Origin of the sequence: Micromonospora sp. NPDC047527, from assembly GCF_040643015.1 — a bacterium.
In the GTDB taxonomy this organism is placed as follows: domain Bacteria; phylum Actinomycetota; class Actinomycetes; order Mycobacteriales; family Micromonosporaceae; genus Micromonospora.
In genome coordinates, this window is the sequence record NZ_JBEYTK010000010.1 from 57,672 (window position 1) to 114,646 (window position 56,975).

49 protein-coding genes and 1 riboswitch (1 of these 50 only partly in view) are annotated in these 56,975 nt (G+C 72.4%); of the genes, 30 read left to right on the top strand and 19 right to left on the bottom strand.

All coding sequences use genetic code 11. From position 1 onward, the window contains the following. Positions 1-550: the 5' portion of a YbjN domain-containing protein gene (locus tag ABZ808_RS28025; protein ID WP_357012141.1), read on the bottom strand. The gene continues 1,115 nt to the left of window position 1, outside the view; the window shows 550 of its 1,665 coding nt (coding positions 1-550); the start codon lies at positions 548-550; its stop codon lies off the left edge, out of view. Continuing rightward, positions 547-1,017 (bottom strand): YbjN domain-containing protein, encoded by a 471-nt coding sequence (locus tag ABZ808_RS28030; RefSeq protein WP_357012143.1) that lies wholly within the window; start codon positions 1,015-1,017, stop codon positions 547-549. Before ABZ808_RS28030 ends, ABZ808_RS28025 begins: the two co-directional genes overlap by 4 nt. A gap of 113 nt (positions 1,018-1,130) precedes the next feature. On the opposite strand from ABZ808_RS28030, the gene ABZ808_RS28035 reads away from it, so the two are divergent. Then, entirely contained in the window at positions 1,131-3,584 is a 2,454-nt protein-coding gene (locus tag ABZ808_RS28035) for a DNA translocase FtsK (RefSeq protein ID WP_357012145.1), read from the top strand. 92 nt (positions 3,585-3,676) lie between these two features. Here the strand turns inward: ABZ808_RS28035 and ABZ808_RS28040 are convergent, their stop codons facing one another. Together ABZ808_RS28040 and ABZ808_RS28045 are read right to left on the bottom strand one after the other, a co-directional pair. After that, positions 3,677-3,922, bottom strand: a complete 246-nt coding sequence (locus ABZ808_RS28040; RefSeq protein WP_357012148.1) for a hypothetical protein — start codon at positions 3,920-3,922, stop codon at positions 3,677-3,679. 82 nt (positions 3,923-4,004) lie between these two features. Then, a complete protein-coding gene (locus ABZ808_RS28045) occupies positions 4,005-4,319 on the bottom strand; it encodes an SMR family transporter (protein ID WP_357012151.1) in 315 nt (104 codons plus the stop codon). Between the two features lie 59 nt (positions 4,320-4,378). After that, positions 4,379-4,451, bottom strand: a riboswitch (guanidine-III (ykkC-III) riboswitch). A gap of 92 nt (positions 4,452-4,543) precedes the next feature. On the opposite strand from ABZ808_RS28045, the gene ABZ808_RS28050 reads away from it, so the two are divergent. The 7 genes from ABZ808_RS28050 (at position 4,544) to ABZ808_RS28080 (ending at position 10,848) form a co-directional block, all read left to right on the top strand. Further along, positions 4,544-5,467 carry an ornithine cyclodeaminase family protein gene (locus ABZ808_RS28050; RefSeq protein WP_357012422.1) on the top strand — a complete coding sequence of 308 codons (924 nt, stop codon included), beginning with the start codon at positions 4,544-4,546 and terminating at the stop codon, positions 5,465-5,467. A gap of 103 nt (positions 5,468-5,570) precedes the next feature. After that, positions 5,571-7,070 (top strand): 30S ribosomal protein S12 methylthiotransferase RimO, encoded by a 1,500-nt coding sequence (rimO, locus tag ABZ808_RS28055; protein ID WP_357012153.1) that lies wholly within the window; start codon positions 5,571-5,573, stop codon positions 7,068-7,070. Between the two features lie 77 nt (positions 7,071-7,147). Beyond that, positions 7,148-7,738 (top strand): CDP-diacylglycerol--glycerol-3-phosphate 3-phosphatidyltransferase, encoded by a 591-nt coding sequence (pgsA, locus tag ABZ808_RS28060; protein WP_357012156.1) that lies wholly within the window; start codon positions 7,148-7,150, stop codon positions 7,736-7,738. A 56-nt stretch (positions 7,739-7,794) separates the two neighbouring features. Continuing rightward, positions 7,795-8,346: a CinA family protein gene (locus ABZ808_RS28065; protein WP_357012158.1), complete on the top strand. Its 552-nt coding sequence runs from the start codon at positions 7,795-7,797 to the stop codon at positions 8,344-8,346. 152 nt (positions 8,347-8,498) lie between these two features. Then, the gene (locus ABZ808_RS28070; protein WP_357012161.1) at positions 8,499-8,957 is read left to right on the top strand and encodes a helix-turn-helix transcriptional regulator; all 459 of its coding nucleotides are present in this window, start codon (positions 8,499-8,501) and stop codon (positions 8,955-8,957) included. Positions 8,958-9,157: 200 nt separating this feature from the next. Then, on the top strand, positions 9,158-10,039 hold the full coding sequence (locus ABZ808_RS28075; protein ID WP_357012163.1) for a PspA/IM30 family protein: 882 nt from the start codon (positions 9,158-9,160) through the stop codon (positions 10,037-10,039). Positions 10,040-10,062: 23 nt separating this feature from the next. Then, positions 10,063-10,848 carry a hypothetical protein gene (locus tag ABZ808_RS28080; RefSeq protein WP_357012165.1) on the top strand — a complete coding sequence of 262 codons (786 nt, stop codon included), beginning with the start codon at positions 10,063-10,065 and terminating at the stop codon, positions 10,846-10,848. 20 nt (positions 10,849-10,868) lie between these two features. Here the strand turns inward: ABZ808_RS28080 and ABZ808_RS28085 are convergent, their stop codons facing one another. Beyond that, positions 10,869-14,552, bottom strand: coding sequence for a hypothetical protein (locus ABZ808_RS28085; protein ID WP_357012167.1), 3,684 nt, complete (start codon positions 14,550-14,552; stop codon positions 10,869-10,871). Positions 14,553-14,717: 165 nt separating this feature from the next. Beyond that, complete coding sequence (locus ABZ808_RS28090) at positions 14,718-15,527, bottom strand: DNA-formamidopyrimidine glycosylase family protein (protein ID WP_357012169.1); 810 nt, start codon at positions 15,525-15,527, stop codon at positions 14,718-14,720. Positions 15,528-15,637: 110 nt separating this feature from the next. Here ABZ808_RS28090 and ABZ808_RS28095 point away from each other — a divergent pair, with 110 nt between their 5' ends. Continuing rightward, positions 15,638-16,906, top strand: a complete 1,269-nt coding sequence (locus ABZ808_RS28095) for a hypothetical protein (protein ID WP_357012172.1) — start codon at positions 15,638-15,640, stop codon at positions 16,904-16,906. Between the two features lie 25 nt (positions 16,907-16,931). Here the strand turns inward: ABZ808_RS28095 and ABZ808_RS28100 are convergent, their stop codons facing one another. Then, positions 16,932-17,225, bottom strand: a complete 294-nt coding sequence (locus tag ABZ808_RS28100) for a CPCC family cysteine-rich protein (RefSeq protein ID WP_357012174.1) — start codon at positions 17,223-17,225, stop codon at positions 16,932-16,934. Beyond that, positions 17,200-18,000, bottom strand: a complete 801-nt coding sequence (locus tag ABZ808_RS28105) for an SAM-dependent chlorinase/fluorinase (RefSeq protein ID WP_357012176.1) — start codon at positions 17,998-18,000, stop codon at positions 17,200-17,202. The genes ABZ808_RS28100 and ABZ808_RS28105 overlap by 26 nt, the downstream gene beginning before the upstream one ends. Before the next feature lie 144 nt (positions 18,001-18,144). Between ABZ808_RS28105 and ABZ808_RS28110 the strand changes: the two genes are divergently transcribed. Further along, the gene (locus ABZ808_RS28110; RefSeq protein ID WP_357012179.1) at positions 18,145-18,741 is read left to right on the top strand and encodes a hypothetical protein; all 597 of its coding nucleotides are present in this window, start codon (positions 18,145-18,147) and stop codon (positions 18,739-18,741) included. 377 nt (positions 18,742-19,118) lie between these two features. On the opposite strand, the gene ABZ808_RS28115 is transcribed toward ABZ808_RS28110, so the two are convergent. Beyond that, positions 19,119-23,801 (bottom strand): DEAD/DEAH box helicase, encoded by a 4,683-nt coding sequence (locus ABZ808_RS28115; RefSeq protein ID WP_357012182.1) that lies wholly within the window; start codon positions 23,799-23,801, stop codon positions 19,119-19,121. Between the two features lie 178 nt (positions 23,802-23,979). Here ABZ808_RS28115 and ABZ808_RS28120 point away from each other — a divergent pair, with 178 nt between their 5' ends. From ABZ808_RS28120 to ABZ808_RS28165, 10 genes are all read left to right on the top strand, one after another. Then, the gene (locus ABZ808_RS28120; RefSeq protein ID WP_357012184.1) at positions 23,980-24,366 is read left to right on the top strand and encodes a hypothetical protein; all 387 of its coding nucleotides are present in this window, start codon (positions 23,980-23,982) and stop codon (positions 24,364-24,366) included. A 192-nt stretch (positions 24,367-24,558) separates the two neighbouring features. Then, positions 24,559-27,399 (top strand): Na+/H+ antiporter subunit A, encoded by a 2,841-nt coding sequence (locus ABZ808_RS28125; RefSeq protein ID WP_357012186.1) that lies wholly within the window; start codon positions 24,559-24,561, stop codon positions 27,397-27,399. 43 nt (positions 27,400-27,442) lie between these two features. Further along, positions 27,443-27,925 (top strand): Na(+)/H(+) antiporter subunit C, encoded by a 483-nt coding sequence (locus tag ABZ808_RS28130; protein ID WP_357012188.1) that lies wholly within the window; start codon positions 27,443-27,445, stop codon positions 27,923-27,925. A gap of 22 nt (positions 27,926-27,947) precedes the next feature. Next, a complete protein-coding gene (locus ABZ808_RS28135; RefSeq protein WP_357012190.1) occupies positions 27,948-29,453 on the top strand; it encodes a Na+/H+ antiporter subunit D in 1,506 nt (501 codons plus the stop codon). Beyond that, positions 29,450-30,064, top strand: a complete 615-nt coding sequence (locus tag ABZ808_RS28140; protein WP_357012192.1) for a Na+/H+ antiporter subunit E — start codon at positions 29,450-29,452, stop codon at positions 30,062-30,064. Before ABZ808_RS28135 ends, ABZ808_RS28140 begins: the two co-directional genes overlap by 4 nt. Continuing rightward, positions 30,061-30,324, top strand: a complete 264-nt coding sequence (locus tag ABZ808_RS28145) for a monovalent cation/H+ antiporter complex subunit F (RefSeq protein WP_357012195.1) — start codon at positions 30,061-30,063, stop codon at positions 30,322-30,324. The genes ABZ808_RS28140 and ABZ808_RS28145 overlap by 4 nt, the downstream gene beginning before the upstream one ends. Then, on the top strand, positions 30,324-30,677 hold the full coding sequence (gene mnhG / locus ABZ808_RS28150; protein ID WP_357012423.1) for a monovalent cation/H(+) antiporter subunit G: 354 nt from the start codon (positions 30,324-30,326) through the stop codon (positions 30,675-30,677). The genes ABZ808_RS28145 and mnhG overlap by 1 nt, the downstream gene beginning before the upstream one ends. 177 nt (positions 30,678-30,854) lie before the next feature. Further along, positions 30,855-32,210 (top strand): hemolysin family protein, encoded by a 1,356-nt coding sequence (locus tag ABZ808_RS28155; protein WP_357012197.1) that lies wholly within the window; start codon positions 30,855-30,857, stop codon positions 32,208-32,210. Then, on the top strand, positions 32,207-33,271 hold the full coding sequence (locus ABZ808_RS28160) for a hemolysin family protein (protein WP_357012200.1): 1,065 nt from the start codon (positions 32,207-32,209) through the stop codon (positions 33,269-33,271). The genes ABZ808_RS28155 and ABZ808_RS28160 overlap by 4 nt, the downstream gene beginning before the upstream one ends. A 115-nt stretch (positions 33,272-33,386) precedes the next feature. Next, complete coding sequence (locus tag ABZ808_RS28165) at positions 33,387-34,316, top strand: sporulation protein (protein WP_357012204.1); 930 nt, start codon at positions 33,387-33,389, stop codon at positions 34,314-34,316. A gap of 17 nt (positions 34,317-34,333) precedes the next feature. Here the strand turns inward: ABZ808_RS28165 and leuE are convergent, their stop codons facing one another. Further along, entirely contained in the window at positions 34,334-35,005 is a 672-nt protein-coding gene (leuE, locus tag ABZ808_RS28170; RefSeq protein WP_357012206.1) for a leucine efflux protein LeuE, read from the bottom strand. Then, positions 35,005-36,246, bottom strand: coding sequence for a bifunctional pyridoxamine 5'-phosphate oxidase family protein/GNAT family N-acetyltransferase (locus tag ABZ808_RS28175; RefSeq protein WP_357012208.1), 1,242 nt, complete (start codon positions 36,244-36,246; stop codon positions 35,005-35,007). Before ABZ808_RS28175 ends, leuE begins: the two co-directional genes overlap by 1 nt. A 34-nt stretch (positions 36,247-36,280) precedes the next feature. On the opposite strand from ABZ808_RS28175, the gene ABZ808_RS28180 reads away from it, so the two are divergent. From ABZ808_RS28180 to rny, 7 genes are all read left to right on the top strand, one after another. Beyond that, positions 36,281-37,621, top strand: coding sequence for an aminotransferase class I/II-fold pyridoxal phosphate-dependent enzyme (locus ABZ808_RS28180; RefSeq protein ID WP_357012211.1), 1,341 nt, complete (start codon positions 36,281-36,283; stop codon positions 37,619-37,621). 344 nt (positions 37,622-37,965) lie between these two features. Then, positions 37,966-38,664, top strand: coding sequence for a UdgX family uracil-DNA binding protein (locus ABZ808_RS28185; protein ID WP_357012214.1), 699 nt, complete (start codon positions 37,966-37,968; stop codon positions 38,662-38,664). A gap of 65 nt (positions 38,665-38,729) precedes the next feature. After that, positions 38,730-40,145 (top strand): MFS transporter, encoded by a 1,416-nt coding sequence (locus ABZ808_RS28190; protein ID WP_357012216.1) that lies wholly within the window; start codon positions 38,730-38,732, stop codon positions 40,143-40,145. Between the two features lie 4 nt (positions 40,146-40,149). After that, a complete protein-coding gene (locus ABZ808_RS28195; RefSeq protein WP_355167865.1) occupies positions 40,150-40,350 on the top strand; it encodes a DUF3046 domain-containing protein in 201 nt (66 codons plus the stop codon). Between the two features lie 185 nt (positions 40,351-40,535). Next, positions 40,536-41,582, top strand: a complete 1,047-nt coding sequence (recA, locus tag ABZ808_RS28200; protein WP_357012219.1) for a recombinase RecA — start codon at positions 40,536-40,538, stop codon at positions 41,580-41,582. A 16-nt stretch (positions 41,583-41,598) separates the two neighbouring features. Beyond that, positions 41,599-42,297, top strand: coding sequence for a regulatory protein RecX (locus ABZ808_RS28205; RefSeq protein WP_357012222.1), 699 nt, complete (start codon positions 41,599-41,601; stop codon positions 42,295-42,297). Positions 42,298-42,843: 546 nt separating this feature from the next. After that, positions 42,844-44,610: a ribonuclease Y gene (gene rny / locus ABZ808_RS28210; protein ID WP_357012225.1), complete on the top strand. Its 1,767-nt coding sequence runs from the start codon at positions 42,844-42,846 to the stop codon at positions 44,608-44,610. Between the two features lie 174 nt (positions 44,611-44,784). Here the strand turns inward: rny and ABZ808_RS28215 are convergent, their stop codons facing one another. Genes ABZ808_RS28215 through ABZ808_RS28230 form a run of 4 tightly spaced genes read right to left on the bottom strand, consistent with a single transcriptional unit; the run spans position 44,785 to position 48,185 of the window. Continuing rightward, entirely contained in the window at positions 44,785-45,753 is a 969-nt protein-coding gene (locus tag ABZ808_RS28215) for an amino acid ABC transporter permease (protein WP_357012228.1), read from the bottom strand. After that, a complete protein-coding gene (locus ABZ808_RS28220; protein WP_357012231.1) occupies positions 45,750-46,457 on the bottom strand; it encodes an amino acid ABC transporter permease in 708 nt (235 codons plus the stop codon). The genes ABZ808_RS28215 and ABZ808_RS28220 overlap by 4 nt, the downstream gene beginning before the upstream one ends. A 36-nt stretch (positions 46,458-46,493) precedes the next feature. After that, positions 46,494-47,372 (bottom strand): glutamate ABC transporter substrate-binding protein, encoded by an 879-nt coding sequence (locus tag ABZ808_RS28225; protein WP_357012234.1) that lies wholly within the window; start codon positions 47,370-47,372, stop codon positions 46,494-46,496. Positions 47,373-47,429: 57 nt separating this feature from the next. Beyond that, entirely contained in the window at positions 47,430-48,185 is a 756-nt protein-coding gene (locus tag ABZ808_RS28230; protein ID WP_357012236.1) for an amino acid ABC transporter ATP-binding protein, read from the bottom strand. A 193-nt stretch (positions 48,186-48,378) separates the two neighbouring features. Here ABZ808_RS28230 and selD point away from each other — a divergent pair, with 193 nt between their 5' ends. Then, a complete protein-coding gene (gene selD / locus ABZ808_RS28235; RefSeq protein WP_357012238.1) occupies positions 48,379-49,368 on the top strand; it encodes a selenide, water dikinase SelD in 990 nt (329 codons plus the stop codon). A 226-nt stretch (positions 49,369-49,594) separates the two neighbouring features. Continuing rightward, positions 49,595-50,074, top strand: coding sequence for a hypothetical protein (locus tag ABZ808_RS28240; RefSeq protein ID WP_357012241.1), 480 nt, complete (start codon positions 49,595-49,597; stop codon positions 50,072-50,074). A gap of 46 nt (positions 50,075-50,120) precedes the next feature. On the opposite strand, the gene ABZ808_RS28245 is transcribed toward ABZ808_RS28240, so the two are convergent. Beyond that, entirely contained in the window at positions 50,121-50,375 is a 255-nt protein-coding gene (locus tag ABZ808_RS28245; protein WP_357012244.1) for a DUF2277 family protein, read from the bottom strand. Positions 50,376-50,430: 55 nt separating this feature from the next. On the opposite strand from ABZ808_RS28245, the gene miaB reads away from it, so the two are divergent. Then, the gene (gene miaB / locus ABZ808_RS28250; protein WP_357012246.1) at positions 50,431-51,945 is read left to right on the top strand and encodes a tRNA (N6-isopentenyl adenosine(37)-C2)-methylthiotransferase MiaB; all 1,515 of its coding nucleotides are present in this window, start codon (positions 50,431-50,433) and stop codon (positions 51,943-51,945) included. A gap of 47 nt (positions 51,946-51,992) precedes the next feature. Here the strand turns inward: miaB and ABZ808_RS28255 are convergent, their stop codons facing one another. From ABZ808_RS28255 to ABZ808_RS28265, 3 genes are all read right to left on the bottom strand, one after another. Next, a complete protein-coding gene (locus tag ABZ808_RS28255; RefSeq protein ID WP_357012248.1) occupies positions 51,993-53,363 on the bottom strand; it encodes a cellulose binding domain-containing protein in 1,371 nt (456 codons plus the stop codon). Positions 53,364-53,654: 291 nt separating this feature from the next. Next, positions 53,655-55,259 carry a cellulase family glycosylhydrolase gene (locus tag ABZ808_RS28260; RefSeq protein ID WP_357012250.1) on the bottom strand — a complete coding sequence of 535 codons (1,605 nt, stop codon included), beginning with the start codon at positions 55,257-55,259 and terminating at the stop codon, positions 53,655-53,657. Positions 55,260-55,704: 445 nt separating this feature from the next. Next, the gene (locus ABZ808_RS28265) at positions 55,705-56,913 is read right to left on the bottom strand and encodes a DUF349 domain-containing protein (RefSeq protein ID WP_357012252.1); all 1,209 of its coding nucleotides are present in this window, start codon (positions 56,911-56,913) and stop codon (positions 55,705-55,707) included. Positions 56,914-56,975 lie beyond the last annotated feature (62 nt).

The window sequence follows — 56,975 nt, forward strand, 5'->3', positions numbered from 1 at the left end:
TCCACCGCTGGTAGAAGTGGCGGGCGGTGGGCTCGTCGCCGAGGTGGTCGGCGATCCGGCAGCGCAGCTCGGCGACGGTCGGCGCGTCGGGTCCGTCCGCTCCCACCCGCAGCGCCAGGTCGTCGAGCAGGGCCCGGGTCTGGTCCAGCCCCACCCGGGGGGTGCCGAGCAGCGCCTCCACCGCGTACCGCTGGTAGCGCAGCAGCAGCGCGGCCTCCGCGTCGGTGAGCAGCCCTGGCCAGTGGTCGGCGGCGGCCAGGCAGCGCCGTACCGGCTCGACCAGACGCCACCGCTCGCCGTGCAGCAGGTACGCCTCGATCAGCGCGATCCGGGCGTCCACCGCGGACCGGACGTCCCCGGCGGCGTCGGCCCGCTCGGCGACCCGTTCCAGGGCGACCAGCCGGGCCTGGCCGTCGGGCAGGTCCCGGGCGTCGACGAGCGCGGCCACCAGCGCCGGAGCGCGGGCCGCGGCCCGGCTGCCGGTGCCCGACGCGCCGGGCTCACCGGCCCGTTCGGTACGGCTGCCGGTGGCCTCGTCCCGCCCGGTCATGCCGACACCGCACCGGGCAGCCGGCCGACCGCCATGGCGAGCTGGCACCCGGCCGTGATGCCGCAGTCAAGCAGTTGGTCGAGCTGGTGCGGGGTCACTCCGCGCTCCAGGTCGGTGATGACCTCGCCGCAGATCTGGGCCCGACCGTCGTCGTCGACGTGCACGAACGCCTTGGGCCAGAGCCGGTCGTGGTTCCACGAGTTGCAGAAGGCGTACAGGGAGGGCACCTGCTCGATGTCGAAGGTGGCCGTGACCATGGTGCGGACCTGCAACAACTCGCCGTCTGCGCCGAGGCGCAGGAACCAGATGAGATTGTCGTCGAAGCGGCCCACCAGGTCGCCGTTGACGGCCCGACCGACCGGCCGGCCCCGAGCGGCCAGCACCGCGGCGACCAGGTCGCCGGTCAGCGGGCGCAACGTGCCGGGGTGCCCGGCCAGCGGATCGTCCTCGAATCCGGGCGGCGCCATCGGGCTTCCCTTCTGAGGCGGATATCACGACCGGCGGCGGGGTCCGTGCTGCGACGCGCGGACACGACCCGGAAAAGCGGCGTTCTGCCCGGCCCCACCGTTACCGTGACTCTATGGCGGGCCGTACCTCTCAGGCGAGCCGGCGACGCGGCGCGTCGCCGCGCGGTGGCACCAACAGCCGTGCTCGTCAACCGGCGAAGAAGACCCGGGCGCCGGTCCGGCGGCGCACCACGCCCGCGCGACCGGGGCCGGCCGTCTACGTGGGCCGCGCCATCGGTGCACTGTGGATGGGCGTGGCCCACGGAGTGGGTTGGACGATGCGGGCCGCTGGCCGGCAGGCTGCCTCCGCCCGTGACCTCGACCCCGAGCACCGCCGCGACGGGGCGGGGCTGCTGCTGTTCGGGCTGGCTCTGCTCAGCGCCGTGGCGCTCTGGTTGTCCGGAGCGGGCCCGGTTGGTGCGCGCCTGGCCGACACGGTCCGGCTGTTCCTGGGTGCGATCTCCGTGGTGGTGCCGGTGCTGCTGATGATCGGGGCCTGGCGGTTGATGCGCCAGCCGGCCGACCCGGCGCACCGGGGCCGGGGGTTGATCGGTTGGGGCTCGCTGCTGGTGTCGACCGCCGCGCTGCTCCAGATCGGTCAGGACCCGACCGACCCGGTGCAGCGCGACTTCGCCGGCGGTCTGGTCGGCGCGGGCGTCGGTGGTCTGCTGGAACGCGCGGTCACCGCCTGGGTGGCGGTGCCGCTGCTGATCCTGCTGCTGCTCTTCGGCCTGCTCGTGGTGACCGCGACGCCGATCAACAAGATCCCCGAGCGGCTGGGTCTGCTCGCCGGTGGTCTGGTCGCCCCGCCGGACGCTGGCGAGGACGTGGACGAGACGGCGGTCCGGCCGGCGCGCAAGCGGCCCGCGAAGCGGATGCCGCCGCCGGTGGACCCGGACGACTTCGACGACCTGGAGGGCGCCGACCTCCAGGAGACCATGGTGCTGCCGCGCAAGGCGCCGGCGAAGGTGCCGGCCAGCCGCAAGCCGGCCGAGCCGCCGGAGCACTCGCCCGCGCCAACCCGGGCGGAGCAGTTGGCGCTGACCGGCCTGGCCGGCGACTACACCCTGCCGCCGGCCAACATGCTCAGCGCCGGCGCCGCCGCGAAGACCCGCAGCAAGGCCAACGACGAGGTGATCGCGGCGCTGACCGGCGTGTTCGACCAGTTCGACGTGGACGCGGCGGTCACCGGCTTCACCCGGGGGCCGACGGTCACCCGGTACGAGGTGGAGCTGGGGCACGGCGTCAAGGTCGAGCGGATCACCCAGTTGTCCCGCAACATCGCGTACGCGGTGAAGTCGCCGGACGTACGGATCCTCAGCCCCATCCCGGGCAAGAGCGCGGTCGGCGTGGAGATCCCCAACACCGACCCGGAGAACGTGGCGCTCGGTGACGTGCTGCGCTCGCGGGCGGCGACCAGCGACCATCACCCGATGGTGGTGGCGCTCGGCAAGGACATCGAGGGCGGCTACGTGGTGGCCAACCTCGCCAAGATGCCGCACATCCTGATCGCCGGGGCCACCGGCGCCGGCAAGTCGTCCTGCCTCAACACGCTGCTGGTGTCCATCCTCACCCGGGCCACCCCGGATGAGGTGCGGCTGCTGCTGATCGACCCGAAGCGGGTCGAGATGACCGGCTACGAGGGCATCCCGCACCTGGTCACCCCGATCGTGACAAACGCCAAGAAGGCGGCCGACTCGCTGGACTGGGTCGTCCGCGAGATGGACATGCGCTACGACGACCTCGCGGCAAACGGGGTCCGGCACATCGACGACTTCAACCGTAAGGTCCGCAACGGCGAGATCAAGGCACCGCCCGGCAGTGAACGGGAGATGCGCCCGTACCCGTACCTGCTGGTGATCGTGGACGAGTTGGCCGACCTGATGATGGTTGCGCCGCGCGACGTGGAGGACTCGGTCGTCCGGATCACCCAGCTGGCCCGGGCCGCCGGCATCCACCTGGTGTTGGCCACCCAGCGGCCCTCGGTCGACGTGGTGACCGGTCTGATCAAGGCGAACGTGCCGTCCCGGCTGGCGTTCGCGACCTCGTCCCTCGCGGACTCGCGGGTCATCCTGGACCAGCCGGGCGCGGAGAAGCTGCTCGGCCGGGGCGACGGGCTCTTCCTGCCGATGGGCGCGTCGAAGCCGGTACGGATCCAGGGCGCCTGGGTCACCGAACGCGAGATCGCCGACGTGGTGAAGTTCTGCAAGGACCAGCGCGAGCCGGAGTTCCGCAAGGACGTGCTGGCCCCGGCCCAGGAGAACAAGAAGAAGATCGACGAGGACATCGGCGACGACCTCGACCTGCTGGTGCAGGCGGTGGAGTTGGTGGTCACCTCCCAGTTCGGCTCGACCTCGATGCTCCAGCGCAAGCTGCGGGTGGGCTTCGCGAAGGCGGGCCGTCTGATGGACCTGATGGAGACCCGTGGCGTGGTCGGGCCGTCCGAGGGTTCGAAGGCTCGTGACGTGCTGGTCAAGCCGGACGAGCTGGAGGACGTCCTGGCCGGCCTGCGCGGCGACGTGGACTGACCCGGCGGGCGCTCTCGGTGTGATCGGGCACCATCGACCGGGGAAACACGACGGGCCCGCCGGCAACCGGCGGGCCCGCGACAGTTCAGGGCTCAGTTGTTGATCAGCGCGCCGATGATCACCAGGCTGATGATCGCGGCGACGACGCTGGCCACGGCCGCGTACCAGCCCAGCGGCTTGTCGCCGAGCACGGCGCCGACGACACCCGCGATCACGCCGAGCACGCCGAAGATGATCGGGTTGAGCAACAGGGCGAGCACCGCGAAGACGAAGCCCACGATGGTGACGATCCGGGCGGCGCTGCTGCGCGGGCGGGCGGTGCTGGGCATGTCGGCCATGTCTGCCTCCGGTTGAGAGCCTGTAGTGACAAAACGGTCACTACCCACTTCAGCAGTCGATCACGCATGCCCGCGCGGCTCTTCAGTGGTAGATCTTCAGGCCGACCACGCCAGCGACCACCAGCAGCAGGCAGAGAATCCGGGGCAGGCTCGCCGACTCGCCGAGCGCTAACATCCCGACCAGTGCGGTGCCGACCGCGCCGATGCCGACCCAGACCACGTACCCGGTGCCGACCGGAATATCCCGCAGCGCGTACGCCAGCCCGCCCATGCTCAGGACCAGGGCCACCACGAACACCACTGTCGGGACCAGCCGGCTGAAGCCGGCGCTGCGGTCCAGGGCGATCGCCCAGGCCGTCTCCAACAGTCCCGAGATCACCAGTACGAGCCAGGCCATCGTTCACCTCACGCAGAGCCCGGGGCTGCCGCGCCGGGACGAGTCGAGTCGGTACGTCACGCGGGGCGTCTTGGCCTGACCGGGTACGCCCACCACTCGTCCGGAGCGGCCACGGGCATCCGGGGCCACCACCGCCGACGCTAGCACCGGCCCCGGCGGCCGGGCCGTGACTCCCGCCACGGCCGTTTGACCTCTACCTCACTTCAACTTGCAGTATGGCCACCATGACCCTGCTCTACGCCGACGCCGAGGTCGCTGCCTTCCTGGACGCCACCACCACGGTCGACGCAATGCGCGCCGCCCTGGTGGCCGCGTACGACGGACGACTGGTCGCCCCGCCCCGGGCCGCCGCCCCGCTCGGCGGAGGGCGGATGGTGCTCACCGCCGGGCACCTGGTCGGCGAGTGGTACGGCTTCCGCTCGTACGACACGTTCGGCCATCCGCAGGGCGAGCAGTTGGTGGTGCTGCACGACGCCCGCACCGGCGCCGTCCGCGCGGTCGCGGTCGGCGAGGAGTTGGGCTCACGACGTACCGGCGGGTTGGGTGGCGTCGCGGTCGACGCGCTGGCCCGACCGGACGCGGCGACCCTCGGGGTGATCGGCTCCGGCCGTCAGGCGTGGACCCAGGTCTGGGCGGCCGCCGCCGTCCGCCCGCTGCGCGAGGTGGTGGTGCACAGCCGCTCGGCCGCCCGGCGGGACGCCTTCGCCGCCCGGGTACGCGCCGAACTGGGCGTGCCGGCCCGCGCGGTCGCCGACCCCGGCGCGGCGGTGCGCGGGCGGGACGTGGTGGTGCTCGCCACCACCAGCGTGACCCCGGTCGTGCGCGCCGTCGACCTGAGCCCCGGCACGCACGTCAGCGCGGTCGGCTTCAAGCAGCGGGACCGCAGCGAGTTCGGCACCGACCTGCTGGACGCCGCCGAGTTGCTGGTCACCGACTCACCGGCCCAGGCCGCGGACTACCAGCCGCCGATGCTCGCCGCCGAACCCCCGTACGCCAATCGGTTGCGCGACCTGGGCGGCATTCTGGCCGGCGCGGTCCCCGGCCGGACCTCGGCGGACCAGGTTTCCGTCTTCTGCTCCACCGGCCTGGCCGGCACCGAGGTCTTCCTGCTCGACGCGCTGACCCGGGTGGGGGCCGCGACCCGCTGAGCGGCGGTTGCCGGGCACCGGCGTGACCACCGTCGCGCGGGATACGCCGGTCGGCAGGTCGCCCCGCGTGCGTGGGGTTCCCTGATCGGCCCGGTACCCTCGGATGGTGTCTGCCACCTCCCCTTCCGCTGCCGAGGGCCGCCGTGTAGCCCTGCTCACCCTGGGCTGTGCCCGCAACGAGGTCGACTCGGAGGAGCTGGCCGCCCGGCTGCACGCCGACGGCTGGCAGGTGACCACCGACGGCGAGGGCGCTGACGTGGTGGTCGTCAACACCTGCGGCTTCGTGGAGAAGGCCAAGCAGGACTCCATCCAGACCCTGCTCGCCGCCGCCGGGACGGGCGCCAAGGTGGTGGCCGCCGGCTGCATGGCCGAGCGGTACGGCAAGGAGCTGGCCGACAGCCTGCCCGAGGCGCAGGCGGTGCTGAGCTTCGACGACTACCCGGAGATCGCCGCCCGGCTGGACGCCGTCGTCGCCGGTGAGCAGGTCACCTCGCACACTCCCCGGGACCGCCGCGAGCTGCTGCCGCTGACCCCGGTGAAGCGACGCGACGCCGCCGTTTCGCTGCCCGGGCACGGCACCGTCGCCCGGACGGCCGTCGACGCCGACGAGCACACCCCGGCGCACCTGCGTCAGGTGCTGCGCCGCCGACTGGACACCGGCCCGGTCGCGTCGCTGAAGCTGGCCAGTGGTTGCGACCGCCGCTGCGCGTTCTGCGCCATCCCCGCGTTCCGTGGGGCGTTCGTCTCGCGTACGCCCGACGAGCTGCTCGCCGAGGCGGAGTGGCTGGCCAAGACCGGCGTACGGGAGTTGGTGCTGGTCAGCGAGAACTCCACCTCGTACGGCAAGGACCTGGGCGACCCCCGGGCGCTGGAGAAGCTGCTGCCGCAGCTCGCCGCGGTGTCCGGCATCGTCCGGGTGCGGGTGAGCTACCTCCAGCCGGCCGAGACCCGGCCCGGGTTGGTCGAGGCGATCGCCGGCACGCCCGGGGTGGCCCCGTACTTCGACCTGTCGTTCCAACACTCCAGCGAGCCCGTGCTGCGCCGGATGCGGCGTTTCGGCTCCACCGACCGGTTCCTGGAGCTGCTGGCGGGTGCCCGCGCGTTGGCTCCGGACGCGGGCGCGCGGAGCAACTTCATCGTCGGCTTCCCCGGCGAGACGCGGGCCGACGTCGACGAGCTGATCCGCTTCCTGACCGAGGCACGGCTGGACGCGATCGGCATGTTCGACTACAGCGACGAGGACGGCACCGAGGCCGCCGGTCTGCCCGGCAAGGTGTCCGCCGCGACCATCAAGCGGCGCTACGACCGGCTCAGCGCGCTCGCCGACGAGCTCTGCTCGCAGCGGGCCGAGGATCGCCTCGGCTCGACCGTCGAGGTGCTTGTCGACTCGATCGCCGACGGCGTGGTCGAGGGTCGGGCGGCGCACCAGGCGCCGGAGGTGGACGGCTCCACCACCCTGGTCGCCCCGGCCGAGGGCGGGGTCGACCTGGCCGCGCTGCGCCCGGGTGACCTGGTACGGGCCACGGTGACCGGCACCGAAGGGGTGGATCTGCTCGCGGTGCCGGATGAGATGATCTCGGCGGCGCCCGGCGCGGCACGGTGACGGCGGGGCCGAGCGGAGCGGGGGAGCCAGGTGGCGCGATGCCGGAGACGCCACGGCGATCCGAGCGGGGTGAGGCGGTGACCGGGGCGACGGAGTCGACGCCGGCCCGGGTGGTCCCGCAGGTTCCCGTGCTCAACGCGGCCAACGCGCTGACCGCGCTGCGGCTGGCGCTGGTGCCGGTCTTCGCCGCGTCGGTGATCACGTCCGAGATGACCCACGCCGGCTGGCAGATGGCAGCCTGCCTGATCTTCGCGGTGGCCTCGGCGACCGACCTGGTGGACGGCTGGATCGCCCGCCGGTTCGCTCTGGTCACCTCGGTCGGCAAGGTCGCCGACCCGATCGCCGACAAGGCGCTCACCGGCGCGGCACTGCTGTTGCTCTCCTGGTACGACCGGCTGCCCTGGTGGGTGACGGCGCTGATCCTCGTCCGCGAGGTGGGCATCACGGGGCTGCGGTTCTGGGTGATCCGGCACGGCGTGATCGCGGCCAGCCGGGGTGGCAAGGTCAAGACCGCGCTCCAGATCCTGGCCATCGCCTGGTACCTCTGGCCGCTGCCGGCCGCCCTCGTCGCCGTCGGCCCCTGGATCATGGCCGCCGCCGTCCTGGTGACGGTCGCCACCGGCTTCGACTACATAGCCCAGGCGCTCCGGCTCCGACACCGCCGCTGACCCACCGTCCGGGTCAGGCAGGGTTGGGGTGGGACTGGTGGGGAAGGACGGGTTCTATGGCGCGGGATTCTGAGTCTGGGCGGTTGACGGGTAGTCCCGCGGCCGCGGTGGTGCACAGTTTGGCGCAGCGGCACGAGACCCTCGCCACGGTCGAGTCGCTCACCGGGGGCCTGCTCGCCGCCTCGGTCGTGGAGATCGCCGGCGTCAGCGGGATCTACCAGGGCGGGCTGGTGGTCTACGCCACCGAGCTGAAGGCCACGCTGGCCGGCGTGTCGGGCGAGCTGCTGGCCGAGCGCGGCCCGGTGGACCCGGACGTGGCGGCCGCGCTCGCCGAAGGCGGACGGCAGCGCTGCGGCGCGGACTGGGGGCTCGCCACGACCGGCGTGGCCGGTCCGGAGCCGCAGGACGGCAAGCCGGTCGGCCTGGTCTACGTCGCCGTCGCCGGTCCGAACGGCGGCGAGGTCCGCCAGCTCGACCTGGACGGCGGTCGGGACCACGTCCGCTCGGGTGCCGTGGTCGCGGCGTTGCGGCTGCTCGCCGAACGGATCCACGCCGCCGACGAAGCCGCCCGCGACGGCCTGGGAACCGCCGGCGCGGGGCACCGCTGAGGCGTTCCCAGCGATCCGACAGGCGGGGCGGGATGTCGGCCGGGCCCACACCGGGTACGGTTGCGGGAAGGCTCCGACGCTCGGGGCCGGCGCGGTCCGCCGCGACCGGCTGCCCGACGCCGGGCGAGAGGTATCCCTCAGGGGGAGGTGCGATGGTCCTGCTACGCCGAGTGATCGGTGACGCACTGCGGGCGCGCCGGCAGGGGCAACAGCGCACGCTGCGCGAGGTGTCCACCGCCGCCAACGTCAGCCTCGGTTACCTCTCCGAGATCGAGCGCGGGCACAAGGAGCCGTCCAGCGAGCTGCTCGCCGCGATCTGCGACGCGCTCGGTGCCCGCCTGTCCGAGTTGCTCCGTGAGGTGAGCGACACCGTGGCGCTCGCCGAGCAGTTGCCCGGGGTGCTCGTCCCGATGGCCGACGAGCCGGCCGAGGCCACGCCCGTCGGCGCGACGGCGGCCGTCGGCAAGAGCGCCAACCGGGCCGTACGCCAGGTCACCTCCGATGGCAAGGTCGCCGTGTCGGTCCGGCAGGACTCGCCGCTGCGGGCCACGCTGCGCAGCACGCGGGTGCGTCCCACCGAGCGCGACCGCGATGTGGTCTGCGCCGCCTGAGTCATCAGTCCGGTTGACCATGGGCGAGGTGGCGCGGGCCGCGTAGGGTGGCCGGCAGGAGCCGCCGGTGCCCGTCGACCGTCCGGTACGGATGCCTTGCCGGCGTCCGACTGGGACGATGGAGATCGGCCGGGTCGCGGTCGGTCGGTCCATCCGGCCCGACCGTGGCGGAACGACGCTACTGAGGGGATACCGCGGAGATGGCGAACCCGTTCGTCAAGGGTTGGAACTACCTGATGGCGCTCTTTGGTGCCAAGATCGACGAGCACGCCGATCCCAAGGTGCAGATCCAGCAGGCCATCGAGGATGCCCAGCGGCAGCACCAGGCACTGGTCCAGCAGGCAGCCGCGGTGATCGGCAACCAGCGCCAGTTGGAGATGAAGCTGTCCCGGCAGATGTCCGAGGTCGAGCGGTTGCAGGGCAACGCCCGGCAGGCCCTGGTGCTGGCCGACCAGGCCCGCGCCAAGGGCGACGAGGCCGAGGCGGCGCGCTTCGAGCAGTCCGCGCAGACCCTCGCCAGTCAGCTGGTCTCCGCCGAGCAGGCCACCGAGGACCTGAAGACCCTGCACGACCAGGCGCTCGGCGCGGCAGCGCAGGCCCGCCGTGCGGTCGAGAACAACTCGATGATCCTCCAGCAGAAGCTCGCCGAGCGCACCAAGCTGCTCAGCCAGCTGGAGCAGGCCAAGATGCAGGAGACGGTCGCCCACTCGCTGGAGTCGATGTCGTCCCTGACCGCCCCCGGCAACACCCCGTCCCTGGACGAGGTGCGTGATCGCATCGAACGGCGGTACGCCAACGCGATGGGCCGCGCCGAGCTGGCCGGCAACTCGGTCGAGGGCCGGATGCTGGAGATCCAGAAGGCGACGATCGACTCGGCGGGCTCGGCCCGGCTGGAGCAGATCCGGTCCAGCATGGCGGGGGAGCAGCTCGGTGGCGCGGGCCAGCGCCCGGCCGTACCCCAGGCTGAGACGACCGGTTCGGCGAGCCCGGCCGGCGACCCGGCCGCCGCCGCCCGGCTGGACGAGCTGCGGGCCAGCATGGCCCGCGAGCGGGGCACCGGCGACCCGACCGCCGCCGGCTGAACGACTGGTCCGAGGAGGTAACGGTGGCAGACGAGCGGACGCGGTACTTCCGTCGGCTGGATCGGCTGCGCCGTTCGGCCCGGCGGTGGAGCGTACTGGCCGGAGGGCTGGGCGGCGCCGCGGCGGTGCTGACCCCGTACGCCGGCCTCGGTCTGCCGGACGCGGCCTGGGCCGGCGCCGCAGGCAGTGCGGTGGCGCTGGCCGCCTGGCGGTGGATCGACCTGCGCGGGCTCGCCGCCCAACCGGCACCGCCGGCCCTGGATCCGGCCGAGGCTGCCGCCCGGTCCCGTGCACGGCTGGTGGCCGCCGTCGAGCGACTGCCGGCCGGCTCGGGCCTGCTGGCCGAGGCCCGCCGGGTCCGCAACCGGGTCGCCCTGCGCGGCACCACCGCCGGGCAGCAGTGGGCACGACTCGACCGGGCCTCGCTGACCCTGGCCGGGATGGCGCCCCGGCTCAGCGGGCTGGCCGAGCCCGCGGTCCTGGAGGCCGCCGCCGCGGACCGGTCACTGCGCGAACTCGCCGAGCGGACAGCCAGCGTCGAACGAGCGCTGCGACTCGCACCGACCGACGCCCGGCCCCCGCTCGCCGAGGCGCACCGCATGCTGACCGGCCAACTGGAGAGCGGCGTGGCGGCCTACGAGCGGCTGGTGGTCGCCGCCGCCGGCTATCTCGCCGAGGACGCCCGACCGGAGCCCACCCATCCCGCCGCCGACCGGCTCACCGAGGCGACCGACCTGCTGCACGGTGTGGCCTCCGCCCTGGCCGAGTTGCGCGCCGTCGACCGCCCGCTTCGCGCGCCCACCCGCTGAGCTGAGCCCCGCCCGCCCGGTCACGGTGGGGTGGTGACCGGGATCGGGCCGGTGTACGCCGAGCTGCCCACGACGTTGAACGACCGCACCCGGTAGTGGTAGGTCACGCCCCGGGCCAGCCCGGTGTTGGTGAAGCCGCGACCGGTCACCGTGAAGGTGGCGACCTCCCTGCCGAACGCCGGGTCCAACGCCCGCTGGACGATGAACCCGGCCCCCGGGCCGGCGGGTGTGTTCGCCGTCCAGCCCAGGACGACCGTGGCGGTGTCCGGCCCCGGCGCGCTGGCGGTGGCGCTCACCCCGGCCGGGGTGGCCGGCGCGGGCGGGGTGCTCACCGTCGCCACCGTCGACCAGGCCGAGGCGGCGCCCAGGTACGTGGTCCGGACCCGGTAGTAGTACGTGGTGTCGGGCGCGATCGTGGCGTCCAGGTGGTTGTCGCCGACCCCGATCGCCGTGGTGCCCGGCCCGCTGGTGAAGGTCGGGTTGGTGGCGCGCTGCACATCGATGCCGGTGGCGAAAGACCGGTTCGTCCAGCGCAGCGCCACCCGCAGCGGAGCGGCCGGCGGGATCGCCGCGATCAGGCCAGCCGGGGCGGCCAGCTGCACCGAGGCGGGCACGCTGTTCGACCAGGACGAGTAGCTGACCTCGTTCTCCGCCCGGATCCGGTAGTGGTAGGTCACGCCCGGAGTGACCGTCGCGTCGGTGTACCGGGTGGCGGCGGCCGCGACGGTGATCGTCGTGACCGCGCCGGCGAAGGTCACGTCGGTGGCCCGTTGCAGCAGGTGGCTGGTCGCGGACGGGCGTCCACCGTTGCCGGTCCAGGTCAGCGCGATGGCCGGCAACGCGGTGGCCGAGCCGGGCACCGGTGTGGCGGTCAGCCCGGTCGGCGCCCTCGGCGTCACCCGCAGCACCAGCGGTCGGTTCATGCCGAGGTCACGGTGACCGGCGAGCTGACTGTGCCAGCGGTACTCCCAACCCAGGTTGACCAGTTGGTTGACCACCACGGCGGGTCGCCCGTCGGCCGGGCTGACCGGAGTCGACCCGGTCCGCGCCCCGGGCGGGCGGCCCGGGTCGAGCAGGCGAACGCTGTCGCCCAGCTTGAACGGCAGCGCCGGAGCGACCGGGCGCAGCGCCACCACCACGTCCTCCCGGGGGTTGACCCGGACGATCTCCTTCCAGCCCAGCTCCGCGCCGTGCGGTGGCCGCAGTGTGCCGTCCCAGCCGACCCGGTTGACCACCTGCACGTCGCAGCCGCCGAAGCGCAGCGGCTCGGTCTGCCGGACGTTCCCGCTGATCCGCCAGAGCTGCGTCCCGTCGGTCGGCGCTCCTACCGGTACGGCCGGGTCGGCGGCGAACAGCACCTCGGTGACCGGGTCGGTGGCCCCGAGCGGCAGGGTCGCCGAGGTGAGCGGCCCGGCCAGCGGGTGGCCGACGCCGAGCCGTCCGGCCAGCCGGCCGTGCCCCGGCTCGAAGACGTGCTGCGCGGCCTTGACCTCGATCGGCAGGGTCACCGGGACGGCGCCGCCGGCGGGAGTGAACGTCACCGTGGCGGCGTGCACCGGCACGGTCGTCTCGGCAGCCGTCCGGGTGCCGAACGCCCGGTCGTACGCCGGCTGCGGCACGATCGGCGGGCGCTGGCTGGCCGCGTACGCCACGGGCAGGCGCTCCCGCAGCCGGTCCAGGTCGTACGGCGGTGCCGGCGCTCCGGTCACCCGGAACTGGAGCAGGGTCCGGGTGTTCGGGCCGTACCCGGGCTCGGTGGGCGGTGGGCCGCCGTCGGCGGTCCGGTCCGGCGCGTCGGTGTGCTGGTCATAGCGCGGGTCGAAGCCGGGCAGCGGCGCCGGGGCGTCGTTGTAGAGGATCAGCGTGCTGCCCGGTGGCACGGCGGAGAAGTCGACAAGCACGTCGGCGCGCTCACCGGGGGCGAGCAGCAGCGTGTGCCCGTCGACGTTGAGCACGGTCGGGTCGAGCCGGTCGTAGCGGTAACTGATCGGCCGGCTGGACAGCACCACCGGTGCGGGCAGCAGCCCGGCCTCGTTGCCGATCTGGATGAACGCCGGCCCGGCGGCGCGCGGGTCCGGCACACCGCCGTCCCGTGCGTCGGTCGGCCACCCGGCCGGCTGGTCCGCCGCCCGCACGGCGGGCACCATCGGCACCTCACCCGCGTCCGCGTCGGCCAGACTCCCGTCGTCGGTCCACATCGGCGCGTCGGAGCACGCTCGGTAGAGCTGGAGGTTGAGGCCGCGGTCCAGGCAGGCGTTGAGGATCCGGAACCGGTACGCGCGGGGCCGCACCTCCAGGTACGGGTAGGCGACGCCGTTGACCAGGGGCGTGTCGCCGTACGCCTCGGGCACCGCGGACGGGTGCGGCACTCCGGGGCGCAGCGGCGGCTCGGCCGGCGCGCCCACCGGGTCGTGGTGCGGGTTCGGCACCGGGCCCGGCCCGACCAGCGGCGGCCCGCCGGTGATGTGGTCGGCTGCCGACCAGCCGTCCACGGTGGAACGGGCGTCGGCCCGGCTGCCGTCCGGGGCCGGGTTGCGCGACCAAGGGCCGTAGTCCCACCGGCCGGTGGGGTTCCGCCCGCCGGATCGGTACGGGTTCTGCCGAGGCTGGTAGACGTGGGGGTGCCAGAGGCTGCCCCGGGCTCCCCAGCGTTCCCGGTCCCAGGTCGGGTCCTCGGCGGCCAGTTGGGTGTCGTCCGGCACGAACGTCTTGTCCTCGATCACCAGGGGCAGTTGCTCGGCCGGCAGCACCCGGTCAGCGACGAGTTGGTCCTCGGCCGGGTCGGTGAGCAGGTAGAGGGCGAGTTGCCCGCCGTAGACGGTGAGCCGGGCCAGGCCGAGGGTGTTGTCGTGCAACCACAGCAGCCGGCCGCTCTGCTCGTTCGGGTAGTAGAGCGTCGTGGCGCCGGCACCGGGTGGCGGCATGTCCGGCACGTGCGCCAGATTGACCCCGGTCGGGTACGGGGTGATCTCCCCGGCGGGAGTGATCCACTGCTCGGGGTTGCCGGCGCTGGTCCAGCCGGTCTGCGCCCCGGCCAGGTGCAGCACCGCCCGGTTCTGCGGGTACGGAGCGGGGCCGTCCAGCGGGCCGATGCCGGCGCCCTCGACGGTCTCGTCGACCGGCAGGAACAACTCGCCGGCCCGGCCGGTGGGAAGCTGGTTGATGAACTTCACCCGCACCGGCCGGCCCCGCCGGGCGCGGATCATCGGGCCGAGGTGCCAGGGTCGCTCCGGGGGCGCCACCGTGTTGTGGCCCGACACGTCGGTGCCCAGGTTGAGCTGCCGGTAGCCGCGCAGCCGGGTGGCCGGCAGGTCCCGGTGCAGCCGTTGGGCGTACTCCTGTAGGCCGATCTCGTAGTAGTCGCAGCCCGGATAACTGATCGTGTCGGGCACCGCCACCGGCAGGTAGCTGCCAAGGTCGGTGCGACCCAGCTCGCCCGGGGTCGGCAGCGCGTCGACGAACTTCCGCAGACCGGTGCCCGGCACCAGTTGACCGTGCGGGTCACGCGCCGGGCGAGGGCTGTGCGCGAAGTTCGGCACCGGGCCGAAGCACCGGGGCGCGACGGCGGGGTCCAGGCTCGCCGCCGGGGTCGCCTCCTCGGGGGTACGAGCGGCCGGCACGGGCGCCGCCCGCCCGTTGGCCTCGTCGCTGCCCTGGGCGGGCCGGTCGAAGAACGTGGAGCGGAGTCTGCGAAACATCGCCATGGCTCTCCCCGGGGTCGGGGCACGAGAGTCGCCACCCCGACGTGGCGAACCTCGGCACTCTGCTGACGATCGGTGAGCACTCAACCGCAGCATGCGACGTCCGACGCCAGATAGGAATTACCCAATCGTCCGTATCTGGGATGAGCTCGATCGACGAGGCCCCGGTCAGCCGGGCGGCAGGTCGCTCGGGTGCTCCGGCTGGCAGACCGGGCACCAGTAGGTCACCCGCTCGCCCAGCTCCTGCTTGCGGATGGCGGTGCCGCAGCGGCGGCAGGGCTGGGCGCGGCGACCGTACACGTAGCTGGTCTGCCCCCGGTGCAGCGAGCCGGTGGTGCTCTGGGTCCAGCGGCCCCGGTTGGCGGCGAGCAGCCGCTGCGCGAGTGCCGCCATGCCGGGCAGGTCGGGCACCGCGCCGACCGGTGTCCACGGCGACACGCCCCGCAGGAAGAGCACCTCGCACTTGTAGAGGTTGCCCACCCCGGCCAGGTTCCGCTGGTCGAGCAGCGCCTCGCCGATGGTCTGCTCGGGGTGGGCGGTGAGCCGGCGGACCGCCTCGGCCGCGTCCCAGTCCGGGCCGAGCAGGTCGGGGCCGAGGTGGCCGGCCAGGCGGTCCTCCTCGGCGGTCGGCACCAGCGCCAGCTCGTGCAGGTGGTAGCCGACCGCGACCGCGCCGGGGCTGCGCAGCACCACCCGGATCAGGTGCGCCGGGCGGCCACTCCAGCGTTCCCCCGGCGCGTACGCCCGCCACACGCCGTCCATCCGCAGATGCGAGTGCAGCGTCCAGTGCGCGTCGTCCGGGGCGGCGAGACGGAGCAGCAGGTGCTTGCCCCGGCTGGTCGACTCGCGCACCGTCCAGCCGGTGAGGTCGGTGGTGGCCAGCTGCGGCACCCGGAAGTCACTGCCGGTGAGCCGCGCGCCGGCCAGCGCGCGGTGCAGCACGCGCGCGGTGTTCCAGACGGTGTCACCCTCGGGCACCCTGCCATCCTCCCTCGGTCGAGCAAGATTCGCATGTATCGCTATTTGTACCTCGGTTCCTCATGATCTCCAGACATGGCAGGGTCAGGGGGGATCTGAGGAGAATGCCCATGAGACGACCTCATTGTCGTATCCGCTCCACCACCCTCACCGCCGCCCTCGCCCTCGCACTCACGGCCGCTCTCGTGCCCATCACCAGCGGATTCTCGTCCGCCACCCCGAGCGTCGGCGGCCTGGTCACCCACACCGCTGTCGCGCCGGGTGGCGAACGGTGGAGCACCGACCTCTCGGTCGTCGACCGCGACGACGTCAACGTCCGGCGTACCCCCGCCGGTCTGCGGCTGCGCGAGGCACGATCCACCGGGCGTAGCCCGCGTAGCCCGCACAGCGCGGTCGCCGAGGGCATGCTGCTGACCGCCCCGCGTACCCTCGCCCGCCCGGCCACCCGGGTCCGCGCCGAGCTCACCGCGGACGTTCCCGCCGGTGCGACAGTGGAGGTGCAGGTCCGGGGCTGGCGGGTCAGCGGCTGGACCGAATGGCGGGCCGCGACCGCCGGCGCGGTCTTCGACCGGCCGGTCAGCCAGGTGCAGACCCGGGTGGTGCTGACCGCGCCCAATGGCGGCGCCACCGCGACGGTACGCGGCGTCCAGCTCACCGCCGACGCGACCGCCGCCGTCTCCGCCGCCACGCCCGGCCGCACCTACCGGGTGTACGCCACCCGGATCGGGCTGGTCGGCGAGGTGACCGCCAACGGCCGCACCGTGCAGCCGCGCGACCACTTCGTGGCCCTGCCGTCACGCCGTGGCCTCTCCCCGCTCAACACCGGCGACTACACCGTGCGGGTCTGCACCACCACGGGGTCCCGCTGCGAGTACGCCCCGGTCTGGGACGTCGGGCCGTGGAACACCCGCGACGACTACTGGAACCCCGCTGCCGTACGGGAGAACTGGAAGAACCTGCCACAGGGCCGGCCCGAGGCGCAGGCCGCCTACCAGTCGGGTTACAACGGCGGGCGGGACCAGTTCGGGCGGACCGTGCTCAACCCGGCCGGCATCGATCTGGCCGACGGCACCTTCTGGGACGGCCTGAAGCTCACCACCAACGCCTGGGTGGACGTCGCCTACCTGTGGACCGGCGGCGGGTCGCGCGGTGTCGTCGGCGACGGGCCACTCAACATCCGCAGCGGGGCCAGCACGTCGTACGCGGTCCGTGGGCTCGCGGCCCGGTTCGCCAACGTGCCGATCCAGTGCTACGTCACCGGTCAGTCGGTGACCGGCCCCTACCGCACCACCACCCGGTGGAACCGCCTGGCCGCCGGGCAGTACGTCAGCCACGCGTACATCTCCGCCGTGTACGGCGGCACCGTCCCGGTCTGCTGATCCGGTCTCGCCCCGTCGGGCGCCGTCAGGGGCGCTCGTCGGGGCGGGCCGGGCGCACCATGTCCTGGTAACGCGGATGGCTGGCCCCGTAGACGGCGTAGTTGAGCCGGGCGTACGACAGGCTCAGGTCGCCGTTGGCGCCACCTCGCACCGCGTCGGCATCGGCGTCGGTCTGCCCGTCGTCTGTCCAGAAGCAGACCGGGCAGGTCCCGCCGCCGGTGCGAGAGGCGCAACAGGGACAGCCCACGGGAACTACGTGTTCACCCACCGAGGCAGCATTCCACAGTTGAATGTCACCAGGCCACCCGCAAAAGATCACCCGGGCCTACCCCGAGGAGGTCCACCGCGCGACCACCATTGACCGCTATCGCCACCCGTTCGGCCGAGTCGACGTACACCACGAGGCCGCCGTCGGGTGCGTCACCGAAGGTGCGTCCGCGCACCGCTGTCCGACCCGGCGTCGGCCCCGGCGGCCCCACCCGCACCGTGGCCGCAGGCGGGCCGAGGTGTTCGGCCGGTGCGGCCAGTTGGACGTTGCCGAAGTGATCCACGGTCAGTACCTCGGCGGTGAACCCGTCGGCGTCGGGGGCCACGATCGGCGGCGGCAGCCGGACCAGCCCGGCCGGGTCGATTGCCGGGCCCGCCTCGGCCAGCGGCGCGCCGAGCGACAGCCGGGCCGCTACCGGCGCGAAGACGTCCCGGCCGTGGAACGTGCCGGACACCCGGGTGGCCAGCCAGCGGGGCTCGGTGAGTTCCACCGCGGCGGTCACCCCGCCGAGCGCGGCGGCGGCGTCCGGCAGCAGCCCGTTGTCCGGGCCGACAAGCAGTCCGCCCGCGGTGGCCAGCGCGACACCCCGCCGGGTGGTCCCCACCCCCGGGTCGACCACCGCCACGTGTACGCCCACCGGCAGGTACGGCACCGTCTGCGCCAGCACGGCGGCGCCCCGCCGGACGTCGGCCGGCGGCACCAGGTGGGTCACGTCGATGATCCGGGCGGCCGGCGCGATCCGGGCGATCACCCCGTGGCAGGCGGCCACGAAGCCGTCGGTGAGGCCATAGTCGGTGGTCAGTGAGATCCAGGGCGTGGCGGCCATCCCCGCAGGTTAGCGCTCCGCGCCGGTGCCAGCCCTGTGGTGTACCCGGGCTGCGCGGCCGACCGACGATTGGCGGAAATGGGACAGAGCGCAGTGGCCGACCGGCCCCTCCCGTCGTCGGGCGCCGACCGGCAGACTGCCCTGGTGACAAATCGGAGCCTGCCCGCCGTCGGTGTTCTCCTGGTCGCCGTCGCTCTCACCGCCGGCTGCGGCAGTGACGACGCCGACCGGCCGAGCGCGGCCCCATCCGCCTCGTCCCTCCCAACCCAGGAGGCCACCGCTCTGCCGGACGCCCCACTGCCATCGGCGGTTCCGTCCGGCCCCGCCGGCAGTGCCGCCACCCCGGGCCAGCCCGCTGCGCCGCCGGCTCCGCCGCAGGGCCCGACCGAGCGTCGGCCGGCGAGCCAGCCGCCGGTGGTGTTGCCCGCCCGCCCGGCCGGCGCGCCCGGTGCCCAGCAGGTCGTCGACGCGTTCCGGGCCGCTGGCCTGAAGGTGCCGCACCCGAAGGACCGGTCCGTCGATTGCGGACCGGACGGGCTCGGCCTGGGCTGTTCAGAGATCGTCGCCACCGATGCCGTCACGGTCTACGTGTTCCCCGACGAGACCAGCGCCAGCGACATCGCCGAAACCTGGGGCGGCCAGTCGTACCGGCGCGGCGCGGTGGTGCTCAACTACCTGGAGGCGAAGACCCCGGCCGCCGACCGCCCGCGCTACGAGAAGGCCCTCAACAGCCTCCGCTGAGCCAGACCCTCAACGCCGGTCGCCGGTCGCCGGTCGCCGGTCGCCGGTCGCCGGGCTGTGGGCAGCGTGCTGTGGGGCGCCGGGCTGTCGGCGTTGAGCGGTGGGTACTGGCGTCAGCGACGAGGCAAGCCTCTATTTCGAGCGTGATGTCTGTGAGGCATCAATATGTCTCACAGACATCACGCTCAACTGAGTGAGGCCGCCGGGCCGGCGTCGCGTGAGTGAGGCTGCTCGGTTCGTGTCGTGTGAGTCGGCCCTCGCCTGGGTCGGCGTGGCGTGGGTCGTGCGGGGTTGGCGTCGGGTGAGTTAGCCCGGCCCGGTCGGCGTGGCATGGGTCGGCGTCACGTTGGTCGGGGGCGGGCGCTGGGGAGTGGGGTTCAGCCGCGTAGGCGTAGGCCGCGCGGGGTGGCCCGGAAGCCGGCGGCGGTCAGCGCGTCACGCAGCGCTGAGGAGTGCACCGCCTCACCGTCGGCGCGTTCCACCGATATCGCGCCCAACGCTCCGGAGTGGACGGCCTCGGCCAGCGCCTTGCCGGCCGCCGCGAGCGTGTCGGTGTCGTCGGTGAAGGAGAGCAGCGTCCGGCCGCCGCGTTCCACGTACAGCACCAGGTCGCCGCCGACTGTCACCACCAGGGCGCCCGCCTTGCGGCCGGCCCGGTGCCCGGTCGCCGGGGCGGCCCCGTCGCCCGAGTCGACCACGCGCTCCGGCCAGGGCAACGCCGCGCCGTACGGGTTGGCGGGATCGGTGGCGGCGAGCACCATGGCCGGCCCGCCCCGACCCCGGGTGCCGTCGGCGGTCTCGGCCAACGCGCGCAGGCGGTCCACCGCCCCGGGCACCGCGAACTGCGCCGCGCCGAGGCCCTCGACGAAGTAACCGCGGCGGGCCGCGCCGCGCTCCTCCAGCGCCGACAGCACCGGGTAGACCGCCGAGAACCCGCCGACCACCTGCTCGGCCATCACCGCACCACGGGTGACCACCCCATGCCGCTCCAGCAGCACGTCGGCGAGGGCGGCGGCACGCCGGGTCGGATCGAGATCTCGCTCCGGTAGGCGTGACCAGCGACCGGCGACCGTCGGCGGGCCGCCCCGGGTGGGCAGCGCCACCCGACCCGGCCGCCGGTAGCGGGTGCGCGGCGCGGACGGCCGCGAGCGGTGCGCCCCACCGGCCCCGAGCACCGCCCGTAGCGGGGCGAGGGTGTCGTTGGTGAGGTGCCCGGCCCAGACCAGGTCCCAGATCACCCCGGTCAGCGTGGCGTCGTCGGTCGAGCCGACCCGGTCGGCCAGCGGCCGGAAGAACAGCGCCTGCCCGTCGCCGAGGGCATCGAGCACCGCGTCGTGCAGCGGGGTGCGGGTCAGCGCGTCATCGGGGGGCGCGAGGAGCAGCGGCGCGGCGTCCGCGTACGCGAGGGTGACCCAGCCGTCACCGCCGGAGATGGCCCCCGAACCCGCCCAGAGCACCTCCCCGCTGGCGCACAGCTCGTCGAGTTGGGCGGGGGAGTAGTCCGCGACGCGGCCGGGCAGCACGAGCCGCTCCAACGCGGAGGCCGGCACCGCCGCGCCCTGCAACTGCTCCACGGTGGCGGCGAGCGCCTCCACGCCTCGGGCCGACGCGCCGACCTGCTGCCAGCGGGGCAGGAAGGTTGCCAGCGCCCGGGGCGGCACCGGCTCGATCTCCCGGCGCAGCGCCGCGAGCGAGCGGCGGCGCAGCATCCGCAGCACCTCGGCGTCGCACCACTGGGCACCGGCCGAATCCGGGGTGAACTCCCCGGAGACGACCCGCCCGGTGGCGGCGAGCCGGCGCAGGACCTGCTCGACGACGAACACCCCGAGCCCGAAGCGGGCCGCGCAGCTCGCGGCGGCGAACGGGCCGTGGGTGCGGGCGTAGCGGGCCACCAGGTCGCCGAGCGGGTCGGCCACCGGTGCGAGGTACGCCTCGGCCACTCCGACCGGCAGCGCCACGCCGAGCGCGTCCCGCAGGCGGGCGGCGTCCTCGACGCCCACCCAGCGCTGCTCGCCGGCGATCCGGACCCGCAGCACCCGGCGGGTGGCCTCCAGGTCGGTCAGCCAGGCCTCCGGTGCACCCCGCGCGGCCAGCTCGACAGTGCTCAGGTCGCCGAGCACCCGCAGCAGCTCGACCACGTCCTCCGCGTCGCGGGGGCGGCGTTGCTCGGTCAGCCAGCGCAGTTGCCGGTCGGTCTCGGCGAGCACCGCCGGGTCCAGCAGCTCGCGCAGGTCGACCCGGCCGAGCAGCTCGCCGAGCAGCGTGGAATCCAGCGCGAGCGCGGCGGCGCGCCGCTCGGCGAGCGGGGCGTCACCCTCGTACAGGAATGCCCCGACGTAGCCGAAGAGCAGCGACCGGGCGAACGGGGACGGCGCGCTGGTCTCCACTTCGACCAGCCGGACCTTGCGGGCCGCCAGGTCACGCATCAACCCGGCCAGCGCCGGCTGGTCGAAGACGTCCTGGAGGCATTCCCGGGCCGCCTCCAGGGTGACCGGGAAGTCGGCGTACTCGCGGGCGACGTCGAGCAACTGTGCGGCACGTTGCCGCTGCTGCCAGAGCGGTTGGCGGCGGCGCGGGTCACGGCGCGGCAGCAGCAGCGACCGGGCGGCGCACTCCCGGAACCGGGCGGCGAAGAGTGCCGAGGTGCCCACTGACTCCTCCACCAGTTGGGCGATCTCGTCGGGCTCGAACACCACCACATCGGCGCCGGGTGGCTCGTCGGCGGTGTCCGGCAGGCGCACCACGATGCCGTCGTCGGAGGGCATGACCTGGGCGTCCACCCCGTACCGCTCGGCGAGCCGGCGGCCGACGGCGAGGGCCCACGGCCCGTTGACCCGCGCGCCGAGGACGCTGTGCACGGCCAGGCGCCAGTCGCCCAGCTCGTCGCGGAACCGCTCGACCACGATGGTGCGGTCGTCGGGCAGCGAGCGGGTGGCCTCCCGCTGCTCGCGCAGGTAGGCCATCAGGTTGGCGGCGGCCCAGTCGTCCAGCCCGCCGGCGCGCAGTGCGGCCAGCGCCGCCTCGTCGCTCTGCCGCAGCAGGGTGCGGACCCGGGCGCCGATGGCCCGGCCCAGCTCCACCGGCCGGCCCAGCTGGTCGCCCTTCCAGAACGGCATCCGGGCGGCCTGGCCGGGAGCCGGCGAGACCAGCACCCGGTCGGGGGTGATGTCCTCGATGCGCCAGGAGGACGAGCCGAGCAGGAAGACGTCACCGACCCGGGACTCGTAGACCATCTCCTCGTCCAGCTCGCCGACGCGGGCGGCCCGCTCGGCGCCGGCCAGGAAGACCCCGAACAGGCCCCGGTCGGGGATGGTGCCGCCGCTGGTCACCGCGAGCCGTTGTGCGCCGGGGCGGCCGGTGAGCAGGTCGGTGGCCCGGTCCCAGACCAGCCGGGGGCGCAGCTCGGCGAAGGCGGTGGACGGGTAGCGGCCGGAGAGCATGTCCAGAACGGCGTGCAGCGCGGAGTCGGGCAGCTCGGCGAAGGGCGCGGCGCGGCGGACCAGCACGGCCAGGTCGCCGAGCGGCCACGGCTCCAGTGCCACCATCGCGACGATCTGCTGGGCCAGCACGTCGAGGGGATTGCGCGGGTAGTGCAGCTCCTCGATCGCGCCGTTGGTCATCCGCTCGGCGACCACCGCGCAGGAGAGCAGGTCTCCGCGGTGCTTGGGAAAGACCACCCCGCGCGAAACCGCGCCCACCTGGTGCCCGGCCCGACCGACCCGTTGCAGCCCGGCGGCCACGCTGGGCGGTGCCTCGATCTGCACCACCAGGTCGACCGCGCCCATGTCGATGCCCAGCTCCAGACTGGAGGTGGCCACCACCGCCGGGAGCTGCCCAGATTTGAGCGCCTCCTCGATGTGTTTGCGCTCTTCGCGCGAGACGCTGCCGTGGTGGGCGCGGGCGATCACGGGCGTCGCGCCGGTGGCCGCGCCGGACTGCGCCATCACCGCGGCCGGCGGCCGGTTGCGGACCGGCCCGGCCGGGTCACCCCACCGCTGCCCGCCCGACGCCGGACCGCCGTTGGCAGCCGGGCCGTCGTTCGCCGGCAACCCTTCCGGTACGCCGATAGCACCGTCGCCCGACGCGGCGACCAGCCCTTCGGCGGCCAGCCTCTCGGCGGCAAGCTCGTTGAGCCGGGCGCAGAGGCGCTCGGCGCTGCGGCGGGAGTTGGTGAAGACGATTGTCGAGCGGTGTTGCCCGATGAGGGTGAAGACCCGCTCCTCCACGGCCGGCCAGATCGAGGCGCGGCGCGGCCCGGGGACACCGAGGTCGTCCTCCGGTGGCTGGTCCTGCTCGTCCAGTCGGGTCATGTCCTCCACCGGGACCTGCACGCTGACCTCGATGGTCTTCGGCGTGGCCGGCTGCACGACGTCGACCGGCCGGGCGCCGCCGAGGAATCGGGCGCAGGCGTCGATCGGCCGGACGGTGGCGGAGAGGCCGATCCGTTGTGCCGGGGAGGGCAGCAACTCGTCGAGGCGTTCCAGCGACAGGGCCAGGTGCGCGCCGCGCTTGCTGCCGGCCACCGCGTGCACCTCGTCGACGATCACCGTCTGGACACCGCGCAGCGAATCCCGAGCTGCGGAGGTGAGCAGCAGGAACAGCGACTCGGGCGTGGTGATGAGGATGTCGGGCGGGGTGCGGGCGAAGGCGCGTCGCTCGTCGGCCGGGGTGTCGCCGGTGCGCATGCCGACGGTGATGTCGGGCGGGGCGACGCCGAGGCGGGTCGCCGCCTGCCGGATGCCGGCCAGCGGGGCGCGCAGGTTGCGCTCGACGTCGACGGCGAGAGCCTTGAGCGGGCTGACGTAGAGCACACGGCACCGCTGCCGGGTCTCGGCCGGTGCGGGCTCGCGAGCCAGCCGGTCCAGTGACCAGAGGAAGGCCGCGAGCGTCTTGCCGGAGCCGGTGGGCGCCACGACGAGGGCGTTGCGCCCAGCGGCGACCGACCGCCAGGCGCCGGCCTGGGCGGCGGTGGGTGCGGCGAAGGCGGCGTCGAACCAGGCGCGGGTGGCCGGGCCGAACCCGTCGAGCACCCCGCCCGTGTCCACATCTGCCCCGGTCACCGGACCATCGTGCCCCGCCGGTACGACAACCACGAGCGTCCCCGGTCAGAACAGTCCCGCCTCCGGCAAAAAGCACTGGATGCGTGGTTAAGTACGTTAAGTCTCACTTAACTGCTTGCTTGTGAGGTGCAACATAACGTAACTTCACCGCAACGCGAACCGGGGTGGAGGCGATGAGATGGCCAAGGAGCCGCGACACGTCGAACCCGGCACCGATGTGCTGATCCGCAAGGTCGACAGCCACCTCGCCACCCTGCGCGGCGGCCTGAACGGGCCCGAGTTGGCCCTCGCCGAGCGCCTCGCCCGCTGCCTGCGCGAGTTGGTCATCTCCACCGCCCAGGCCAGCGCCGCCGACCGTGGTCAGGTGCGCGTCGCCGTCCACTACTTCGTGTTGCGCCGGGAGAGCAGGGGTCGTCTGCTGTCGATGCGGTCCCTGACCGTCGCCGAGCGGGTGGTCAGCAAAGTGGCTCGCCAACTCGGCCGCGCCGACCTGCTGGCCGAGTTGCGCGCGGGCGACGCCGACATGGACGACGCGCAACCCATCAGTAACGCCCTGATAAGCTGATCTCCGGCGGCCTGTTGGTCAGTCGGCCACCGACGCGTTTTCGCGCACTCGCTGGCTGACGGCAGCCGCCACTTTGCCCGCCCGATAGGGGACGAATAATGGCAATGGCGCTCGCGCGCTGGCGAAGTGGCGTCTGATCGCTGCTAGGCGCCACAGCTGTACGGGCGTCGGCCACCACGATCGGGAGCGCGAGTGCTGTTACTACTCATCCTCCACCTCGTGGCTGCCGTTGCGGCGCCTCTACTCGTCCGTTGGTGGGGTCCACGGGCGTTCTATGCGCTGGCGCTGGCACCTGCCGCGGCGTTCGGCTGGGCGCTCGCCCACACGCCCGCCGTCGGTGACGGCGGTGCGGTGGTCGAGACGTACCCGTGGATCAAGGAACTGAAGCTCGACATAGCGCTGCGGGTCACCACCCTGTCCTGGCTGATGACCCTGCTGATCGGCGGCGTCGGTGCGCTGGTGATGGTCTACTGTGCCCGGTACTTCAAAGCCGGCTCGACGGGGCTGGCGCAGTTCGCCGGGGTCCTGGTCGCCTTCGCCGGCGCGATGCTCCTGCTGGTCTTCTCCGACGACCTGCTGTTGCTCTACGTCGGCTGGGAGCTGACCACGGTCTTCTCGTACCTGATGATCGGTCACAGCACCGAACGGCGGTCCAGCCGGTGGGCGGCGGCGCAGGCGCTGACCGTGACCACGCTGGGCGGGCTGGCGATGCTGATCGGGTTCATCATGCTGGGCGAGCATGCCGGCAGCTACCGCTGGTCCGAGATCGCCGCACAGCCGCTGCCCAGCGGCGGGTACCTGATCGCGGCGGTGCTGCTGATCCTGGCCGGCGCGCTGTCCAAGTCGGCGGTGCTGCCGTTCAGTTCATGGCTGCCGGCAGCGATGGCGGCACCCACGCCGGTCAGCGCGTACCTGCACGCCGCCGCCATGGTCAAGGCCGGCGTCTACCTGGTCGGGCTGCTCGCGCCGGTGCTCGCCACGGTCGACCCGTGGCGGCCCGTGGTGCAGGTCGCCGGCGTGGCCACCATGCTCGTCGGCGGTTGGGCGGCCCTGCGGCAGACCGACCTGAAGCTGTTGCTGGCGTACGGGACGGTCAGTCAGCTCGGCCTGCTGATCGCGGTGACCGGCGCGGGCACTCCGGCCGCCGCGCTGGCCGGCACGGCGATGCTGCTGGCGCACGCGCTGTTCAAGGCCTCGCTGTTCCTGGTCGTCGGCATCATCGACCATGGCGCCGGCACCCGCGACCTGCGTCAACTGTCCGGGCTGCGGCGCTGGTCCCGGCCGCTGTTCGTGGTCGCGATCCTGGCGGCGGCGTCGATGGCAGGCGTGCCACCGCTGGTCGGTTTCGTGGCCAAGGAGGCGGTGTTTGCGGCCTTCACCGACCAGCCTCTGCTCCTCGCCGGGCTGGTCGTCGGGACGGTGTTCACCGTCGCGTACAGCGCCCGGTTCCTCTGGGGCGCGTTCGCCGACCGGCCGGGCGTGGAACCGGTCGCACCGGCCCCGATCGCCGCGTCGATGCTCGTCCCGCCGGCCGTGCTCGCCGGCATCGGGCTGCTCGCCGGCCCGGCCGCCGCCGTGCTGGACGGCCTGCTGAGCCCGTACGCCGAGCTGTTCGGCGCGGTCGACGCGCACCTGGCGCTCTGGCCCGGCATCACCCCGGCGCTCGGCCTGTCCGTGTTGGCGCTGGCCGGCGGCGGTCTGCTCTTCGCCCTGCGCGGGCCGCTCGCGCCGGTGCTGGCCCGCCTCCGCTCGCCGGTGGGCGGCAACCAGGGGTACGAGTGGGTCGTGGGCCGGTTCGACCGGCTCGCCACCGACGTGACCGGGGCGACCCAGCGGGGCTCACTCCCGCAGTACCTGGGCATCATCCTGGTCACCCTGGTGGTGCTGCCCGGCGGCGCGATGCTCGCCGCCGGCCCGTGGCGAACCCGGATTCCACTCTGGGACAACCCACTGCAACCGGTGGTCGTGGTGGTGATCGCGGTGGCCGCGCTGCTCGCGGTCGGTGCCCGCCGGCGGCTGACCGCGATGCTGCTGGTGGGGGTGACCGGCTACGGCACCGCGATGCTCTTCATCCTGCACGGCGCGCCCGATCTCGCGCTCACGCAGTTCCTGGTGGAGACCGCGACCATCGCGGTCTTCGTGCTGGTGCTGCGCCGGCTACCGCAACGGTTCTCGGCCCGCCCGCTGCGCCGCAGCCGGTGGACGCGCCGGGTGATCGGCGTGGCCGTGGGCGTGGTGGCGGGTGGGCTCGCCCTCGTCGCGGCCGGCGCCCGCCGGGCACCGGACATCTCTGCTGCCTTCCCGGACCTCGCGGTGGGCGAGGGGTACGGCCGCAACGTGGTCAACGTGACCCTGGTCGACATCCGGGCCTGGGACACCATGGGCGAGGTGTCGGTGCTGGTGGTGGCCGCGACCGGGGTGGCCAGCCTGATCTTCGAGCGGTCCCGCACCGGACCGCGCCCGCGTCGGCCGGAGCCGGTCCGGGCTCCCCGGACGGCACGGTACGGCCGGCGGGTGTGGCTGCGCGGCGGGCCAACCCTGTACGAGGAGCGGCGCTCGATCGTGCTGGAGGTGATCACCCGGCTGATCTTCCACACGGTGGTGTTGTTCTCCCTGTTCCTGCTCTTCTCCGGGCACAACGCGCCGGGCGGCGGCTTCGCCGGTGGTCTGGTGGCCGGCCTCGCCCTGGTGGTCCGCTACCTGGCCGGCGGCCGGTACGAGCTGACCGAGGCGGCGCCGGTGGGCGCGGGCCTGATCCTCGGCGCCGGGTTGGCCGTGGTGGTGGGCAGCGGCGTGGTGTCGTTGCTGGCCGGTGGTGCGCTGCTGGAGAGCGCGAAGATCGACTGGTCGTTACCACTGATCGGCGATATCCACCTGGTGACCTCGCTGTTCTTCGACATCGGTGTGTACCTGATCGTGATCGGGCTGGTGCTGGACATCCTGCGCAGCCTCGGTGCCGAGGTGGACCGGCACATCGAGGCGACCGGGACCGGATCGGGCGGACTGGCCGTCGACAAGGGAGACCGGCCATGAGGGTGAGTCAGCGAGTGCGGCCAGTCGCGAAACGCGGTGCGGCATGACGGCCGGTAACGCTGGGCCGACGGTGGTGTTGGTGCTCGCCGTCGCGGTGCTGGTCGGCTGCGGCGTGGTCCTGTTGCTGGAGCGCAGCCTGACCCGGATCCTGCTCGGCGTGATCCTGGCCGGTAACGGGGTCAACCTGCTGATCCTGCTGGGTGGCCGGCCCGGTGGGGCGCCGGTCGTCGGCACCGGTCCGGTGGACGAGATGAGTGATCCGCTGTCGCAGGCCATGGTGTTGACCGCCATCGTGATCACGTTCGGGTTGTCGGCGTTCCTGCTCGCCGTGGCGTACCGCAGCTGGTACCTCACCGGGGACGACGAGGTGCCCGACGACCTGGAGGACCGGCAGATCATCCGCCAGGCCGAGCGCAACGAGGTGGGTGCCGTCGACCACGGCGGGGAGGGCCCGGACGAGGACCCGGAGCAGGTCGATCCGGAGCCGGCGCGCCGTCGGCTGCGGCACGAGGGCGAGACGGGATGACCGGGGCAAGGTGGGGGACTCGATGAACAGCCTGTTGCCGCTGCCGGTGGTGGTGCCGTTGCTGGGTGCGGCGCTGACCCTGCTGCTGGCGAGCCGGCCCCGGATTCAGCGTTCGGTCAGCGTGCTGTGTCTGGCGAGCACGTTCGTCGTCGCGGTGGTGCTGCTAATCCAGGCGTACCGGTATGGGCCGGTGGTGTTGGCGATCGGGGGGTGGCCGGCGCCGGTCGGCATCGTGCTGGTCGCCGATCAGCTCGCCGCGCTGATGGTGGTGGTGTCCTCGGCGGTCACCCTGTGCGTGCTGCTGTACTCGATCGGCCAGGGCCGCAGTGAGACGGCCGAGACCACTCCGGTGGTGATCTTCCACCCGACGTACCTGGTGCTCACCGCGGGCGTGACGAACGCGTTCCTCGCCGGTGACCTGTTCAACCTGTTCGTCGGCTTCGAGATCCTGCTGGCGGCGAGTTTCGTGCTGATCACGCTGGGGGGCACCGAGGCCCGGATCCGCACCGGGTCGACGTACGTGGTGGTCAGCATCCTCTCCTCGATGATCTTCCTGACCGCGGTGGGTCTGGTGTACTCGGCCACCGGCACGCTCAACCTGGCGCAGCTCGCGCAGCGGCTCGACGATCTGCCCGACAACGTCCGGCTGACCCTGCAGCTGATGCTGCTGCTCGCGTTCTCGATCAAGGCGGCGGTCTTCCCGTTGTCGGCCTGGCTGCCGGACAGCTATCCCACCGCCCCGGCCCCGGTGACGGCGGTGTTCGCGGGACTGCTCACCAAGGTGGGTGTCTACGCGATCATCCGCACCGAGACGTTGCTCTTCCCGGACGGGCAGGCCAGCAAGCTGCTCATGGTCGTCGCGGGGTTGACCATGGTGGTCGGCATCCTTGGGGCGGTGGCGCAGTCCGACATGAAGAGGCTCCTGTCGTTCACCCTGGTCAGCCACATCGGCTACATGATCTTCGGGGTGGCGTTGAGCACGATCGCCGGGCTCTCCGGCGCGATCTTCTACGTGGTGCACCACATCACCATCCAGACCACGCTGTTCCTGGTCGCCGGGCTGGTCGAGGAGCGGGCCGGCAGCACCGACCTGCGCCGTCTCGGCGGGTTGGCCCGGGTGGCGCCCCTGCTCGGAGTGCTGTTCTTCGTTCCGGCGATGAATCTCGCCGGGGTGCCACCATTCTCGGGCTTCCTCGGCAAGCTCGGTCTGCTCGAGGCCGGGGTGGCGGCCGGCGGGGCACTGCCGTGGGCGCTGGTGGCGGCCGGCACGTTGACCAGCCTGCTCACCCTCTACGTCGCCTCCCGGGTGTGGAACATCGCATTCTGGCGGGCACCCCAACTGGCCACCACCGAGCCGGTCGTCCGGCTGCCCACACTGATGGTCGGCGCCACCGTCGGCCTGGTCGTGTTCGGGCTGATGCTGACCGTGCTGGCCGGTCCGCTCTTCGACGTCACCGCCGACGCGGCCACCGACCTGCTCTCGCGTACCCCGTACGTGAGGGCCGTGCTGCCGGGAGGTGCGCCGTGACCGATCCGCGCGCGACGACGCCAGGGCCCGCCCCCGAGCCGCCCACGTCGCCCAGAGGGCGGTTCGGCCGCTGGCGCGACCAGGCGGTGGCCCTCGGCTGGCTGGTGGTGGTCTGGAATCTGCTCTGGGGCGAGATCACCTGGGCCAACCTGATCGGCGGTGTGCTGGTGGGCGGCGCGGTGCTGGTGTTCTTCCCGCTGCCACCGGTCACCTTCGGCGGCCGGCTGCGGCTCGGGGCGCTACTGGTGTTCGTGGGCCGGTTCGTCGTGGAGCTGGTCAGCGCGAGCCTGCACGTCGCCCGGATCGCCGTGCAGCCCGGCTACCGGCCGCGCGGGGCGATCATCGGGGTCCGGCTGCGGGTGCCGACCGACCTCAACATGGCCCTCACCGCCGAGGCGGTCTCGCTGGTTCCCGGCACGCTGATCCTCGAGGTGGACCGGGACGCCGCGACGCTCTACCTGCACGTGCTGGACACCCGCGGCCCGGAGGACCTGACCCTCGCCCGGGAACGCACCTACGCTCTCGAGCGGCGGATCGTCCGCGCGGTCGGCAGCGCGGCCGAGGTGCGCTGCGTCGAGCCCGATTCCGCCGAGAAGGGAAGCAACCAGTGATCCTGATCCTGGCCGCCGTCCTCACCGCCCTGCTGTCGGTGACCGCGCTGCTCGCGCTGATCCGGCTCTACCGGGGCCCGTCGCTGCTGGACCGGGTGATCGCCGCCGACATGCTGCTCGCCACCATTATCGGCGCGGTGGGTGCGGAGGCGGCGGTCAACCGGCACTCCACCACGCTGCCCGTGCTGGTGGTGCTCTCCCTGCTCGGCTTCGTCGGCTCGGTGTCGCTGGTCCGCTTCGCCGTTCGGGAGCAGGCGTGATCGGCGTGGTCGCCGACTGGGTCGGCGCCGCCTGCCTGGTGGCGGGCGCCCTGCTGGCACTTGCCGCCGGGATCGGTGTGCTGCGCTTCCCGGACACCCTGTCCCGGATGCACGCCGCCACGAAGCCCCAGGTGCTGGGGGTGCTCCTGCTGCTGCTCGGCATCGCGCTGCGGCTGCGGACCCCGTCCGACATCGGGATGATCCTGCTGGTAGGCGTGTTCCAGCTGGCCACCGCGCCGGTCGCGGCGCAGATGATCGGCCGGGCGGCCTACCGGGCCGGGCGTCTGGACCGGAGCCTGCTCGACGCTGACGAGCTGGCCGAGCGCGGGCCGAGCGGCGGGCAGTTGGGGTGACGGCCGGGCGCGGTGAACCGGACGATCAGCGCCTTCGGCCCACCCTCAGCGGAGTCCCAGCCAACGCCGATAAAATGGCAGCATGATCGACTCTTCTGCCCAGGAGGGCAGCAGTAGCCAGCCGGGTCGTGCCCGGCATATCCCCGCCCCGACGACCCCGGGAGCCCTGAGCGACCCGTGTTGATCGTCGTTGGTCTCCTTCTGATTGTTGTACTCACCGCTGCCACCGGCTACTTCGTAGCCCAGGAGTTCGGTTACGTCGCCGTGGACCGGGGCAAGCTGCGCCAGCTCGCCGATGACGGCGACCAGGCCGCCGCCCGGGCTCTGACCGTCACCAGCCGTCTCTCCTTCATGCTCTCCGGCGCGCAGCTCGGCATCACCGTCACCGCCCTGCTGGTCGGTTACGTCGCCGAGCCGTACCTCGGCGGTGGCCTCGCCGAACTGCTCGGCGTGGCCGGCGTCAGCACGTCGGTGAGCCTGCCGCTGTCGGTGGCACTTGCCCTGGTCATCGCCACCGTCGTGCAGATGGTCCTCGGCGAGTTGGCCCCGAAGAACCTGGCCATCGCGCGGGCCGTGTCGCTGGCCCGGGCGCTGAGCCGCTCCACCCTCATCTACCTGGCCGTCGCCGGGCCGCTGATCCGGCTCTTCGACCGGGCTTCGATTCGTCTGCTCCGCCGGATCGGCATCGAGCCGATCGAGGAGCTGCCCAGCGGCGCCACCCCGGCGGACCTGGAACAGATCATCGCCGAGTCCCGGCAGGAGGGCAGCCTGGACGCAGAGATGTCCACGCTGCTCGACCGAGGGCTCGACTTCCGTGAGCTGACCGCCGGCGAGGCCATGGTGCCGCGCGTCGACGTGCACACCGTACGGGCGCACGAGCCGGTGAGCCGGGTCGTCGAGTTGCTGGACACCGGCCACTCCCGGTTCCCGGTGCGCGGCGCGGAGGGCGTCGACGACCTGATCGGCATCGTCGGCATCGCCGACGTGCTCGGCGTACCGCCGGGGGAGCGGGCCACCACCGCGGTGAGCGCGGTGGCGGGGCCGCCGCTGCTGGTGCCGGAGACGTTGCCGCTGCCCACGGTGCTCGACCGCCTGCGGTCCGGGCACCGGCAGATGGCCTGCGTGGTCGACGAGTACGGCGGGTTCGCCGGCGTGATCACGCTGGAGGACATCGCCGAGGAGTTGGTCGGCCCGATCCGGGACGAGGACGACCCACCCGATCGGGCGCCCGCCCGGCAGGACGACGGGTCCTGGGTGGTGCCGGCCCGCTGGCGGATCGACGAGGTCGCCGACAGCACCGGCATCGCGCTGCCCGAGGCCCCGGAGTACGACACCCTCTCCGGGCTGGTCATGCGGGAGTTGGGCCGGGTGCCGGAGGTCGGTGACCGGCTGGAGATCAGCCTGGTGCGCGAGGGCGCGGACGGTGAGGACCACGACGCGGAGCCACGGGCGCTGGTCGAGGTGCTGGCCGTGGACCGGCACGTGGCCGACTCGGTGCGGTTGCAGCTGACCAAGCCGGGGGTGACCGCATGAGCCCCGGAATCGCGCTGCTCACCTCGGTGGTGCTGCTGGCGCTGAACGGGTTCTTCGTGGCCGCCGAGTTCGCACTGGTGGCCAGCAAGCGGTATCGCCTGGAGCAGGCGGCCGCGAGCGGTGGCCGCGCGGCCCGAGCCGCCCTGGACGGTGTCCGCGAGTTGTCGCTGATGCTGGCCGGAGCGCAGTTGGGCATCACGCTGTGCACCCTGGGGCTGGGCGCGTTGGCCGAGCCGGCGATCGAGCATCTGGTCAGCCCGCTGCTGCACGCGGTGGGCCTGCCGGACGCCGCCAGCCACGTGATCGCCCTGGTCCTCGCCCTCGGCTTGGTCACCTTCCTGCACCTGGTAGTGGGGGAGATGGCGCCGAAGTCGTGGGCGATCACCGACGCGGAGCGGTCGGCGACGCTGCTCGCGTTGCCGTTCCGCGCGTTCGCCCGGGTGGCCCGGCCGGTGCTGTCGGCGTTGAACGCGCTGGCCAACGCGATCCTGCGCCTGTTCGGGGTCGAACAGCAGGATCAGTTGGCCCAGGTGCACGGCCCGGACGAGCTGCGGATGCTGTTGGAGCAGTCCCGCGAACACGGGTTGCTCGGCGCCGAGCAGCACGAGCTGCTCACCAGCATGCTGGAGTTGCAGGGCACGTCGGTGGCGCAGGTGATGGAGCCGTTCGCCACCATGGTCACCGTCCGGCGGGAGGACCCGGCCGAGCGGATCGAGCAGGTCAGCCGGGACAGCGGCCGGTCCCGGCTGGCGGTGCTGGACGCCGACGGCGAGGTCTGCGGCCTGGTGCACGTCCGGGAGGCGGTGCGGGTGGTGACCACCGGCCGCGTCGCCACCGCCGAGGAGCTGATGACGCCCGCGTTCACCCTGCCCTCGACGTCCTCGGTCACCGAGGCGGTGGCCGCGATGCGGGCCAGGCAGTCCCAGCTCGCGTTGGTGCGCAACGGTGGTGGCCCGTCCCGTCCGGTCGGCTTCGTCGCCCTGGAGGACCTGCTGGAGGAGGTCATCGGCGAGTTCGACGACGAAACCGACACGGTGCCACGCGGGCGACGTATGCGGTGAAACCGGAGGGGTGGTCACTCTTCGCCGAAGTCGAGGTGACCACCCGCCGGGTCCGCGAACCTTGAGGTGACCTCGCGGACGCGAGGCTCCAAGGGCGTGGCCTGGTGGGGGCGCGGTGCGGCTGACGGGGGTGTCTCGGGAGTCCGGCGGGACCGGGCTGTCCGTACAGACCACGCTGCCCAACCCGAGCACCCGTCCGGGCCTACGCCTGCCGGGCCGGGTGACCCTCGCCGCCGGGCCGGACGACGTGCTGGTACGGCACATCCGGCTCGGCCTGGTCACCACGGTCGAGCCGAACGATCCGGAGGCCGCCCGGCGTCTGGTGCAGTTCCACCAACTGCCGATCGCCGGGCGGTTCGTCGTACCGGCTGGTCGACGGCGGGCGGTGGACTTCGCGTTGCCGTTGCCGTGGGAGACGCCGGTGACCACCTTCGGCGGCGTGCCGCTGCTGAGCCTGCGGATGGGGTTGCGGACGGAGGTGTCCGTCGACCCGGATCTGGATCAGGGCGCCATGGTGCCGGTGTTCGTGCACCCGATCCCCACGCAGCAGCACGTGTTCGCGGCGCTGGACACGCTGGGTTTCACGATCCGTCAGGCCGGGTTGCAGGAGGGTGGGCTGCCCGGGGTGGAGCACACCCTGCCGCTGCACCAGCGCTGGGGTTTCTGGGTGGGTCCGCTCTACGCCGGCCCGATCACCGAGCTGGAGGTGATCTTCGTGACCAACTCGGCGGGCCTGGAGGTGATCCTCTGGATGGACCGTCGGCTGGCGTTGGCCGGCATCACCCACCAGAGCATCAGCCGGTTCCGGATCTGGCACGCCGACGCCGAGCAGCGGGACTGGGTGGCAACCGTGGACGGCTGGCTGCGTCAGGCGATCAACCGGCACGCCGCCGCGGCGGCGCACGCGGACTGGTCGGCGCGCATCACCGGGTCTCCGCATGTCAGCCGCCACCCGGACGAGCCGGTCCGTCCCGGCTACGGCCTCGGCGGCACCGCGGGCGGCGCGGGCATCGGTGGTGGCGGCAGCGGTGGCGACGGCACCTGACGCGGACGGGAGTGGGGTCAGCCGGCGCTGGCGGTGGCCAGTTTGAGGCTGAAGGCGAGGAACAGCGCGGCGATGGCGGTGGTGCCGCCGGCGGCCAGTCGACGGCGTTGGCGGAACTGCGTGGCCAGGAAGGTGCCCGCGAAGATCAACGCGGTCAGGTAGAGCACGCTGGCCGCCTGGGCGATCAGCCCGAGCAGCAGGAACGACAGCGCCGGCCAGGCGTAGTTCGGGTCGACGAACTGGATGAAGAACGAGATGAAGAACAGGATCGCCTTCGGGTTCAGCAGGCTGATCACCAGCGCCTTGCGGAACGGGCTGCGCATCGCCGCCGGCTCGGCGGCGTCGATGAGCCGCGGCGTGGTCGGGTCGTTGCGGTCGCGCCAGCGCCGCCAGGCGCCGCGCAGCATGCTCACCCCGACATAGGCGAGGTACGCGGCACCGGCGTACTTGATCACCAGGAACACCGGTGGGTACGCCTTGAGCAGCGACGCCACCCCGGCGGCGGAGAGGAACATCAGCACCGTGTCGCCGACGAACACCCCCGCCGCCGCCCGGTAACCGGTGCTGACACCCCGCTTGGCGGCGGTGGAGAGCACGAAGAGAGAGTTCGGCCCGGGCAGCAGAACGATGGCCACGGTGCCCAGTACGTACGTCCAGATGTCGGTGATCCCCAGCACGCCCGTCATCATCAGGCCACCGGTGCCGTCCGGCGAAGTCTTTCCCGCAGCATGGCCTGTGCGTTCGGCCACTCGTCGACGGTCATCGCGTACTGCACGGTGTCCCGCCAGGAGCCGTCCGGGCGCTGCCGGTGCATCCGCAGGACCCCCTCGCGGGTGGCGCCGAGCCGTTCGATGGCGGCCTGCGAGCGGACGTTGCGGATGTCGGTGTGCCAGGCCACCCGCACCGCCCCCAACTCGTCGAAGGCCCGGCCCAGCAGCAACAGCTTCGCCTCGGTGTTGATCCCGGTGCGCCACCACAGCCGGCCCAGGAACGTGTACCCGATGGCCACCGACCGCCGCTGCGGGTCGATCTCGTAGTACGAGGTGGTGCCGACCACCGCCCCGGTCACCGCGCAGCGTTGCACCCAGGCCACCCGCTCGCCGCGCTGCTGTGCGGCAAGGGCGGCGGCGACCACGGCAGCGGTCCCGGCGGGCTCGGTGGCCCGCGCGACGCCGAGGTGTCGCCAGACCTCGTCGTCGGCCGTGGCGGTGTGCAGTTCGTCGGCGTGCGCCAGGTCCAGCGGCTCCAGCCGGACGTGCTCGCCGCGCATCGGCGCCGGGTCGTGCCAGGGCGTGCGGGCCTCCCGCAGGTACGCCGGCAGCGGCGCGGTGACCGCGGCGTCCGGCTCGGGCAGCCCGGCGGTCAGCCGCATCGGCAGCACGCCGGCCCAGTGCGGCAGGTGCAGGTCGGCCTCGTCGTCGCGGACCCCACCGCCGCGGGCCCGCACGGAGACCTCCCGCAGCGGCAACGCCAGCACGGCGGTCTCGGCCAACTCGCGGCGGGTGGGCGGGCGGCTGTCGCCGCTGCGGCCCGTGCCGACCTTCTCGACCAGCGCGGTGAGCATGGCGCTCTTCTCCTGCTCGTCGGTGACCAGCCGGGCGGTGCCGAGCGCCACCACCGAGCGGTAGTTGGCGCTGTGGTGGAACTGGGAGCGGCCGTAGACCAGCCCGTCGAGCAGGGTCACCGCGACGCAGACCGGCAGCCCGCCGTCCCGGGCGGCGAGCAGTGGCCGGCTGCCGGTCGAGCCGTGCAGGTAGAGCGTGTCGCCGATGCGGACGTGCAGGGTGGGCAGCACCCGTGGCTGACCGTCGACGGTGAACCCGAGCGCGCAGTGGTACGCCTCGTCGAGCACGGCGTGCGCGGCGGCCCGGTCGTAGCTCATCCGGTCGCGGGAACGGTTGGGGGTGGTCCGGGCGGTGGGTGGGTACATGGTCGCCCCTTTGTTCTAGTACAATCTCTTGTTTGTGTCAGCACGCTATCAGTTCACCGGAGCGACGGTCGTCGCGATTTCGGCCAGCATCGAGTCGGGCATCCGGACCGGCGCCCTGCCGCCGGGCGCTGCCCTGCCGCCGGTCCGGGTGCTCGCCGCCGAGCTGGGTGTCAGCCCGGCCACCGTCGCCCGCACCTACCAGGAGCTGCGCCAGCGCGGCCTGCTCGCCACCGCCGGACGGCACGGCACCCGGGTCCGCCCCCGCCCGCCAGTGGCCGCCCGCCGCTCCGCACTGCGCCCCGCGCCGCTGCCCGGCGCCCGTGACCTGTCCCGGGGTGAGCCCGACCCCCTGCTGCTGCCCGCGCTCGGCCCGCACCTCGCGGCGCTCGCCGCCGACATCGGCCCGCCGGTCGGCTACTCCCACGCCGGCGTGCTCCCCGAACTGGCCGAGGCGGCCCGCGCCCGGCTGAACGCCGACGGCGTGCCAGCCTCGGAGATCACCCTCACTGGTGGTGCGCTGGACGGCATCGAGCGGCTGCTCGGCGCCCACCTGCGCCCCGGTGACGCCGTGGCGGTGGAGGACCCGGGCTGGGCGAACCTGCTCGACCTGGTCGCCGCCCTGGGGTTGCGCCCGATCGGCGTACCGCTGGACGACGAGGGGCCACTGACGGCCGGGGTGGCCGCCGCACTGGCCGCCGGCGCCCGCGCGCTGGTGGTGACCAGCCGGGCCCAGAACCCGACCGGCGCCGCCGTCTCCGCCGCCCGCGCCGAGGAGCTGCGGGCGCTGCTCGCCGGTCGACGGGACCTGCTGCTCATCGAGGACGACCACGCGGCCGAGTTGGCCCGCGTACCCCTGCACCCGCTCGTCGGTGCGACCGAGAGCTGGGCCTTTCTGCGCTCGGTGAGCAAGCCCTTCGGCCCGGACCTGCGACTGGCGGTGCTGGCCGGTGATGAGACCACGGTGGCTCGGGTGGCCGGCCGTACGCGGGTCGGCGCCGGCTGGGTCTCCACCGTGCTGCAACGGCTGGTCCTCGCCCTCTGGCGGGACCCGACGGTCACCGAGCTGGTGCGGCGGGCGGCGCAGAGCTACGAGCTGCGGCGCGAGGGGCTGCTGGCCGCGCTGGCGGCGCACGGCCTGACCGCGCACGGCCGCAGCGGCATCAACGTCTGGCTGCCGGTGGCGGACGAGACCAGCGCGGTCACCGCGCTGCGCGACGTCGGCTGGGCTGTGGCCCCCGGCGCCCTCTACCGGATCGCCGCCCCACCCGCCCTCCGTATCACCGTCAGCCCCCTGACCACCGCCGACCTGGCCCCCCTGGCCGCCGCCCTGACCCAAGCCACCAACCCCACCCCACCCCCCGGCTTCCCAACCTGACCCCACCCCACCCCACCCACACCCCCACACCCCCCGCGATCTTGCGCTTTGTGTCGCGGATATGCCCGGTATGGGCGCTATGCCAGGGCAGAAAGTGCAAGATCGCGATGATTCGGGGCGGACGGGGTGGGTATGCGGGCGCCGGAGGTGGGGGTCATGGCTTCGAGTGGGGCGCGTAAGGGAGTCTGGATCGCGGTGGCGGTGGCGGTGGTCATCATCGTCATCGTGCTGATCGCGATGGCTTCGGGTGGGGGTGGCGGCGGCGGTTACTGACGCGGGGGCGGCAGCACCGCAGCGGCGGGCGCACCCGGCAGTCGGCATCGAACGGGTATATAACAGTCGGCATGGCCGAGCAGACCGGGAGCGCCCCGGGCGCCCAGCGGTTCATCCCACCCGACGCCGACACCATCGACGAGCTGCGCGCCGCAGCGGGCGGCTGTCGGGGGTGTGAGCTCTATCGGGACGCCTCGCAGACGGTCTTTGGTCGAGGCGACGAGAGCGCCCGGGTGGTGCTGGTCGGCGAGCAGCCCGGCGACATGGAAGATCAAAAAGGTCTGCCCTTCGTCGGCCCCGCCGGTCGGCTGTTGCGACGCGCGGTCGACGACGCCGCGCTCGATCCCGCGCAGCTCTACCTGACGAATGCCGTAAAACACTTCCGTTTCCAGGTGCGCGGCAAGCGGCGGATCCACCAGACCCCCGACCAGATGCACATCACCGCCTGCCGGCCCTGGCTGGTCGCCGAGTTCGCCCGGTTGCGTCCGGAGATCGTGGTGGTGCTCGGCGCGACAGCCGCCAAGGCGCTGCTCGGCCCGTCCTTCCGGGTCACCCGGCAACGGGGCGAGCTGCTGCCCTGGCCCGCGTCGGCCCAGCACCCGGAGGACTTCCAGCGGGTGCCGGTGGACAACGCCGGCAAGCTGGCCGACGCCCCGCCGGCCCGCCTGCTGGCCACCATCCACCCGTCGGCGGTGCTGCGCGCCGACGACCAGGACAAGGCGTACGAGGGTCTGGTCGCCGACCTCACCGTCGCCGCCCGCGCCCTGTAGTGAGCCGGGCGACGAAACCCACGCGGGTACGCGAGGATGGGCCACCCCCGTCCCGAGGAGCGCTGATGGCCACCGACCTGACCGCGCCGCGTACCGCCCGCCCCGACGTCGGGCCGATCCAGCGGCGGACCCTGCGCCTGCTCTTCGGCACCCAGATCATCGGCGGCGTCGGCGTGACCATCGGCATCGCCGTCGGCGCGTTGCTCGCCGCCCGGATCGCCGGCACCGCGATGGCCGGCATCGCGCAGAGCGCCGGCGTGGTCGGTGCGGCGCTGCTCGCCATCCCGGTCACCCGGATCATGGCCCGGCACGGCCGCCGACCGGGCCTGGTCGTGGCGTACGCGATCGGTGCCGTCGGCGGCGTGCTCGTGGTGCTGGCCGCGGTCACCCGGTCGGTGCCGCTGCTCTTTCTCGGCATGCTGCTCTTCGGCGGTGGCACCGCCGCGAACCTGCAGGCCCGCTACACGGCGGTGGACCTCGCCGAGCCGGCCCGGCGGGGGCGACAACTCTCCGTGATCATCTGGGCCACCACGATCGGCGCGGTGGCCGCGCCGAACTTCGCCGCGCTCGCCGACCGGGTCACCACCGGCTGGGGGCTGCCGCCGCTGGCCGGGCCGTTCGCGTTCAGCGCGGCTGCGTTCGTGCTGGCTGGCGGCGTACTCCTCGGATTGCTCCGGCCCGACCCGCTGCTCACCGCACGCCGTCTCGCGGCCGCCGACCCGCCCGCCGCCGCTGTGCCGCCCGTAGCTGCTGTGTCGCCCATCGCCGCTGCGCCGCCCGCCGCCGTGGCGGCCGAGGCGCCGGCGGCCGGCGGCCCGGTCGACGGCGCGACGCCGGCCGCCGCGCCGGTCGGGGTGCGCCCGCCGCGCGGCGCCGGGATGCGGGCGGCCTGGTCGGTGGTACGCGGGCAGCCCGCCGCCCGGCTCGGCATCGCCGCCGTGGCGGTGGGTCACCTGGTGATGGTGGCGGTGATGGCGATGACCCCGGTCCGGCTCGGTGAGTCGCACGCCGACGCCGACGTGCTGCGGCTGGTCGGCATCGTGTTGAGCCTGCACATCGCCGGCATGTACGCGTTCTCCCCGGTGGTCGGCTGGCTCACCGACCGGCTCGGTCGGCGGGCGGTGATCCTCGGCGGGGTCGGGCTGCTGCTGGCCGCCTGCGCGGTCGCCGGCACGGCCGGGCACCACACGCCCCGGCTCTCGGTCGGTCTGGTCCTGCTCGGGCTGGGCTGGTCGGGGACGATGGTGGCCGGCTCGACGCTGCTCTCCGAGTCGGTGTCGGCCGACGTGCGGCCGAGCGTCCAGGGTTTCTCCGACCTGATCATGGGGCTGGCGGGTGCCGGTGCCGCCGTGGCCAGCGGGTTTGTCATGCAGGTGGCCGGATATCCAGTGCTCACCCTGCTCGCGGCGGTCGCGACAGCGCCCCTGGTGGCGCTAGCGTTGCGCCCGGTGCCGACCGGGGCGCCGGGCGAGGAGGGTTGATCACGTGCGGCTGACCGACTTCTGGGCGCGCTTGGAAGAGGCGTTCGGGCCTGGCTACGCGGCCAGCATCGCCCGCGACCAGGTGCTGTCGCAGCTCGATGGACGGACCATCGAGCAGGCACTGGCGTCGGGGCAGCAGACGCACGTGGTGTGGCGGGCGGTCTGCGCCGCGTACCCCGATCGGGTGCCCGCCCGACTACGCTGAGCAGCCTTTTCGTCGCTTCCGCGTGTCGCTTGTCGAGTCGTACACCTGTTCGGCTATTGTCCACAGCGGGGTGCTCGTCCACAGCTCGCGGCCCGTCGGCTGGTTTTCTGTCGGACCTAGCGCCTAGCGTGTCCCGCGTGACGCGAAGCTCAGCAAAGACGCCGGCGAAGGCAGGGGTGGCAACCATGGCAGCAGGGCCTGACCGGGAGAAGGCACTCGACCTTGCTCTCGCTCAGATTGACAAGCAATTCGGCAAGGGCTCGGTGATGCGGCTGGGGGACCGGCCGGTCGTCCAGACCGCCGTGATCCCGACCGGTTCCATCGCGCTCGATGTCGCGCTCGGCATTGGCGGCCTGCCGCGCGGCCGGGTGGTCGAGATCTACGGCCCGGAGTCCAGCGGTAAGACCACGGTGGCGCTGCACGCGGTGGCCAGCGCCCAGCGGGCCGGCGGCATCGCGGCCTTCATCGACGCCGAGCACGCGCTCGACCCGGAGTACGCGAAGGCCCTCGGCGTCGACACCGACGCGATGCTGGTCTCCCAGCCGGACACCGGCGAGCAGGCGCTGGAGATCGCAGACATGCTGATCCGCTCCGGCGCGATCGACATCATCGTGATCGACTCGGTGGCGGCCCTGGTGCCGCGCGCCGAGATCGAGGGTGAGATGGGCGACAGCCACGTGGGCCTCCAGGCCCGGCTGATGAGCCAGGCGCTGCGGAAGATCACCGGTGTGCTCAGCAACACCGGCACCACGGCGATCTTCATCAACCAGCTCCGGGAAAAGATCGGCGTGATGTTCGGCAGCCCGGAGACCACCACCGGTGGTCGGGCGCTGAAGTTCTACGCCTCGGTCCGGCTCGACGTGCGACGCATCGAGAGCCTCAAGGACGGCACCGACGTGGTCGGTAACCGCACCCGGGTCAAGGTCGTCAAGAACAAGGTGGCCGCGCCGTTCAAGCAGGCCGAGTTCGACATCATGTACGGCAAGGGCATCTCGCGCGAGGGCTCGCTGATCGACGTCGGTGTGGAGCAGGCGATCATCCGCAAGTCCGGCGCGTGGTACACGTACGACGGTGACCAGCTCGGCCAGGGCAAGGAGAAGGCCCGGGAGTTCCTGAAGGAAAACCCGGACGTGGCGGCCGAGATCGAGAAGAAGATCCTGGAGAAGCTCGGCGTCGGTGTCGGCGCGAGTGACGCCGCCGGTGGCCCGGAGCTGCCGCCGGTCGACTTCTGACCGGTCGCTGACCCAGATGGCAGGACGACGCGCTCGTACGGGGCGGGGCTGGGATGCCAGCCCACCCCGTGCGGGCGACGCCAGCGATCCACCCCGCCCTCGTCCGGGCCGCCGGGGCCGCCCCCAGGAGGGTGACGCCGCGGAGCCCTCGGCGCCGCCGCGCGACGAGTCCGAGGTGGCCCGGGAGATCTGCCTGCGTCAGCTCGCCGTCCGGCCCCGCACCCGGGCCGAGTTGGCCGGGGCGCTGGCCAAGCGGGGCATCTCCGAGCAGGTGTCGGCCGAGGTCCTCGACCGGTACGACGACGTCGGCATCATCGACGACGCCGCGTTCGCCCGCGCCTGGGTGTCCAGTCGGCACGCTGGGCGTGGCCTGGCCCGCCGGGCGCTCGCCAACGAGCTGCGCCGCAAGGGCGTGGACGGCGAGGTGGCCACCGAGGCGCTGGGTGAGCTGGACGAGGAGACCGAGGCGGAGACCGCCCGCGCACTGGTGGACCGCAAACTGCGGACCGCCCGGGGTGAGCCCGACGCGGTCTTCCGCCGGCTGGTGGGGATGCTGGCCCGCAAGGGTTACCCGCCCGGTGTGGCGATCCGGGCGGTGAAGGACGCGCTGGCCGCGCAGAGCGCCGAGGCGGCCGAGTTCGCCGAGCAGATCGACGCCGACGCGCTCGCCGACGCCGAAGGTGAGCTGGATCGCGCCAGCCGTCCGGTGGAGTAAGCGGTGGTGCGCGCCGTCGTGGTGTCACATAGCCGGCTCAGCGTCCGGCGTCGTCCCTGCTGAACAGGCACGACGCTCGGATCGGGTCCGTCGTCTCGCCGCGTTTGTCCCGGCGTATCCGACACCGTAATTGCTTTAGGTGACGCCGCAACTTCTCTCCGTTCGGGGGGTTTGATCATGAGTCCTTGACCAGACCACCCCCGGCGACCTAGCCTCGCCATACAGGCTCACATTGCCCGACCAACGCAGGCTAAGTCCACAACATAGATCGCGTAACAGAACAGCATCACTTTGGCCGACTCCGCGGCCTATGGCGGCAGTTCCGGACAGGCCGGTCCGGGACGCCGCGACAACTGCACCCGGTCGCCGACGTTGCCTGCGGGCACCGCCGGCGGAGAGAGCTACCCACGGCCAGCCGCTCCGGTCGGGCGTCCACAGCCGCAGGAGTGTGCCCATGGCACATTCGCTGCGGTCTTGACGTTCAGGGGAGGCGGCCATGGCGGGGCGGCGGCACAGGTTCACCGGTAGACCCAACGGGGTCCCGGCATGAACGCCCTCGACGTCGTGCTCCTCGCGGCCGTCCTGATCCTCGCCGTGGTGGTGGTCGTGGCCGTGCTGGTCGGCGTCCGGACGCTGCGCCGGATGGGTGCGGCACCGGCCCCGGAGGATCCGGCCTTCATCGCCGAGAAGGACCGTCAGGAGCAGTCGCTGGCCGCCCTGCGCAACGCGGCGGACCAGGCGAACAGCACGATCGACGTGGCGAAGTCGGCGGCTGCCGCCGCGCGTACCGAGGCGGCGGCGGCGACGGCCGAGGCGAAGGCGGCCCGGGCCGAGGCCCGACGGATGCTCGACGACGCCCGCGCCGAGGCGGACACCGTGCTGGAACGGGCGCACAAGCAGGCCGAGGCGGACGCCGAGCAACTGCGTACGACGGCCCGCCGCAGCGGCGAGCGGGAGGTCGCGGTCCTCGCCGCCACCACTCGCGAGCAGGCCGCCGAGGTGGAGCGCCGGGCGGCGCGGATGGACGAGCGGGAACGCCTGCACACCGAGGAGGTGGAGCGGTTCGCCGAGCGGGAGCGGCAACTCACCGCGGCGAGCGCCGCCCTCGCGGCTCGGGAGTCGGCTGTCACCCAGCGCGAGGCCGAGCTGGCCGAGGCGGAGGAGCTGCGCCGCCGGGAGCTGGAACGGGTGGCGGGCCTCACCGCCGACGCGGCCCGGCTGGAGCTGATCGAGGTGATCGAGACGTCCGCCAAGCGCGAGGCGGCGTTGCTGGTGCGGGACATCGAGTCCGACGCCCGCAACACCGCCGAGCAGCGGGCCCGGCACATCGTCGTGGACGCGATCCAGCGGGTCGCCAGCGAGCAGACCGCCGAGAGCGTGGTCAGCGTCCTGCACCTTCCCGGTGACGAGATGAAGGGCCGGATCATCGGTCGGGAGGGGCGCAACATCCGCGCCTTCGAGTCGGTGACCGGGGTCAACCTGATCATCGACGACACCCCCGAGGCGGTGCTGCTCTCCTGCTTCGACCCGGTACGCCGGGAGGTCGGCCGGCTCACCCTGGAGAAGCTCGTGCTGGACGGGCGGATCCACCCGCACCGGATCGAGGAGGTCTACGACCTGGCCCGTCAGGAGGTGGAGCAGCTCTGCCTCCGCGCCGCCGAGGACGCGCTGGTCGAGGTCGGCATCACCGAGATCCACCCGGAGTTGGTCAGCCTGCTGGGTCGCCTGCGCTACCGCACGTCGTACGGGCAGAACGTGCTCAAGCACCTGGTCGAGACCGCGCACATCGCCGGCATCATGGCGGCCGAACTGCGGCTGGATGTGCCCACCATCAAGCGGTCGGCATTCCTGCACGACATCGGCAAGGCGCTCACCCACGAGGTGGAGGGCAGCCACGCCATCATCGGCGCCGACCTGGCCCGCAAGTACGGCGAGCACGAGGACGTGGTGCACGCCATCGAGGCGCACCACAACGAGGTGCCGCCGCAGACCATCGAGGCCGTGCTGACCCAGGCGTCCGACGCCTGTTCCGGCGGTCGGCCGGGTGCGCGTCGGGAGAGCCTTGAGGCGTACGTCAAGCGGCTGGAGCGGATCGAGGAGATCGCGGCCGGCAAGCTCGGCGTGGACAAGGTCTTCGCCATGCAGGCCGGCCGGGAGATCCGGGTGATGGTCAAGCCGGACGACGTGGACGACATCGGGGCGGCCGTGCTGGCCCGGGACGTGGCCAAGCAGATCGAGGAGGAGCTGACCTACCCGGGTCAGATCCGGGTCACCGTGGTCCGCGAGTCCCGGGTCACCGAGATCGCCCGCTGATCCACGACACCGTCGGCCCGGCCTGGTCGACGGGCGGATCGCGCGGCCAGCGCCGTGCGGACCCCCGCGACGGCGAGACAGGGGATTCGCGGCGCGCTGCTCGCTGATGCTCTGGGAGATGGACAGAGGGCCAGCCCGAACGCCGGGCTGGCCCTCTGTGCTGCGAGCGGGGTGTCAGACGCCGCCGGCACCCTCGGCCTGGGACATCAGTGCCGCGGGCGGCGGGTTCTGTGCCGGGGTGTCCGCGGTCTTGCGACCCTGGGCGAGCCGGCGCTGGACGTACTGCGCGAGCTTCGACAGCGAGTAGTTCACCACGATGAAGAGAACGGCGATCACGACGTAGACCTGGATGGGGTTGCCCAGCGCGCCGATGATCTGCTTGCCGATGTTCAGCGTCTCCTCGTAGCTGATGATGAAGCCGAGTGAGGTGTCCTTCAATACCACCACCAGCTGGCTGATCAGCGCTGGCAGCATGATCCGGAATGCCTGCGGCAGGAGGATCATCCGGGTCGACTGGAACGGTGAGAGGCCGAGCGCGGCGGCGGCCTCGCGCTGCCCGCCGGGCAGACCCTCCATGCCCGAGCGCAGGATCTCGCCGATCACCACGGAGTTGTAGATCGTGAGACCGATGACCAAGTACCAGAGGTTGTCGAAGGCGATGCCGAACTCGGGAAAGCCACGGGCCACGAAGAAGATGGTGATCACGACCGGCAGGCCGCGGAACACTTCGACGCAGACCCTGGTGACCGCTGAGAGCAGCGTGCTCAGCCCTCGCAACAGGTACGCCAGCGGAGTGGCGAGCCCGGTGAACTTGCGGCCGGTCAGGCTCTTGAGCTGGATCCGCAACATCGCCAACAGCGTGCCGACCACCAGCGAGGCCACGATGGCCATCACCGCCGCGATCAGGGTGTTCTTGAAGCCGAGGCCGATCCGCTCCCATACCGCGGAGAAGTTCTCGTTGGAGGGGTCGATGAGCGGACCCCACAACTCCATCGACAACTGGCCCTTCTCGTCCAGTGGTCGGTAGATCAGGAAGTACGCCCCGACGAGCAGGGCCAGCCCGGCGGCGATGCTGCTGATCAGCGTGATCCGCTGCTGTCGGGGCCCGGGAACGTCGTAGAGGACGCTTGTCTGCTGACTCATCGGGCCACCGCCTGTCGCTTCTCGATCCGGTCCAGCAGGGTGCCGAGCGGCACCGTCATGATCAGGTAGCCGATCGAGATGCCGATGGCGACCGGGACGAAGGCGTAGCCCTCGGCTCCGGTGAGCTGGTCGGCCGTGGCCGACAGATCGCCGACGACCCCGAAGAAGCCGGCCAGCGCCGAGTTCTTGATCATCGCGATGATCACCGAGCCGAGCGGCACGATGGAGGCCTTCCAGGACTGCGGCAGCACCACGTAGCGCAGGTTCTGCCCGAAGGTCAGGCCCAGCGAACGCGCGGCCTCCGCCTGGCCGGGGGGCACCGCGTTGACGCCGGACCGCAGCGCCTCACAGACGAACGCCGCCGTGTACAGCACCAGGGCGATCAGCGCGAACCGGAAGTACGGCAGGTCGGTGCCGAGTCGGGTGAACAACGAGTCGATCACCGGGATGCGGAGGAAGTCCGCGTTGGAGCCGAGCGCCGGCAGACCGAACGCGGCGAAGAACATCACCACGGTCAGCGGCAGGTTGCGGAAGATGTTGACGTAACTGGTGCCGAGCGCGCGTAGCGGCGGCACCGGCGAGATGCGGAGCACCGCCACGATGGCGCCCAGGATGAGGGCGCCGATCGCGGCGAGTACGCAGATCTGGAGGGTGAGCCAGAAACCACCCGCAAAGACGTCGAACTTGTCGATGAGCACGTTCACGGGTCGGTGTTCCTCCCCACCCTCCAGATCGAAGGATCAGTAGCGGTTGATGGTGGGCGCGGAGCCCAGCTCGGCGCCGAACTTGCCGGCGGTGTCGTCCCAGGCCTTCTTCCAGCTACCGTCGGCGACAGCCTTGTCCAGCGTGTCGTTGATGAAGCTGCGGAAGTCCGCGTCGTCCTTCTTCACACCGATGCCGTACGGCTCCTTGGTGAAGTTGGCGCCAGCCAGCTTGAAGGACGCCTCGTCCTTGGCGATGTAGCCGAGCAGGATCACGTTGTCCGTGGTCACGGCGTCGACCTGGCCGCCCTTGAGGGCGTCGCGGCACTTGTCGTAGGTGTCGAAGAGCACCAGCTGCGAGCCGACGTCCTTGACGTACTTCTTGATCTCCTCGGCCGGGGTGGAGCCGGTGACCGAGCAGACCTTCTTGGTGCCGTCCTTGAACGAGTCCGGGCCGGTGATCGTGGTGTCGTCCTTCTTCACCATGACGTTCTGGCCAGCCTCGTAGTACGGCCCGGCGAAGGCGATGCGCTCCTTGCGCTTGTCGTTGATCGTGTAGGTCGCGGCGACCAGGTCGACCGTGTCGTTGACGATGACGTCCTCGCGGACCTTCGAGGGGGCCTCGACCCACTCGATCTTGTCCTCGGAGATGCCGAGCTCCTTGGCGATGATCTTGGCGATCTCGACGTCGAAGCCCTCCGGCTTGCCCGACAGGCCCTTCTGGCCGAAGCCAGGCTGGTCGAACTTGGTGCCGACCTTGATCTTCTGGGCCTTGTTCAGCTTCTCCATGGTGCTGCCGGCGGCGAAGGACTTGCTGCTAGAGCCGGTGCCCTCCCCGTCGTCGTCGCCACCGCAGGCGGTGAGGCCGAGCGCCAGAGCGGCGACAGCGGCGATTGCCGCAACGCGCGTAATACGCATATTTTTCTCCTTCTTCGACGGAGCCCACCGGGGGACGGCGCGCTCCACTACGGACGCCTAGTGCGTGAGGATCTTGGAGAGGAAGTCCTTGGCCCGCTCGCTGCGCGGGTTGGCGAAGAACTCCGCTGGTGGGGCGTCCTCGACCAACTGCCCGTCGGCCATAAAGATGACCCGGTTCGCGGCATGCCGGGCGAAGCCCATCTCGTGGGTGACCACGACCATCGTCATGCCGTCGCTGGCCAGTGAGGTCATCACGTCGAGCACCTCGCCGACCATCTCCGGGTCCAGGGCGCTGGTCGGCTCGTCGAAGAGCATCGCCTTGGGCTGCATGGCCAGCGCCCGGGCGATGGCCACCCGCTGCTGCTGCCCACCGGAGAGCTGGGCCGGGAACTTGTCCGCCTGGTTGGCGATGCCGACCCGGTCGAGCAGGGCGAGGCCGCGCTCGCGGGCGGCTGCCGGCTTCTCCTTGCGGACCTTGACCGGGCCGAGAGTGACGTTCTCGAGGATGGTCTTGTGGGCGAAGAGGTTGAAGGACTGGAAGACCATGCCCACTTCGCTGCGCAGCTTCGCGAGGGGCTTGCCCTCGGCCGGCAGCGGCTGACCGTCGAAGATGATGGTGCCGGAGTTGATTGGTTCCAGTCGGTTGATGGTGCGGCACAACGTCGACTTGCCGGAGCCGGACGGGCCGATCACCACGACCACCTCGCCCCGACCCACCGACAACGAGACGTTGTCCAGCACGTGCAGCGGTCCGAACCACTTGTTGACCGCGTCCAGCACGATGAGCGGTTCGCCCGTCGTCACGTCGTCCACCGTCCCCTGTCGTCTCCCGGATCGGGGTCGGATGACCCCTGGTTGGGCAACTGTAGGCGGCCTGACGTGGCGGAACGCAACCCAGTTGGTCACGGAGCGGTAACACCGGGCCGACTCGTGGCCCCGGATTCAATTTCGGTCACCGGTGACAGCGCTCGTGGCGGCGGCAGCGCGTAACCGAGATCATAGTGAGATGACAGAACCGGTGAGGTTGACCCGCTACGCCCGCGGTGGGGGCTGCGCCTGCAAGATCCCCCCGGGCGAGCTGGAGATCATGGTGGCGGGGCTCGGCCCGGCCACGGGCACCGCCGAGCTGCTCGTCGGCCTGGACCACGGCGACGACGCGGCAGTGGTCCGACTGGACGAGCGGACCGGCCTGGTCAGCACCGCGGACTTCTTCACCCCGGTCGTCGACGACGCGTACGACTGGGGTCGGATCGCCGCGGCCAACGCGCTCTCCGACGTGTACGCGATGGGCGGCGTCCCGCTGGTCGCGCTCAACCTGCTCTGCTGGCCGCGCGACGTGCTGCCGATGGAGTTGGCCGGCGAGGTGCTGCGCGGTGGTCAGGACGTGGCCCGGGAGGCCGGCTGCCACCTGGCCGGCGGGCACAGCGTGGACGACGACGGCCCGAAGTACGGCCTCGCGGTCACCGGCACGGTCCGACCGGAGGAGCTGATCACCCTCGACGCCGGCCGGGCCGGGGTGCCGCTGTCGCTGACCAAGCCGCTCGGGGTGGGCGTGCTCAACACCCGGCACAAGACCACTGGCGAGAGCTTCCCGGAGGCCGTGGCGACGATGAGCGCGCTGAACCGCGACGCCTCCCGGGCGGCGGTGGCCGCCGGCATCCGCTGCGGCACCGACGTGACCGGGTTCGGTCTGCTCGGGCACGCCTCGAAGCTGGCCCGCGCCAGCCGGCTGACGGTCGCGATCGACACGGCCCGGGTGCCCTACCTGGCCGGCGCCCGGGAGGCGCTGCGCGACGGGTACGTCAGCGGCGGCAGCCGGCGCAACCTGGAGTGGGTCACCCCGTGGACCGATTTCGGTGCCGTGGGCGAGGACGAGCGGTTGCTGCTGGCCGACGCGCAGACCTCCGGCGGCCTGCTGGTGGCTGGCGAGGTGCCCGGCGCGCCCGTGGTGGGCGAGTTGTTGCCCCGCAGCGAGCACCTCGTCGTCCTGCGGTGACCCTCTCGGCGGCCGTCGCCGAACACGGGGTGGCGGTGGTGGGGATCGCGCACCATACCCGATAAACTGTCACCTTCCCGCTACTCAGAGCAATGCTGCTCAGGGAAATTTGGTCCGGAATGGTCACAGACCGGTAACTTGCCCCCGGCTGGGGTCAAATGCCCCCCACCATCGTCAGTAAGGCCCGATCCGGAGGCCGGTGGGACGAGCGCAGCGAGGAGGCGGAATGACCGAGCTGTGGAACTGGAGAATCGACCGGGTGCGACCCGTTGAGGTCTACCCGGCGCTGGCCGAGGCACTAGGTCGGGTGGTGATGCCGTTGGCCGTGGCCGACCCGGCCCGGCTGCCGGCGTACGCGGTGGTGTGCGACGTCTGGCAGGCGCCGGGCGAGTTCGCGACGGTGGTCGACTGCTACGGGGTGCCCGAGCAGCTCGCCGAGCACGCCAGCATCGCCGCGCTGGCCCGTCTGCTGGACCGCAACTGCCTGCTGCGCGACGACACGCTCGACGCCGGCCGGCACCTGCTCGTCGCCCCGGACGGCACGGTCCGCCCGGTGCACTTCGACGTGCGGGAAACCGACGATGGTGAGGTGCTCAGCGGCCAGCGGCTCTGCACCCTCGCCGACCCGGGCTGCCGGGGCTGGTCGCAGTGTCACCGCTCGCGCTGGGCGCCCGACACGGTCGCCCCGGCTCTCGCCGCGGCCTGACCGGGCGGGCCCGCTCGGTGCGGGCCAGCGCCGGGTGCCGGGGCGCTCAGCTGTGAGCGGCGGCGGCCGGCTGGTCGGCGACGGCGGCCGGTGCGGCGCCCCGGACCACCAACTGGTCGAGCATGGTGCGGGTGGCCTCGGCGACGGCGGCCACCGCGGCGTCGAACGCGGCGGCGTTGTGCGCGGCGGGCGCCCGGAAGCCTGAGATCTTCCGGACGTACTGCAACGCCGCCGCCTCGATGTCCGCGTCGGTCACCTGCGGGGTGAACGGCTCACGCAACGTCTTGATGCTCCGACACATATCGGTTGCTCCTCGGTTCGGGGGATCCGGCCGACCCGGATACGCTGTCCGGGTCATGACTACCGCAGCGGCGGGCAGCCCGCGCACCTACCAGGTGCGCACCTACGGCTGCCAGATGAACGTGCACGACTCCGAGCGCATCTCCGGCCTGCTCGAACAGGCCGGCTACGTGCGTGCGCCCCAGGCCGACGACACCGCAGACGTCGTCGTCTTCAACACCTGCGCGGTGCGGGAGAACGCCGACAACCGCCTCTACGGCAACCTCGGTCATCTGCGCCCCGTGAAGGACAAGCACCCCGGCATGCAGATCGCCGTCGGGGGCTGCCTGGCCCAGAAGGACCGCGGCGAGATCGTCCGCAAGGCGCCCTGGGTGGACGTCGTGTTCGGCACGCACAACATCGGGGCGTTGCCGGTGCTGCTGGAGCGGGCCCGGCACAACGCCGCCGCCGAGGTGGAGATCCTGGAGTCGCTGGACGTCTTCCCGTCCACGTTGCCGACCCGCCGCGAGTCCACGTACGCCGGCTGGGTCTCGATCTCGGTGGGCTGCAACAACACCTGCACGTTCTGTATCGTGCCCTCCCTGCGCGGCAAGGAGAAGGACCGCCGCCCCGGCGACATCCTCTCCGAGGTGCGCGCCCTGGTCGACGAGGGCGTACTGGAGGTGACGCTGCTCGGGCAGAACGTCAACTCCTACGGCGTCGAGTTCGGCGACCGGTACGCGTTCGGCAAGCTGCTGCGCGCGTGCGGCGACATCGACGGGCTGGAGCGGGTCCGGTTCACCAGCCCGCACCCGAAGGACTTCACCGACGACGTGATCGCGGCGATGGCCGAGACGCCGAACGTCTGCCACTCGCTGCACATGCCGTTGCAGTCCGGCTCCGACGACGTGCTCCGGGCGATGCGCCGGTCGTACCGCTCCGAGCGCTACCTGGGGATCATCGAGAAGGTCCGGGCGGCGATGCCGGACGCGGCGATCACCACCGACATCATCGTCGGCTTCCCCGGCGAGACCGAGGCCGACTTCCAGCGCACCCTGGACGTGGTCCGCGAGGCCCGGTTCTCGTCGGCCTTCACCTTCCAGTACTCGAAGCGCCCCGGCACCCCGGCCGCGACCATGGACGGCCAGCTGCCCAAGCAGGTCGTGCAGGAGCGCTACGAGCGGTTGATCGCCACCGTGGAGGAGATCACCTGGGCGGAGAACAAGCGCCTGGTGGGGGAGACCGTCGAGGTGCTGGTCGCGGTCGGTGAGGGCCGCAAGGACGAGCGGACCGGGCGGATGTCCGGCCGGGCCCGCGACGGTCGACTGGTGCACTTCGCGACCGAGGCCCCCGGCGGGGAGTCGCTTGCCGGCCAGATCCGGCCGGGGGACATCGTGCACACCACGATCACGTACGCCGCGCCGCACCACCTCAACGCCGACGGGGCGCCGGTGGCACACCGCCGCACCCGGGCCGGCGACGCCGCCGAGGCGGGCCGCTCCCCGCGTACCCCCGGGGTGTTGCTCGGTCTGCCCACGATCGGCGCTCCGGTGGTCGCGGCCGCGACCACCGGTGGCTGCGCCGCCCACTGAGCAGGGGCCCCCTGTCGCCGTCGGCGCGACGACAGGGGGCGCACCGATCAGACCGTGATCCGACCGGCGCCGGCGCCGGCCGTCACGATGGACTTGACGTTGCTCGCCGTGTCCAGTTGGTAGGAGTACGGGATGCTGGCGACGCTGCCGCCGGCCTGCCCGGTGGGTGAGTTGACGAAGTGGTTGTTGCGGGCGACGATCCGGCCCGGGCCGGAGTCGCCCTCACCGAGGTGGTACGGGTCGCTGACGTTCTCGAAGTAGTTGCCCTCGACCAGCACCCCGGCGTTCTCGGTGGAGGCCACCCCGTAACCGCCGTTGGCCCGGTAGTAGTTGTTGAACACGTGCACCGGGTTGCCGAAGCGCACCCGGGGGTTGCGCTGGTTGCTGCCGTCGAACCAGTTGTGGTGGTAGCTCACCCGCAGGTGACCGATGTCCTGGCCGCCGTTGTCGTCGCTGTGGCCGAGCAGCATGGTCTTGTCGTGGTTGAAGACCCGGTTCCACGACACGGTGACGAAGTCCGACCCGCGCTTGATGTCGACCGCGCCGTCGTACCCGCTGCTGAAGCTGTTGTGGTCGATCCAGATGTTGGTGGCCGACTCCTGCACGTTGATCGCGTCGTCGTTCCAGTTCCGGAAGGTCAGGTTCCGGATGATGATGTTGCGGTCGCCGCTGATGTTGAGCCCGCAGCCGGCGATGGTCGCGCCGGAGTTGCCGAGGATGGTCTTGTTGGACCGGACCCGCAGCATGCCCGAGCAGGAGATTGTCCCGGACACCCGGATCACCGCGGATCCGGTGGCGTTCAGCGCGCTGGTCAGCGCCGAGGCGCTGGTGACGGTGGTCGTCGGCGCCCCGCCGCCGCCGGTGGTGCCGCCGTTCTGGGTGGCCCAGCCGACGAGCCCGGTCTGCGGCGGAATGCTGGGCACCGGGTCGCTGGGCAGCGGGTTGCTCGGCGCCGGTGTGCTGGGCGACGGGTTGGTGGGTGTGGTCGGCGTGGTGCCGCCGGTGCAGGCCACGTTGTTCAGGGTGAAGCTGGTCGGCACCGGGTTGCTGGCGTTGTTCCAGCTCGCGTTGAAGCCGAACGAGGTGCTGCCGTTGGTCGCCAAGTTGGCGTTGTAGTCGACGTTGGTCGCCGAGACCTGGCTGCCGCTCTGCGAGACGGTCGCGCCCCACGCCTGGTTGACCTGCTGGCCGGCCCCGTACGACCAGCGCAGCGTCCACCCGGAGACGGGGTCGCCGAGGTTGGTGACCGTGACGTTGCCGGTGAACCCGCCCGGCCACTGGCTGGCCACCGAGTAGGCGATCTGGCAGCCGGCCGCCGCCTGGGCCGAGACGGCGGTCAGGAGGCCTACGGTGAGCAGGGTGGCGGTGGCCGCGGCGGTGGTGGCGATCAGCGTCATCCGACGCTGTGCTGTGCGCATGCTGCTTCCTTTCGATGAGGCGGACGCACCGTCGCGACGCCCATGCCCGTGGGCGGCGAGGTGGCTCGGGCTCTGAGGTCCCGGGTCCGCCGGTGCGGTTCGGTGCGGAGAGCGGCTCCCGCGCTCGCGCCGCCCGCATCGATTGGCAAGCGCTTTCCCGATGGAAACATAGAAGGAACTGGATGTAAATGCTCCGTGCGGCCGGGGTGCGCCGCCCTGCGGAGGGTCGGCGCTCGAAGTGGACCCGAGGTGGCCGGCGCCCTCGGCGTGGGCGCCGGCCCTCTCGGTGGCTCAGCAGCTGACGCCGTTGAGCCTCACGGTCGCCGGGGCGCTGGCCGTACCGTTGGCGGTGAAGCCCACGGTGACCGACGCCCCCGCCGCCAGGGACGGCGCGTGGCTTGGCGCGGCGGCCGTGACCGTCGTACCGGCCTGGGTGACGGTGGCGTTCCACCCGCTGCCCAGCGTCACCCCGGCCGGCCAACTCCAGGTCGCCGACCACGGGTTCACCGCGCCGGAGCCGGTGTTCTTCACGGTCAACTCGCCCTGGAAGCCGCCCGGCCAGGCGTTGACCTGCCGGTAGGTGGCCGTGCAGGCACCGGTCGGCGGGTTGCTCGGGCCGCCGGTGGGCGAGGCCGTAGCGGTCGGCGTCGGCGTCGGGCCGCCGCCACCGGACGGCGCGATCAGGTACGGCTGGAGGATCGCCTGCTTGGTGGTGTTGATGTTCGTCCAGTCGTCCAGCGCGATGCCGCCGGTGTCACCGGAGTTGGGGTTCCAGGACCAGTAGGTGAAGGACATCCCGGTCACCCCGGTGCCGGTGTACGCCATCAGTTTCTCCAACCACACCCGGTCCTTCGGGTCGGCCAGGGTGCTGCCGAACTCACCCATCATGATCGGGGCGATGTTCTGCTTGTAGAGGTAACCCCAGTACTTGTCCCAGATCGCCGGCAGGTTCGCCGGGTAGTCCGGGGCGTCGAACCAGGCCTGCCGGTAGACCGAGGTCGCGTACTCGTGTGGTGAGTAGACAAGCCGGTTGGCGACGCTCAGCCGTACCGGGAACTCGCCGGCCTTGGACAGGTTGCCACCCCACCAGCCGCAGTCCTCGTCGTTGCTCGGGTCGTTGTCCCATACGTTGGAGAGGCCACCACTGGGGCAGCTCACCCCCTCCACGAAGATCAACCAGTTGGGCTGGACACCGAGGATCGCGTTGCCGGCCCGCTCGGCGGCGAGCCGCCAGTCCCGCGCCGGGTCACCGCAGCCCCAGCACGCGCCGGTTGCCGCCGGGTTGGTGCCCTCGGCGTGCGGCTCGTTGTGCAGGTCCGCGCCGATCACCGTGGGGTTGCCCGCGTACCGCTGGGCGAGCATCTTCCAGTCGTTGATCCAGGTCGCCTCGGAGACCGTCGACGTGTACCAGAGCGGCGACTGCCCGGCCGCCGTCGGCCGGTGCCGGTCCAGGATGATCCGCATCCCCTTGCTGCCGGCGTAGTCGATCACCTTGTCCAGGATCTGCAACGGCGAGAGCCCGACCAGGTCCGGGTTGACGAAGTCGTTGACCCCGCTGGCGGTCGCCCCCGGCTTCAACGCGTCGTTCGAGTACGGCACCCGCAACGTGTTGTAGCCCAGCCGGGCCATCGTGTCGAGCTGCCCCCGCCACGGGTTGTTCGACCACAGCCCGTGGAAGGTCTTGTTGTCGGTCTCCATGCCGAACCAGTTGATGCCGGTCAACCGGACCGTGGCGCCGGTGCTGTCCACGATCTGGTTGCCGTTCGTGTGCAGGTAGCCGCTGCCGGTGCCAGCGGCGACGGCTGGGCTGGTGCTGACGGCGGCGGCGAGGAACACGCCGGCCGCGGCGGTGGCGAGCGCGGTCAGCGCGCCGCCGAGTGCGGTGGGACGGAACATGCGAGCTCCACTTCGGAGGCCCCGCGCCGGCCGTGGGGGGCGCGGGCGGGCGGCCGTCGGCACGTCACGCTCCCTTTGGGGTACGCGGACAGTGCGCGACGGTCCATGTCACGCGGACGGGGACACTCGCGCAAGCTCACCGGCGACCCGTGACAGCGGTGTCCCGCCGTCCTTGCCCTGCTGCCGGTGGCCCAGCCTGACTCCGTCGCCCATTCTCATCAGCCCACCTCGATGCGTCAACCGGACCACCCCTCCCGCCTCCCCCTCCCGCCTCCCGCTCCCGCCCTCGCCTCCCGGCAAGATCCACACAACATCGCGGATATTGCTGCTTCCCGCGCGTCGGAAGCAGCAACTTCCCTGAAAGTGTGTTGATCTTGGCGCGGGGCGCGGACATGCGAGAGCCCTCGGCCCCGTCAAGGGTCGAGGGCTCTCGGAACGCCTCGGGTCAGCCGGCCTGCTCGGCGAGCTGGAGGAACTGGCGCTTGGAGGCGAGAGCCTGCTCGGCCTCCTTGATCCGGCGGGCGTCCCCGGCGCTCTGCGCCCGGGCCAGCCGGTCCTCGGCCTCGGCCACCTGGGCCCGCATCTGGGCGAGCAGCGGGTTGTCCTCCTTGGTGGTACGGCGCCACGCCGAGTCCATCACCTCGCGGACCTTGTCGTCGATGGCGCGCAGTCGACGCTCCAGCCCGGTGGCGGCCTCGCGGGGCACCCGGCCGGCCTCGTGCCACTGGGCCTGGATCTCCCGCAGCTTGGCCTGGGCGCCCTTCGGGTCAGCGTCGATGTCCAACGCCTCGGCCTCGGCCAGCAGGGCCTGCTTACGCTCCAGGTTGCCGCGCTGCTCGTTGTCCCGTGCGGAGAAGACCTCGCTGCGCCGGCTGAAGAAGGCGTCCTGCGCGGCCCGGAACCGTTCCCAGAGCTTCTGCTCGGCCTCCTTCGAGGCGCGCGGCGCGGCCTTCCACTGCGTCATCAGCTCCTTGAGCTGGTTGGCCGCGGCGGCCCACTCAGTGGAGTCCTTGAGCTTCTCGGCCTCGGCGACCAGCTCTTCCTTGGCGGTCTGCGCCTGCTTGCGCTGCGCGTCCAGAGTGGCGAAGTGGGCGCCCCGACGCCGGGTGAAGCCGTCCCGGGCGGCGGCGAACCGCTTCCACAGCTCGCCGTCGGCCTTCTTGTCGACTCCGCGAATGGTCTTCCACTCGTCGAGGATCTCCTTGAGCCGGTCCCCGGCCGTCTTCCAACCGGTGGACTCGGCGGCCAGCTTCTCGGCCTCCTCGACCAGCGCGGTCTTGCGGGCCAGGGCCTCACCGCGGGCGGCATCCCGGGCGGCACGCGCCTCGGCGGCCTTCTCCTCGGCGAGGGTGGCCAGCTTGTCCAGCCGCGCGGCCAGGGCGTCGATGTCGCCGACCACGTGGGCCTCGGGCAGCGTGGCGCGGATCCGCCGGATCGTGCTCAACGAGTGCCCGGCGTCCGCCGCGCCCGAGTTGAGCCGTGCTTCGGTCAGGTCCACTTCGGTGACCAGGTCGGCGAAGCGGCGTGCGAAGTGCGCCAGGCCCTCCTCCGGTGCTCCCGCCTGCCAGGATCCGACAACCCGCTCGCCCTCGGTGGTTTTGACGTAAACGGTGCCGTCCGCGTCCACCCGTCCGAAGGCAGTCCAGTCGCTCATGTGCCCATCCTCGTTCTCCCGGCGTCGAGGGAATGACCCCCGTCGCCGCCACGGCGCAGCCA

Excerpts from the sequence above, each read along its gene's own strand:
- ABZ808_RS28030 (WP_357012143.1), bottom strand. The coding sequence starts at position 1,017 with ATGGCGCCGCCCGGATTCGAGGACGATCCGCTGGCCGGGCACCCCGGC.
- ABZ808_RS28035 (WP_357012145.1), top strand. The coding sequence starts at position 1,131 with ATGGCGGGCCGTACCTCTCAGGCGAGCCGGCGACGCGGCGCGTCGCCG.
- ABZ808_RS28040 (WP_357012148.1), bottom strand. The coding sequence starts at position 3,922 with ATGGCCGACATGCCCAGCACCGCCCGCCCGCGCAGCAGCGCCGCCCGG.
- ABZ808_RS28045 (WP_357012151.1), bottom strand. The coding sequence starts at position 4,319 with ATGGCCTGGCTCGTACTGGTGATCTCGGGACTGTTGGAGACGGCCTGG.
- ABZ808_RS28050 (WP_357012422.1), top strand. The coding sequence starts at position 4,544 with ATGACCCTGCTCTACGCCGACGCCGAGGTCGCTGCCTTCCTGGACGCC.
- rimO (WP_357012153.1), top strand. The coding sequence starts at position 5,571 with ATGGTGTCTGCCACCTCCCCTTCCGCTGCCGAGGGCCGCCGTGTAGCC.
- ABZ808_RS28065 (WP_357012158.1), top strand. The coding sequence starts at position 7,795 with ATGGCGCGGGATTCTGAGTCTGGGCGGTTGACGGGTAGTCCCGCGGCC.
- ABZ808_RS28070 (WP_357012161.1), top strand. The coding sequence starts at position 8,499 with ATGGTCCTGCTACGCCGAGTGATCGGTGACGCACTGCGGGCGCGCCGG.
- ABZ808_RS28075 (WP_357012163.1), top strand. The coding sequence starts at position 9,158 with ATGGCGAACCCGTTCGTCAAGGGTTGGAACTACCTGATGGCGCTCTTT.
- ABZ808_RS28085 (WP_357012167.1), bottom strand. The coding sequence starts at position 14,552 with ATGGCGATGTTTCGCAGACTCCGCTCCACGTTCTTCGACCGGCCCGCC.
- ABZ808_RS28095 (WP_357012172.1), top strand. The coding sequence starts at position 15,638 with ATGAGACGACCTCATTGTCGTATCCGCTCCACCACCCTCACCGCCGCC.
- ABZ808_RS28105 (WP_357012176.1), bottom strand. The coding sequence starts at position 18,000 with ATGGCCGCCACGCCCTGGATCTCACTGACCACCGACTATGGCCTCACC.
- ABZ808_RS28120 (WP_357012184.1), top strand. The coding sequence starts at position 23,980 with ATGGCCAAGGAGCCGCGACACGTCGAACCCGGCACCGATGTGCTGATC.
- ABZ808_RS28130 (WP_357012188.1), top strand. The coding sequence starts at position 27,443 with ATGACGGCCGGTAACGCTGGGCCGACGGTGGTGTTGGTGCTCGCCGTC.
- ABZ808_RS28135 (WP_357012190.1), top strand. The coding sequence starts at position 27,948 with ATGAACAGCCTGTTGCCGCTGCCGGTGGTGGTGCCGTTGCTGGGTGCG.
- ABZ808_RS28160 (WP_357012200.1), top strand. The coding sequence starts at position 32,207 with ATGAGCCCCGGAATCGCGCTGCTCACCTCGGTGGTGCTGCTGGCGCTG.
- leuE (WP_357012206.1), bottom strand. The coding sequence starts at position 35,005 with ATGATGACGGGCGTGCTGGGGATCACCGACATCTGGACGTACGTACTG.
- ABZ808_RS28175 (WP_357012208.1), bottom strand. The coding sequence starts at position 36,246 with ATGTACCCACCCACCGCCCGGACCACCCCCAACCGTTCCCGCGACCGG.
- ABZ808_RS28185 (WP_357012214.1), top strand. The coding sequence starts at position 37,966 with ATGGCCGAGCAGACCGGGAGCGCCCCGGGCGCCCAGCGGTTCATCCCA.
- ABZ808_RS28190 (WP_357012216.1), top strand. The coding sequence starts at position 38,730 with ATGGCCACCGACCTGACCGCGCCGCGTACCGCCCGCCCCGACGTCGGG.
- recA (WP_357012219.1), top strand. The coding sequence starts at position 40,536 with ATGGCAGCAGGGCCTGACCGGGAGAAGGCACTCGACCTTGCTCTCGCT.
- ABZ808_RS28205 (WP_357012222.1), top strand. The coding sequence starts at position 41,599 with ATGGCAGGACGACGCGCTCGTACGGGGCGGGGCTGGGATGCCAGCCCA.
- rny (WP_357012225.1), top strand. The coding sequence starts at position 42,844 with ATGAACGCCCTCGACGTCGTGCTCCTCGCGGCCGTCCTGATCCTCGCC.
- ABZ808_RS28215 (WP_357012228.1), bottom strand. The coding sequence starts at position 45,753 with ATGAGTCAGCAGACAAGCGTCCTCTACGACGTTCCCGGGCCCCGACAG.
- ABZ808_RS28225 (WP_357012234.1), bottom strand. The coding sequence starts at position 47,372 with ATGCGTATTACGCGCGTTGCGGCAATCGCCGCTGTCGCCGCTCTGGCG.
- selD (WP_357012238.1), top strand. The coding sequence starts at position 48,379 with ATGACAGAACCGGTGAGGTTGACCCGCTACGCCCGCGGTGGGGGCTGC.
- ABZ808_RS28240 (WP_357012241.1), top strand. The coding sequence starts at position 49,595 with ATGACCGAGCTGTGGAACTGGAGAATCGACCGGGTGCGACCCGTTGAG.
- ABZ808_RS28245 (WP_357012244.1), bottom strand. The coding sequence starts at position 50,375 with ATGTGTCGGAGCATCAAGACGTTGCGTGAGCCGTTCACCCCGCAGGTG.
- miaB (WP_357012246.1), top strand. The coding sequence starts at position 50,431 with ATGACTACCGCAGCGGCGGGCAGCCCGCGCACCTACCAGGTGCGCACC.
- ABZ808_RS28255 (WP_357012248.1), bottom strand. The coding sequence starts at position 53,363 with ATGCGCACAGCACAGCGTCGGATGACGCTGATCGCCACCACCGCCGCG.
- ABZ808_RS28260 (WP_357012250.1), bottom strand. The coding sequence starts at position 55,259 with ATGTTCCGTCCCACCGCACTCGGCGGCGCGCTGACCGCGCTCGCCACC.
- ABZ808_RS28265 (WP_357012252.1), bottom strand. The coding sequence starts at position 56,913 with ATGAGCGACTGGACTGCCTTCGGACGGGTGGACGCGGACGGCACCGTT.